Raw genomic sequence first — 57,671 nt, 5'->3', positions numbered from 1 at the left:
TAGAAAAGCACGCTGACCTGGCACTTAGAACGAGTTTACAGACTGCTTGACGAGAGAAAATTGACGAGAAAACAGCGAGGTCATCGTGTCAAAACAGGTAGAGCAATTTCATAAGCTGGTGTTACACAATCGAGTCTTGACCGAAAGACTAAAAGCCGCCGCCGATCGACCGAGTTTTGTGCATTTAGCAGTCCAGATCGGCAAAGAAAACGGCTATAACTTCACCCATCAAGAAGTCGAAAAATATGTCGATCGTCACTTCTTGTTATTGATGAGCCAGTTTTCTTAGTTTTTTGACGATCACCATTGCAAAACCTCTCTACAGAGCATTCACAAAGCTGTAGAGTTCAGATTCACAAGTGCTTCAAGAAGCTTATCATAGTCATTTGCAAAACTGGTATCACGATTGTCTATCGAGTCTTCATAAAGATTCCATTTTTCAATTCCAGAGTTTGTTGTAGACTCATGGTTAATTGAGATTTAAATCGTAAGCAACAGCTTTGAGCGATTAATAACTCAATGTCTTTTGTTAGCTCAATGTCTTTTGTTAGAGATTCAGGATACTTTCGAGACTCAGCGATCGACTAGAGAACGCTGTCAGGCTTCACACATTCAAGACTGCGAGTTTGAATCATCGGCTTAAGCGCCTTCTGGGGAAGTGTCTTTAGTCGAGTTCTCAAACGAACGATCGCGTTCATCAGAACAGCACTCTTGATGACAGCGATTGCTTCACAGCATGTATTTAGCTTTTCTATATTCCGCTTTCCTACATTCGGCTTTCCTAGCACTGATGCAGGTTTGCTCACTCACTCATCCCAAGTTAGGAGAATCTCATGGTTGCTGCATTTGCGACAGACTCATTTGTAACCGTTGAAAACATACATTACGAAATTGTGCATTGGATGCCTGGACGGTTCCGCATTCGGATTCCCCGCCTCTCCAGGGATGAGGAATATGCTCAAAAGCTCAAATATCTGGTCGGCTCTCTCAGCTTTGTCAACGAAACGCGCATCAATCCGGCAGCAAATTCCTTAGTTGTCGAATACCAACATCAAAACAGCGCCGCTCAGATTGCGATCGTTCAAGAAAAGCTGTTTCGGATGATTCAAGATGCGCCTCAGACTGCGGTTGATATGGCGCTAGTTGCTGCGGCTTGTGAAGACAAAAAAGCTAACAATGAGATTGATTGGGTAGAACGATTAGGCTTTCCCGCAGCAGGTTTGATTCTCAGTCTGGCCGCGATGGCTGGTGCACCGATTCCGCCGCTCTTGATTGGAGGTGTGGTCTTTGTGGGTGCCATTCCGGTCTTTAAACGCGCCTGGGAAGCGATCGAGCAAGAACAACAGTTAACCATCGACTTTTTGGATGGATTAGCGATCGCACTGCACACCGCCACAGGTCACTTCTTTGCACCTTCCTTTATGTTGGGTCTGGTCGAAGGGGGCGAGGCGATTCGCGATATGACGGCGCGCGGTAGCGAACGGGCATCCCTGGATCTGCTTGACTGTCTGGGCAAGACGGCCTTTGTAATTCGAGATGGTCAGGTGGTTGAGATTCCCACTCAGGAAGTGATTGTAGGCGATCATGTGGTGGTCTATCCCGGTGATCAAATTCCGGTTGATGGTGTAGTGCTAGAAGGAACAGGCATCCTCGACCAGTGCAAACTCACAGGGGAATCGGTTCCGGTGACGCGCACGATCGGAGAAGAAGTCTTTGCCTCGACACTACTAGTAGATGGTACTTTGACCATTTTGGCCGAACGCTGCGGTAACAACACTCGTGCAGGAGTAATTGTCAACTTAATGCAGGCGGCACCTGTGCATGACACACGGGTTGAAAACTACGCGGCATCCGTGGCAAACCAGATGGTAATTCCGACCCTGTTGATCGGGGCTGGTGTAGGGCTGGCGAGTGGAAATTTGAATCGAGCGATCGCCCTGCTCACACTAGACTTTGGAACTGGAATTCGGGTTTCTGTGCCAACTACAATTCTTTCAGTTCTCACCTATGCCGCTCGTAATGGAGTGCTGATTCGGAGTGGTCGAGCGATTGAAATTCTGGCAAAAATCGACACTGTAGTTTGTGACAAAACCGGGACGCTGACGATCGGACATGCAGGCGTAAACGACATTGATGGGATGGTCGATCGCTTCACCAAAGAAGAAATCCTCTGCTATGCAGCCAGTGCCGAAAAAGGCTTGACTCACCCAATTGCAGAAGCGATCGTTCACCATGCCAAAGACACGGGCGTGGCGCTCAAGGAATGCGAAGAGTGGGAATATAAGGTCGGTTTGGGTGCGGTTGCCAAGATTGACGGCATGACAATTCTAGTCGGCAGTCCGCGCTTTATGAAGCAGGAAAATGTCGATTTAGAACCCTATGGCATTCGCTATCCCGATGGGCTTGCGGGCGGACAGTCGCTTGTTTATGTCGCAGGGGATGGACAGCTACTCGGCGTAATTCGCTATAGTGATCCCCCCCGTCCCGAAAGTAAGGAAGTGATTCGTGAACTCAAGCGGATGGGCATTACGGTTCACATGCTGACGGGGGATGTGACACGGGTCGCTCACTCGATCGCTAACAACCTTGGCATCAATCCCAAGCACGTCTATGCAGAAGCCTTCCCTGAGAAGAAGGTAGAAGTGGTCAAAGCGGTACATGATAGCGGCAAGACAGTAGCATTCTGTGGCGATGGCATCAATGATTCGGCGGCTCTGGCTTATGCAGATGTGTCGATCTCCTTTGCAGGTGCCACAGATATTGCGAGAGAAACGGCGGATGTGGTCTTAATGGAAGATGACCTGCGCGGCTTAATCATGGCGGTCAAATGTGCCCGACAAGCAATGGATATTATCTGGCAGAACACGGCGATCGTTGCTGCTCCCAACTTAGGCGCTCTGCTTTCCGGGATCTTCTTTGCGCTCGATCCACTACTAGCCGTCGTGATCAACAATGGAACGGCAATTCTGGCAGAACTCAATGGTCTACGTCCACTGATGGGCCCTGGTGGCGAGATTCCAATGGGACACCAACTCAGCGCTGCCGAAATCGCGGATGAAGAACAACGGCTCAAAGATGTGGCAGAACATAATCTCAGTCAAGCAAAATCAACCACTCCCACTGCTAAGAGTGACGTTGTAACCGTTGATGTGAGTTCTGTTGCGATTACCACCTCCAACGGTAACGGAAACCCAAAGGATATAGAAACGGTAATCAGCACAAATGGCAAAGTTGATTCCGTAATTCCTGCTACCTCCAACGGTCACGGAACTACAAATAGTAACGGTCAGGGCCTCGTGAAAGAAATAGAAGCGATCGTACCTTCCACAACCAACAGACCTGCTGATGATCTGGTCGTTCCTTCTACATCCAATGGTCATCAGATTGCCCAAGACATTGATGCAGTAGTGATCACAAGCTCCAGCGAAGTATCTTCACCCCGACTTCCCGCGCCTCTGGGCAGGATGAAACAATCTGACCTGGCAAGACGGCTTGGCATTGCGACTCAAAGCTTAACTCGTCAGCGATCGAGTTCTGACTTTACGACCTGGAGCCAGTCCAAAGATCCTGAAGGCATTGCCTGGTTTTATGAGCCAGCCACCAAATGCTACTACACGATCGAAGTTGAGCGTCATGTGCAAATCAACAGTCCGATTGATCAAGCCCGAAACAGCGGGAGGACAGCGATCGAGGTTTAATCTCTAAAACATTTTGGCCCTTAAACTTTGAGAGTTTAGGGGCTGTTTTTGACATGCCAGGAGGAAGGTCAGAGACTCGGCAATAGGAATGTACCATGACTCAAAAAATACAGCCAAACTTTAATGAAGAAGACGCGATCGCTCATCTAGAGTGGGCGAAAACGATGTCTCGCAAAGACCGCTTTTTGCTGCAAATGTTGGTGTTTGTGCCGATTTGTTTAACTCTGGATTGGGCCCATGCTGATCCGATGGTGGTGTTTATCACAGCAGGGCTGGCGATTATTCCTCTGGCTGCCTGGATTGCTAACTTTACAGAAGCGATCGCAACCGTCATTGGTTCCTCGCTCGGCGGTTTGTTGAATGCTAGTTTTGGTAACGCGACGGAATTAATTGTCTCGATCGTGGCACTGCGGGCAGGCATGATTGATGTTGTGAAAGCAAGTTTGGCAGGTTCGATTATTGCTAATCTGTTAGTCGGGTTGGGCATTTCGTTTTTACTAAATGGTGTGCGGTTTAAAAAGAAAGACGTACAGGTGAATCTGCGCCGCGCCAATGTTTCTCGCCTTAATGCGGGGTCACTGAACCTGGCAGTCATGTTTCTACTCACACCTGCCGCCCTGCAATTCACATCAAGAACGCTGAATATTGAAGTTCACAATCGCCTTTCTTACACGGCTTCAATTCTATTGCTGTCGTTTTATGCGTTGATGCTGCTGTTCTCAATGCGGACACACAAGTATCTCTTTGAACAAGAAGAAGATGCCGAACCAGAGGGCTATGGCAATGAAGTAAGCGGGAAGAAGTTTCTCTGGGTGAATGCTGGTTTGCTGTTGGGGTCAACGATCGTTCTCCTCTTTGTCTCTGAGGTGCTAGTCAGCAGTTTGCAGACGGCCTCCGAAACGCTGGGATTGACCAATCTATTCATGGGTGTGATTGTCTTACCATTGTTCGGGGCGGCGGTAGAATACATTACTTGCGGAATTTGCGCCTTCAAAAACAAAGTCGATTTAGCGGTGTCGGTCGCGATCGGTTCCAGTCTGCAAATTGCCTTGTTTGTTGCCCCGATTTTGGTCTTGGTGGGCTGGTTTATTGGTCAGCCGATGAATCTAGCCTTTGACACCTTTTCGCTGGTTGGCGTGGGCATTACGGTGGTGATGACAAATTCGGTGAGTACCGATGGTCGGCACAATTGGCTAGAAGGCGTTTTGTTGCTGATGACCTATGCTATGTTGGGCACCGCATTTTACCTGCATCCCTGACCTCACTGGCGAGACTGAAGAATCTTTGCGCCAATGTTGATTTGAACTAATCGATACAGTTCATCTGAGGGTTTAGTGGGGGTTGGGCCGCCTAAAAATCCCATCACATTTCTCACCACTTGAATCGGGGTCATAATCAATCCCCAGGGAAAGCCCCACCAGCCCACAAACAGCGAAAGCAAGCTGTCTTTTAATTGTTCAATGCGTCCACACTTTCGGCAGCAAATGTGAGGTCTGCTACTCCAAGACGTTAGCACTAATGCTGACCAGACGCGATGAGAGGTGTGAGCATCGATCGGCCCCTGTCCTTTGCAGCGCGGGCACGCACTCTGATGTAACAGTCTGACTTGCTCTCTCAAATGGTCTTCAGGGATCTCCTGTGCGGCAACCAGCGAGTAGCCATTTTGCTGACATCTGCGATTACAAAACCGATAGCCATAAGCTTGAGTGCCGCCAAATAGAATGTTGGTTCCACAGTAGTCACACTTCGCCATGTTGCCCTCTCATTCGATGTTCAAAATCGCCCACTACTCTAGCAGACGACTTCAATCCGTCAAGCGTTGTTGGTCTGCAAAGTTTTCAGAGTAGCCATCTTCTCGCCACTCACGTAGAGATCAAGCTTCGCGATCATTGCTCGATCGATTCTCCATCGTCCGGACTCTAAAGGGGTGGGTCGTCATGCCAAACATCAGAGGCGCTTCCCTATTCAACAAGTTTCACCCATTGCAAAGGGGCAGGTTCAGAGAGTGAAGTCCATGTTCTTTCAATGAGGCTTGTTTAGCCAGGGAACGCGAAGGGCTTGAACGAGAGATTCGATCGGCGGGGGATTAGTGAGATCCAAGGTTCGTTCAGGCAAAAGCTGCGATCGCTCAGGCAGATCTAATGTTCGTTTAAGGCAAAAGCTGTATTTGTTCGCCCGGAAGTTGTGTTTGCCTGCCCGAATCCTATGTTTGGCTGCCCATTCATAAGTTTTGCTTCAAGAGAAGTGAGTTTCGCTTAAACGTTTCTAATATTTACGCAGCCTTCATCATGCAGTGAACGAAGATGAGTAGATACTGTAGTGCTAGAACTTTATATAATTTCTTCAAAATCTATGTCTTATCAAATCAATGTTGTGATCGAGAAAGATGCGCGTGGCTACTACGCCTACTGTCCACAGCTTAAAGGTTGTCAAACCCAAGGAGATACTCTGGAAGAAGTGCAAACCAACATCAAAGAAGCTGTCGAACTCTATCTAGAAACTCTTTCCGAAGCAGAGAAGCAAGCACTCCAAAATGAGGAAATTACGACGATGCTTTTAGAGGTGAACGTTGCCTAGACTCCCTCGCCTCACTGCTCAAGAAGCTGAAAAGCTTTTGCTGGATAGTGGCTTTTTGCTGTTGCGAATCAAAGGAAGCCATCATATCTACTTCAGGGATGGCCTTCGAGTAGTTGTCCCCTTTCATTCTGGAAAGATTCTGCATCCAAAGATTATCAAGCTGGTGATTGCTGCCATCACCCCTGATGAGGAAGATGACTCAGAAGAGACTTTGGAGTAAAGAGTGACATTCTCAGACCTCTACAACCGAAAGCTGCGGTGCCAGGTAACGGATTTGTGAAACGCTGATTCTGTCGTTGAAGAGAAACTTAATAAAACGCCAGGACTATGGTGTACTAAAGTTCACAAGTCTCCACGCGAGAGGAGATACACCCCTCCCCACCATACCCCCCATACACATTCCTGCCAAATTTGCTTTTGCACACTAAAGCCAAACTTTCCTGCACTGTATTTCACCCACAGTTGATCGATCGTCCGTAGATCCTGACACGGGAATTGCTGCACGTCTTCCTCGCGCAACCAGCCTTGCTTCTGCCGCCCCATTGCCACACACATCACCCGTAGTGTTTCTTGATCGGCTTCCTGCCGTTTGCCCGTTTTCAGCATGTCTTGCAACGGCTTGTAATCGATCCCTCTTTCTGAGTGAAGATCCCCTAAATCCATTGCTCGACTATTGCCACATCCTCATCCGAGAGCGACAGCGTTGCCTGTAAAAGCAACGGAAATTAGAGGATTAGCCGAATTGTAACCCTCCCCACTCGTGCTTTAGGCAGTACGATCGGTGTAACATCGATGTAATAAGTGACAGAATCGTATAATAAATTATCGAAAAGAAGTATTCTTTTACTTGGATTTTCTAGAATTTATCAATCCTGTCGAATGAACAACGATCGCGCCCAAAGGTTATCCCATGATGCAAGCCCTACAACAACCTATCAGCTTTGATGAGTTTATCGCCTGGTATCCAGAGAACTCAGACACTCGGTACGAATTACGCAATGGAGTTATTGTCGAGATGCCAAAAGCGAGAGGCAAGCATTCAGATATCGGCGGTTTTTTGAGCGGCTCTCTGTTTGTAGAAATCAATCAATCTAAATTGCCTTACTTCATTCCTAAAGAATGCGTGGTTCGCTCAGAAGATGGAGAGTCTGGGTATGAACCCGACGTGATTGTGCTAAATCGGCAAACCATTGACAACGATCCCAGATGGGCAAAAGAATCTGTGATCACCCAGGGACGATCAGCCGTACTCGCGATCGAGATCGTCAGCACCAACTGGCGGGATGACTATCACAAAAAATTTGCTGACTATGAAGCGCTCGGTATCGCGGAGTATTGGATCGTCGATTATTTGGGACTGGGCGGCAGACGCTATATTGGCTCTCCAAAACAGCCGACGCTTTCTGTTTATCAGTTAGTCGAAGGGGAATATGAAGAACAGCAGTTTCGAGGCAACGCTACGATCGCTTCCTCCACCTTCCCAAATTTGACCCTGACGGCTGAACAAATCTTTGCGGCAGGACAGTAGCGATATGAACCTGGAAAGGCTGATTAAGGGCTGATTCTGAAGTTACACATTGCTAATCTCTAGCGCTTTCCACCCCAAAATAGATTCATCAATTGCACTTGCAGTTCGGTAAATAGCTCGATCGCCCAGACCACGATCGTTTCTCGCACCACTTCAACTAAAAAGTCTGTAACCATCTGAGTGATCAATTCAGCAATAAACCCAGCCATCATTTCGGCGATCGCTTCAGCTAACCAGACAATAACTCCACTCATACAAACTGCTCCAGGAAGACGGTTTGCTGGAAATTATAGAGCGGATGCAACCTCAGATCAATTTCAGATCAATTTCACGTTACATCCGCTATTGATATCACCCTGAGCGACGATTTGAGAACCAGCGAATAAACAGTTTCTCAAGCTCAATCCAGACAAAGATCAACGCACTAAAGCCGACACAAACCATTAACTCTGTGAAACTCAGATAATGGGTTCCAAAGAAGTTTCGCAATGGCTCAATGTATAGCAGCATCAACTGCATCATGATCGTGGCAACGACCGACAGTAACATAAAGGGATTTGAGAAGGGACTCACTTCAGCAAAGAGTCGAGTGTTCGATCGAATCGCTAAAGCATGACCCATTTGTGCCAAACATAGCGTAGTAAACACCATTGTTTTCCAGCGATCGCGATCCAGTAGTCCGCCCTGTACCTGCTCGGTGTAGCCATAAGCCCAGGACATCATAAAGATCGTCACCACCGCCAACACCAGCCCAATCCGCACCATGTAAGAGCCTAAACCCCTTGCAAAAATGCTTTCTTGGGTATCTTTGGGTGGCTTTTGCATCACGATCGGTCTTCCGGGTTCCACCGCCAAAGCCAGTGCAGGAACACCATCCGTCACCAGATTCATCCACAAAATTTGCAGCGGCGACAACGGCACCCCGCCCAATCCCATTAACGGAGCCGCCGCGATCGTCAACACTTCCCCAATGTTGCTACCGAGAATGTAGCGAATAAACCGCCGAATGTTGATGTAGACGACTCGCCCTTCTTCGACCGCCGCCACGATCGTCGAAAAGTTATCATCCAACAGCACCATATCGCTGGCTTCTTTACTAACATCGGTGCCTGTAATCCCCATTGCCACCCCGATATCCGCCTGTTTGAGCGCGGGCGCATCATTTACGCCGTCTCCAGTCATCGCAACCACATGTTCGCGCTGTTGGAGTGCCTGGACGATTCTCAGCTTGTGTTCGGGAGAAACGCGGGCAAACACACTCACCTGATCAACCTGCTGTTCTAGATCGGGCTGACTGAGCTTTTCTAACTCTCGTCCCGTGAGAACACGATCGCCCGCCAAAGCAATTCCCAAATCTTCGGCAACCGCTTGCGCCGTCAACTGGTGGTCACCTGTAATCATCACCGCCCGAATGCCCGCCGCCCGACACCGCGCCACCGCATCCCGCACTTCTGGACGAGGCGCATCTAACATACCCACCAGTCCTAGCCAGACTAAGCCCGCTTCGGAGGTGTCTTCAGACGATTCGGGAGGAATTTCGTGGAGCGTTTTGTAGGCAAACCCTAGAACGCGCAGTCCCCGACTTGCCAGGTAGTTGTTTTGATCAACGATTTGCAGGCGAAGTTCATTGCTCAGAGGCTCGATCTGGTTGCCTGCTTCAATGTGTGTACAGCGCTCTAGCGTCAATTCTGGTGACCCTTTGGTAAACATGAAGTAGGGCATTCGATTTTTATCGACGATCGCCAACCCCATCGTTGATTCGTGACGGTGCCCCTGAGCATCCACAATTACGCTCATTCGCTTGCGTTCTGAAGAAAACGGAAACTCAGCCACACGCGGCAGCCAGCGGTCTTTTTTGCCTTTATCTAATCCAGCTTTCCCCGCTAGTGCCAACAGTGCGCCTTCAGTCGGATCGCCTAAAATGCTCCATTCTCCTTGCTCTTTTTGCAACACAGCATCATTACAAAGAACACAGGCGAGTAGAAGGGCTTGCAGGTCAGCTTGATCATTGGGGTCAACTAGCTTGTCTCGACTCAAAAAGTCGCCACCGGGATTGTAGCCTTCACCTGTCACCTTGAGCGCGCCGCCGTGGGTATAGACCGCCTGCACAACCATCTTGTTTTGTGTCAGCGTCCCCGTTTTGTCAGAACAGATCGTCGTCACCGATCCGAGCGTCTCTACCGCAGGCAGTTTACGAATCAGAGCGTTGCGTTTAACCATGCGTTGGGTGCCCAGAGCCAGCGTCACCGTAATTACGGCAGGCAATCCTTCTGGAACGACGGCAACCGCCATACTCAGAGAGACTTTCACCAATTCTTCAAATAGACTGGGACGATAGAGTGTGCCGCCGATAATTGTAATCGCAACGAGAATCAACGCCCCAGTCACCAGCGTATTGCCCAACTGATTCATCCGTTTTTGTAAGGGCGTAGGTTCAGTTTCGACCGACTGAAGCGCTTGAGCAATTTTTCCTAATTCCGTTCGCATTCCCGTTTCTGTTACGAGAACCGTTCCGCGTCCCTGGACAACTTCCGTCCCTTCAAACACTAGATTGATGCGATCGCCCAGGGGTGCATCTTCTGGCAAGGCTCCTGTAGATTGTTTGTTAACGGCGTGGGCCTCTCCGGTCAGAGCGGCTTCTCGAATTTGCAGATTAGCCACCTCTAATAAACGCCCATCTGCCGCGACTTTCACCCCCGCTTCGAGCAGCATCACGTCGCCCGGAACGAGATCTTTGGATTCAATTTCACTAGGCTTGCCGTCTCGAATCACCCGTACTCTCGAAGAAGACAACCCTTTGAGGGCGGCGAGTGCTTTTTCGGCCCGACTTTCTTGCAGATAGCCCAAAACGCCATTTAAGATCACGACCACAAAGATGGCGATCGCGTCTTTTGGAAAGGGGAATTTGCCCGTCGTAAAGCCTTCTCGCACATCCAAAATGGCAGAAATGACTGCGACCGCGATCAGCATCAACAACATGATGTTTTTGAACTGATCCCAGAGAATTTCGATCGGGCCACGCCCTGCTGATTCGGTAAGTTCGTTGGAGCCGTATTTTGCCAAACGATCGCTGACTTCTCGGCTCGTCAAACCAGAGGTGCGATCGCTCTTGAGCTTATGGAGCGTGTTCTCCGCTTCCAACGTATGCCAAGCCACGGCTGCGACTGGCTCAGTAACGCGCGAGTCTAACATGGAAGACATGATATTAAGTTTCCTGAAATGCTGTAATCCGTCTAGCACCTAATTATAGTGCCTGAGTGACATTGTTGAATACTATTAATTAGTATTAAGCATAGAGATGCCGCAGCAGAACGTGAATTTGATCCAGTTTTTTCACGGCGTTCTTGAGTGCTTCTGCCCGCCAAGCTGCCATTCTGGGGAACCTGCAAAAAAACCGACCTCTCTAAGAAATCGGAATCTTCAGCTTCACAATCTTCAGAATTGCAAGTTTCGCGAGTTTAGCTCTGAGTACGCGGCTTTTTAGGGGATTGAGCCTTTGCCGATGACTTTGTGGATTTGCGTCGTTTGGGCGGAGTCGGGGGCACTGTTTTGTCAGAGGGTTCTACTTGGGATGGTGCGGATTCGTGCGGGTGACTCAAAGACATTGCGGGTTCGACTTCGGCTTCAATGACAGTCCCTTGCGATCGACCCGCTTCATTTTGCAACACTTCACCTACAACACTGCCCACGGTTTCCTCAATTTCTACATGAGTTTCTGCGGGAGGCTGCACTTCATCAACCCCTTCTTTGCTCAGGTCTGCTCCAAGGATTTCGTTGATCGGCTCCAGGTCGTTCTCAATCCCTTCTGTGGGGTGATCTGCTTTGGGCTGAGGCGCTGTTTCTTGCGTTAAGGGCATGACCGAACTAGAAGCCGGACTAAAAGATTGAGATGCCTCATCATAGTTCCAGGCAACGCCATCGGGGTCTTGTACCTGCGTCCAGCCATCAAAATTGGGCTTGGTTCTGCGTTGAGTAATCGCCTGAGATGTGGTGTTGAGCCGTTTGGCGAGGGAGGCGGTTGAATGAAGCTGCATGTCTGCGGTCTCTAAGTCTGGCTCGTCCCAGGGAGAAGGAATAGCAGTGTTAGCAACGGATTCTGAAGTTTTAGGAGACGAAGGTGCAGCAGGGCTAAAAGGAGTAGGAGGCGCTTCTAAGGGCGTTGTTTCTGTAATAGGTGGCTCAACCTCAACAGGCAGCGGAACGGGATTAACTTGCTCAATGAGATCAATTAATTGCGCTTGCGCCTCTTCTAGAGAAATCGCTTTAGCTTTGTAAGTCAAGACGATCGACTGCGCCAGTGGATTGAGTCTCACACTAGTAATAAAACTGAGCGATTCAATCTGACGGTGCAGTTTTCCCGCAGCCTCCGGGTCTGTCTCCAGCCAGAAAGCTTTGATTCGCATCCGTCCTGCGATCGCATGAACAATCTGATAGCCGATCTGTTCCAATGGATTTTCTATAAAAACTTGGGAATAAACTGATCATATCAACTGAAGTAAGTTTGATTGCACCAGAGGAGTTTCTCAATTCTTTGGCTCAACCCAGACTCTCGTCTATGAATCATTGAGAATAGATAATTTATAGTCTAGTGAACATTAAAAGATGCCAGAAAAACACGATGTTAAGAAATCAACGATTCTGAGTGCAGCTTCATTTTCTACACGATAATCGACTGTGAGCGCTACAAAGCTACGATCGCTCTACTTGCAGTCTGTATTAACCGTCTGTATTAACCACAGTCGTCAACCTTCTTACACTAAAATCAACCTTAGAATGAAGCTCCGAGCTTGGGGCTGATAGGGCGGGTTTTGGGCAGACGATGGATTTAGAAGGATGAGGCTAGTTGGGCTTTCAGCTTTTTTGATTGTTCTAATTAATGTGGGAGTTATATATAGATAGTTAAGGTCAAATATCACAAAGATGAAGGATTTATCAATCGTAAGGATAGAGTCATGAGAATCGAATACACGATCGCGATTGATCAGATTTAAGGCTAAAAAATTCAGTTGATTAATATAAGTTTAGTCAATACTGAGGTGAGAAAAAATGAATACGAGTTTTATTAAAAGGGTTATTCAAATAAATCAATTTCTGGTACGCTAAAGGCACAGATTCTTTATCGGGTAACTGCAAAATGTTTAAGCAAATTAGAAACGCAGGCCGCATTGCTGCTGGAGTTGTATTCTCAATCCTTGGCGTGATTGGGGTCATTCTTCCTCTGGTTCCTGGCATTCCTTTTTTGATCGCTGCGGCCGCTTGCTTTAGTTCTTTAGAACCCTAGTCCAGACGAATGCGGAGTGTTGCTAGTTAGGTCATGATGGCGACCCCTGTCTACCCGGTTCTCTAGGGGAGTTTTCTACCGACTCATTTAGCAACACTAAATTGACCTCATTCCGCCATGCTCCTATCCATAATTTAGGATTGCCACATGAGCAGAATTATCACCTTTTTGGGTCAGGCAGGCGTGGGGCACACTTCGATCGCGATCGCCACCGCCAAGTGGTTTGCTCAACGCCAACAGCGCGTTCTACTAGTCACCCACAGCCCCAATCCCGCTGCCGAACTGCTTCTCAACATGCCGCTCACAGCCCAGCCCCAGGTCATCGCGCCCAGCCTAGAGGCAGTCCAACTACAAACCACCGTTTTATTAGAGCAGTCCTGGCAAGAACTCAAAGAACTGATTGCGTTGTATGTTCCGATTCCCTCGTTTTCTGAGGAAGTGTATCCTGGCGAGTTAGTCATCTTACCGGGTTTTGACAGTGTGCTGGCGTTTAATGCGCTGCGGCAGTACTACATGAGTGGTGATTATGATGTGATTATTTATAACGGACGGGGCGACCTAGAGACGCTGCGACTGTTGGGAGTGCCCGATGTTTTGGACTGGTACTTTAAGCGGTTTCGTCGGGTATTTGAGGCGATCGACTTGAGCAAAATTGCTGACTTGATCGGCGGCCCGATCGCCAGTGCCCTGATTACCGCCAACGTAGATACGAAAAAACTGGAACGGGAAATGAATCGCATTCGGGAATGGATTACTCAAGGAGTCGCCGTGGTGAATGATCCTCAAAGGCTCACCGCTTATTTGATAACCACTGATGAACCGAGCGCGATCGCAGAAGCTCGTTGGCTTTGGGGAAGTGCTCAACAGGTCAATCTGAGAGTCAGCGGCGTTTTGGTAGCAAATTCTCAGAGCGAACTATTTGAACTAGAACACGCCTTTGCGCCTCTAAGCGTGAATGCTCTACCCAAGTTGCACTCAGAAGCGTGGGATGAAGTCATCAAGGCGCTTCCCGATTTTAGGGCGACGGCTTCCATTCCAGAACCTGTAACCATTGATCTACAACAGCGGCAGGTGCAGGTATTTTTGCCAGGATTTACCAAAAAGCAGGTGAAGCTGACTCAATTTGGATCTGAGTTGACGATCGAAGCAGGCGACCAGCGACGCAACATCTTTTTACCCCCCGAATTTCGGGGTCAGCCCATCCAGTCGGGCAAGTTTGAAGCTCCCTATTTGGTGGTTACTTTTTAGCCTGAGTTCGATAATTTTTTGCTTTGATGTTTAGGACTTTTGCCTCCCAACCCCAACTCTGGGAAACTTCCAAACTTCCAGTCTCAACGATTCATATCTAGGTTCAGCAATGCCGGGGAGATCGAGCGATCGCATCTTCTCCCCAGGCAGTTACGGTCAATATCACGTCCAACGCTTTCTAGTGTGCGGTCTGATTTTAACCGTGGACTAAAAAGTTCGATTGGCGATTGGGTGCGCTAATAAAAACTTTGCTTCTTGAGCACGATCGCTGGTGGGATATCGATCAATTAACTGTTTGAGATACGTCGATCGACCACTGAGAAAATAGCTGGAAAACAGCAGATCATCCGTATAAGCACTGTTGGGAAACTTCACCTGTAGTTCGGTAATGATGCCGTCAATTCGGCTCTGGTAGGCGCTTTCAATATTAGGGGACGCTTCGCCACTGTATTGATCAATGATTTTACCTCCCATTGGCACCCCTACTGGTGGATGAATTCGCAGCGTTTCGTCAGGGTTGTGATTTTCCCATTGCCATAGGAGTGTCATTGCCGTCATATACAGCGTTTTCTCTCGGATTGCAGGTGATGTTTTGGGATCGTTTAATAACTGTTGATAAAGTGCGATCGCGACTGCATTTTGACTCGCCATTTGATAGGCGGTTCGTACCGTTGTTTCTCCCCGTTTGCCGAGATCACAGACCCACCAATAGCGACAATCCCAGCGATCGTTGTCTTCAACGGGATAGCGCGTACTCGTGCTGTAAGTCATCGGTAAGTAATAGGTGCGGCCTTCGTCCCAGAGGGAAAGGTAGCCATTTTTCCAGCCGCCTGCTCCGCCCCAATTAGAGGCAATCTGGTAGCGTGACTCAACCGTGTTTTGTTTTTGCAAAGCGAGAAGTTCTCTCCAGCGTTGTCGCTGCTCTATTAACATCGTTTGCATTTCTTTCTGAATTTCATTCGCTTTCGTATCATCCCACCAAGCCCAGTTTGCGCTGTAATAACTGTCTAAAATGCGAGTTGGCATCGTTGTGAGATCTAATCGCTCTGATGTGTCTAGTGCTTTTGCGTAATTGTGCGATCGGGCATACTTTACCGATAACGCATATTGCAGCAAAGGTGAAATTTCAGCCGTCTCTTTCTCATTCAACAACGTTTGAATCTGCTCGGCAGACAGACCGACATCCAGCAGTGTTCGTACATGGGGATAGGCTAAATAACGAGCGTCATTGTCCCCGGTGGGCGTGGTCATCAGCTTGAGCCAGACGCGCATTGCACCCAAAATATCGCCCTGAGCTTGTAGACTTCGAGCCAAAAAATCCATCGCGTCGTCAGCACCTGGATGATCTGCGTAACGACTCAGCCAAGTTGTCCAGGCTTGTGTTTTTTGGGCGGCGGTTTTTTTGCGAATCTGAGCCAAAATTTGCGGACTGCGAGACTCACCCCCAAAGTACGATCGCCCCGTCAAATTCCCATACTCTTTACAAGCCTGAATGAATTTTGACTGCGGATATTTTTGAGCCATTCCCACCAGAAGATAATAGGCGTGAGGGCCGCGATCGAGTCCGTCTTGCGTGAATCCGTAAAAAACGGTTTTAGTGAGCTGATGCAGTTCGCGTAAATTGCCATTGAGAATCTGTTGGAGCTGCGCTGAGGCTTGAGGATCACCGTGTCGATCTAATTCAGCAATTGCCCACGTGCGATCGGAGTCTTGAGAAGTTGCGATCGCTTTTAGCAATCCTTTACCCAGCGCCGAGATTTTTCCAGCCTTTACCTCGCCCAATCGTTTGACTAGAATGTATTCTCTGGCATCTGTGGGAAGCTGACGGTAAGTTGCGATCGCCTGCTGAATTTGATTTGAAGTGGGCTGAGTGATTCGTTCAAACTTCGTCCATTGAGACAGATTCGGAATCGATTTTTCTCGCTCTGACGAATCGTAGGGGCTACGGTCGGTCAACACTGAGAGCAACGCTAAATTGAACTGATCGTAATAGCGAGGTGAATTGGGCGGTTCTAAGTTTGCTTTGGCGAGTTGAATCAGTTTTGCTCGAAACTGGGGATCATTTAAGCCAAATCGTTCTTGCCAAACCTTCTCATCTTCACTTTCGTAGGAATTGGGCCCGTAGAGCGTCTCAGGCTTACTTCTGATTAGCTCAAAGCTGTAGCCCCCGGCGCGACGTTGAATCTGCTGCGTCAGCCACAGCGTTGTGTAGGGTTTGCCTAAGTTGATAATTCCAGCGATTCCATAGGCTTGACGAGTTTCATCGCCCGTATGACTGTAGTATTCCAACAATGGATAAGCTTTTTCACCGTAGCGTTGCCAAACTGGATTCTTGAGTTTTCCGTCGCCCCATTTTAGCGTGATAATATCTTCTCGAATCGCTTGTAAAATCGGTTGCCACTGCGGATCAAATCGTAATCGATCGCGAATCACTTCATCAATCTCAACTTGTGCGATCGCTTCCGGGGCCATTTTTTCTGCTTGCTGTGCGGCCACGTCTGGAGTCGGAATTTGCACTTCGCGCTGCGTCACTGATACGCCTTGAACATTCACCCCCAGCGCCACCCACACGCCCAACACCAACAACTTTGTTCGCAGTCTGATCATGGTCTACTCATCCAAAGGTCTCTTTCTATGAAAGCATTCCCCCTCACGGCTTTCCAGAAACCTGTATCAAAGGTTATCATTAGCGATAAAAAACATCCTGGTAGTCACGTAGAGATATTCACTGTGACCTTATATCCTAAAAAGCTGCAAGGCAGAATTTTGGACAGTTACATTGTTTTTTATTTATTGCCAAGTTTGCTTTTAGTACAATTAGTTCAAACCACAACAGGCACAAAAACCTTAACCGTACAGTAAGTTTTTACGATACAAATCACAATCAATTGTGTAACGGCTTCGTCACTAATTTTTTATTGGTACTAAATTACACAGCATATTGAAGGAGCGCTATCGTTGCCAACGATCGGGTATCAATTTACGCTTGAGAGTAGCTCTGATTGCAAGGTGGGTTTGCTAACCCTTAAACCCCTCATTTGTCCAAGCTCTGAATCCTGTGCGTCTACCTAACCTCTTATGTTGCCCCGTATTTCCCCTCGGCGCGTTCGCAATCAGGCGATAGATCCTGCTTCAGATCCCGCGTTGTCAGAAGTCACACCTGCTGTCTTCATTTCTTATTCGCGACGAGACAAGGCATTTGTTCAAAATTTGCACGCAGCGCTGAATCGATTAAATCAAAAATCCTGGGTCGATTGGCAAGGCATTCTCCCGACTGAAAAGTGGTGGAAAGCGATCGAAGCCGGGATCGAATCGGCTCACACGTTTGTTTTTGTGATTAGTCCAACCTCGATCGCGTCGGCGGTGTGTACTCAAGAAATTGAACACGCCATTCAACACAACAAGCGGCTGGTTCCTATTTTGTATCAGGAAGTTGATGCAGCCCTCGTGCATCCGGCGATGAGTTCTCACAATTGGGTTTTGATGCGCGACAGTGATGATTTTGAAACTGCTGTTCAGCGATTAGTGACTGCGATCGAGACCGACTTACCCTATGTTCGCAACCATACTCGGCTGTTGATGAAAGCAATTGAATGGCAGCGATCGCAGCGTGATCCCAGTTTTCTGTTGCGCGGCAGTGATTTAAATCAGTCAGAAGAATGGCTCAAACAAGGGCGCACTCAAAGTCCCCGACCGACTGATCTACAAGTCGAATACATTACAACCAGCCGTAAGTCTCCTCATTTACAGCCTACGCCCCGGACAGTTGTTTTGACGAGCGCGATCGCCACCATTTTGCTAATGGGCATTCGTTTTCTAGGCATTTTAGAACCGTTAGAACTGAAAGCCTATGACCAGTTCATGCAGCTTCGTCCCACTGAGCCGCCGGATTCTCGTTTGCTGGTGGTAGAAATGACCGATGATGACATTCAGGCACAACTTCAGCGCGACGAATCAGGAAAAGGTACGCTGTCCGATCGCTCCCTAACTCGACTACTTGAAACGCTAGAACGCTATCAGCCTCGCTTGATTGGACTAGATATCTACCGAGATTTCAAAGCTGATCCCGTCTCTTTAGCAAAACAACTCAGAAGCGATCGTTTGATTGCCCTCTGTAAAGTTCCTGAAACGGATCGTCAGCAGTCCGTTATCAATTCTGGAGTTGCACTGCCGCCAGAGGTGTCTTCTCAGCGGGTGGGATTTGGCGATGTGGTGCTTGATCAAGATAACGGAGTCCGACGACATTTATTGACTCAGCAAGCGGTTCCGAATGCTTCTTGTGCTTCGACTCAAGCGTTCAGTCTGGTATTAGCTCGGCGTTATTTAGAATTGCAGTCTGGCGGTAAGATTGCGTATCGCGATCCATTGTTTTCTGAAGAAGATTTACAGTTGGGGCATGTGGTCTTTCCTCGACTCGGCGCTTTTAGTAATGGTTATCAGGCGATCGACGCATCAGGCTATCAGATGTTACTCAACTATCGGGCCACGCCAGACGGAGCGAGAAATTTGGCTCAACGAGTCACCGTAGAAGACGTTCTCAAAGGCAAGCTCTCCGAAAAAAATGTGCGCGATCGCATTGTTCTGATTGGCGTAACGGCGACTTCTGGCGTAAACGACTACCACACGACTCCTTATCAAACCCTTCCAGGCGTAACAGTGCAGGCACAGATGGTGAGTCAGATTCTCAGTGCTGTATTGGATGGGCGTTCACTACTAACGGTTTGGGCCCCGTGGGGAGATGCACTTTGGATTTTGGTTTGGGGATTGGTTGGCGGCACGATCGTTTATTTTATTCGTGATCCAATCAGACTAGTGTTGGCAGGAGGAGGTGCGATCGTGATTCTATTGGTGAGTTGTTGGGGGATTTTAGTTGTGGGTTCTGTGTGGGTGCCGCTGATTCCTCCAGTGTTGTCGCTGGTATTAACAGGTGCAGGTGCAATGTATGTCACCATTCGACAATATCAGGTAAAGAACTATCGACCTATGCCTGCGTAAAGCATTTTTTCCTGAAACTCGTTGCGGGGTCATCATGATTTTGAATCAGGTATTATCTCGATCGCTTCTAGCATTCACGATCGCAGTCTCTGGATTTTACTCTTTCCCGGCTCAGGCGCAGTCTGTCAATTTTTTTAATCGAGTCAGAGCCATTTTTTCGCGTCCGTCTTCTGCTCCTGCCGCAGGTCGCCGTCGGGGAGCCGCCATTCGCAGTGGGACGTGTCAAGCGATGAATCCACCTCTCACAGCCCTGATTCCGCTTTATCAAACTGCGGGAAGTAGCTTTTTGGTGAGTACGACGACGGCTGAATATCCCACGCTCTGGTTTTATGTGCCTTATGCAATCACGCCCGATCGCCCCGCTGAGTTGAGGCGAGATGACCCCGATCCAACCGATCGCAACTACGTCCAACAGCAAACCGTTCTGCAACTGACCAATGCGCCTGCTGGGGTGATTGGCGTTCGTCTCCCGGCGACCGAAGCCCCCCTAAAAATCGATCACTCTTATCACTGGACTTTTGTCGTATTGTGCGATCGCCAAGATGCGTCTACAAATCAGTTTGTGTCAGGTGCGATCGTACGTCTAACGGCTCAATCTAGTTCAATGCAGCAAATTCAGCAAACCGGGCAACAGTCGCGCCTCTATACCCAAGCCGGATTTTGGGAAGATGCGGTCACAACGCTTGCAGATCTCAAACGCCGCTCTTCTGATGATTCTCAACTGACAGCCGAATGGACAGCTTTGCTAAAGACTGTAGATTTAGAAGCGATCGCAACCAAACCTATCGTTCAATGCTGTGAAGGTGCAAAATGAGCGTCGTTCAGAAAATACTGATTCTGTTAAGCGGTTGCTTTTTACTGGCTCCTTCGATGGTTTGCGCCCAGTCGATTACCCCTGCCGCCGACGGCACCGGAACGATCGTCACACCCAACGGGAATCAGCTAAATATCAGTGGGGGTCAGCTTTCTGGAGATGGGGCAAATCTGTTTCAGAGCTTCGATCGCTTTAGGTTAGATCAAGGACAGGTGGCTAGTTTTCTATCTAGTCCTGCAATCCGTAATATTCTGGGCCGTGTAGTCGGTGGCGATGTTTCTGTGATTAACGGATTGATTCAAGTTAGCGGTGGCAGTTCTAATCTGTTTTTAATCAATCCAGCGGGAATTATTTTTAATCCAACTGCTAGTTTGAATGTGCCTGCTGCATTCACAGCGACGACAGCGAATGGAATCGGATTTGCAAATGGAGGGTGGTTTAATTCGGTTGGGTCAAATGATTATGCAGCGTTGCTCGGTAGTCCCCATCAGTTTAGTTTTTTGACAGGAGGCACGATCGCGAACCTGGGTAATCTCGCCGTACAACCTGGACAAAGCCTGACCTTTCTCGGTGGCACTGTTCTCAATCTGGGAACGCTCACCGCTCCAGAAGGACAGATTACGATCGCTGCCGTTCCCCACTCTAATCTCGTTCGCCTCACCCAACAGGGCAGCTTACTAAGCTTAGAATTTCAGCCGATCGCGTCTGCGACCTTGCCTCAACTTTTGACGGGCGATCGGGTCATCAATGCCACCGGAGTCACGACCCACTCTGACGGCACGATTCAGCTAACGGGTTCAGGCTTGCGGATTCCAGCTAATTCGGGAACGGCGATCGCATCGGGAATGCTAAACGTCACAGGGCAAACAGGAGGAACGGTCAATGTGTTGGGCGATCGAGTGGCGCTCATTTCTGCTAACCTCGACGCTTCTGGGATCAAGGGTGGCGGGACTGTTCGGATTGGAGGCGACTATCAGGGCAAAGGGACGGTGCCTGCATTAGAAACCTGGGTCGATCGCAACTCTATCATTCGAGCAGATGGCATGACTCAAGGCAACGGGGGAACCATCATCGTCTGGGCAAATCAGACCGCTAATTTAGACGGTATTTTCACAGCGAGAGGCGGCTCGATTTCGGGTAACGGTGGCTTAATTGAAACCTCTGGCCGCCAAACTCTCAACCTCACCAGTACGCCCGATGCCAGCGCGGTGAATGGATTGGGTGGCACTTGGCTGATTGACCCCGTAAACATCACCATTACCGCTCCAATCGGAGGAATGCCACTCAGCCCAAATCAAATTGATGTCGCAAATATTAACACTGCCTTAAACGCAGGAACTTCTGTCGCGATTACAACGAATACTGCTGGAAATGATGCTGGAGATATTCTAGTAAACTCACCGATTAGCAAAACGGCTGGTACAGATGCAACCCTACGATTAGATGCCGTCAGAGACATTACGCTTAATAGCAGTATTACTTCAACGAGCAATCGACTGAGCTTAATTTTGAATGGCGACAGTAATGGTATCGGGGATGGCAGAATTGCAATTAGTCAACCGATCGCGACCGCAGGCGGCAATATTACAGTCAATGGTTCGAGCAATGGGGTGCCCTCGGCGATCGTAGTTTCTCAGCCCATCAATTCTGGCGGCGGCAACATCACCTTCACGGGTACGTCCACTGGGCTGGAAGCGCTTTCTACTATCAGAGTCTCAAACTTAATCTCATCTCAGGGCGGCAACATTACCTTCACAGCAACGAATTCAGATGGCACAGGAATCGCTAGTTTTGCTCCGATTAGCTCTGGGGGCGGTAACATTACCCTGGGTGCGTTGGCTGGGTCTCAAGGAGTTGGGGGTGTAGGAATCACAATCAGCAACTCAGTGACCTCTCAAGGTGGCAATATCACCCTCACAGGCACGAGCCAACAAGCAGAAGGCGTGATTAGCGTTGCCCCGATTAATTCGGGAGGCGGCACCATCACAGTCAACGGCACCACGAATGGAACAGATGAGAGTGGCATTAGCTTGTCTAGTGTTGTCAATTCAGCAGGCGGAACAATCAATCTGACGGGCACAGGCAATTCTGGAATTGCAACCCTCTCAGATTCACGAGGGACTGGAACAATCACTTCAGAAGCAGGAGACATTAATCTGATCGCCGATCGCTTGTCGCCACTCTCACTCTCCGGCACAGGCAATCTTTTCATACAACCCCTCACCCCAACACTCAACATTCAGCTTGGCAACAATTCAGAAGCTCAATTTCTCTCCCAAAGCTTTCTGCAAGCCCTTGTTCCTGGATTTCGATCAGTGACGATCGGGGGAACTACAAGCAATGGTTCAATCACGTTTGCCAATAACCTTACCTTTACTTCACCTGTCACGATCAGAACACTGGGAGCAATTGATAGTCAAGGCTTCAACATTGTTGGAACTGGAAGCATCAACCTGCAAGCTAACTCTATTAATGCTGGCGATATCAATTCTAGTAGCACAGTTGGTAATGGAGGAGACATCGCACTCGTTGCTCGCGATCGCATCACCACAGGCAGTTTGAACGCTAGTTCTACGGTTGGAAATGGGGGTAACATTGTCCTCGATCCAGCAGGGGATATTGTCGTGCAGTCGATCAATGCTCAAGGGGCAGCCATCGGCGGCAAGGTGGACATTATCACAGACAGCTTTTTCCGGGCGTTGGGAGCCTTTCGCGATCTTAATGGCATCGATTCTAGTATCTCGACGGCTGGAGGTCTTCGCGGCGGAGCTATTTCGATTCGGGCTAATCGTAGTTCACCAAACACTCCTTTTATGATTGGAGATGCTACAACAAATGGCACAGTGGGCGCTATTACAACGGGAAATGAGACTCAATTACCCTTGCGATCGGTGACAGGTTTATTCAGGTTAGGCGATCCTCCCGCTGACATTCAAATTGTGACTGCCGCAGTATCTACTTCAATCGTGAATCCAGGCGTGAATCCGGTGGTCAATCCAATTGTAAATCCTGGTGTAAATCCGGTAGTGAATCCAATCGCGCCTAATTCAACGATTCAATCTAACATTTCCGGTGTGCCTGAGATTCAGCAACGGACTCCTGGTGTTACAGAGTTGCCCAATGCGGCTCCGCCGTCCCTTCTGATTGACTCCAGTTTGGCTCCGCTAGAAGCTGCCATCACTAACGAATTCACCAACTACCTGACACTCCCCACAGTTCCCCCCACTGTTACGTTACCAGAAGCTCAAAACAACTTGCAGCAAGTTCAGTCAGCGACAGGAGTCAAACCAGCGCTACTTTACCTTACCTTTAGTCCAGAAACGCCAGGAGTAGACTTAGGTCAACCAGAGAGCGATCGACTAGAAATCCTGCTAGTTACTGCAACAAAACCACCCATTCGCAAACGCATTTCAGCCGCTACTCGATCGCTCGTTCTCAAAACCGCCCAACAATTTCGCAACGAGGTCTCTGATCCGAGTAAGACGCGCACTCGTAGTTACTTGACTTCAGCCCAACAGCTTTATCAATGGATGATTGCTCCGATTGAGTCTGAGCTTAAAGCTAATGGCATTCAAAATTTGGCGTTTATTGTAGATTCTGGATTGCGACTAATGCCGATCGCCGCCCTTCACGATGGTCAAAGTTTCATCATTGAGAAATACAGTGTTGGCATTATGCCTAGTCTTAGTTTGACAGACACTCGGTTTGTCCGCTTAAAAAATGCTGAAGTCCTTGCGGCAGGAGCCTCTGAGTTTCAAGATCAAAATCCTTTACCGTCTGTTGCGATCGAGCTATCAACTATCCAAAAACTGTGGTTTGGCGATACTTTGCTCAACGAAAGTTTCACGCTCAACAATCTCAAAGTCAAACGTGAACAACAACCATTTGGCATCATTCACTTATCGACTCATGGGGAATTTTTACCAGGGGCGATCGGCAACTCTTACATTCAACTCAGCGATACCAAACTGCGCCTCGATCAAATTAGACAACTTGGTTGGAACACACCCCCTGTCGAATTGTTAGTTCTCAGTGCTTGTCGAATGGCGGTCGGGAGCCGAGATGCCGAACTAGGATTTGCCGGATTTGCGGTGCAGGCAGGCGTAAAATCTGCGTTAGCAAGCTTGTGGAATGTTAGCGACGAAGGCACTTCTGGACTCATGGCAGAATTTTATCAACAATTGCAGCAAGCCCCAATCAAAGCCGAAGGACTGCGGAGAGCGCAAATCGCAATGCTTAAAGGAACAGTCCGGTTACAGTCGGGTGATTTAATCTGGTCAGGTGGACGATCGCCCCTGCCTACAGATCTCTCGATCGTCAGCGATCGTCTGTCTCACCCCTACTACTGGTCTGCCTTCACCCTGATCGGAAGTCCGTGGTAACCGAGCATTACAACTAAACTTTTGACCAACCATCACCACTAAACTTTTGTCAAACCACTTGACGCGCCGCCCAATCCCCGATATTCTCTCAACTTAAGGCTGTTTGATAAAATAGCCCCGAACACCCAAAATCTAGTTCGTCGCCGCCCAAGGCTGTTAGCAGCAACCGAGGACGGCTAACCCACAAGACTGATCTTCCCAGTCAAGAGGGCTAATGGATGATCTTACCACTCCATCGGTCGCTCTGACTTGCGCTGATTGTCGGGGCGACTAGTTTTTGGGCGTTCAAACAACCCTGAAACTCATTTTGGAGTTATTTGATCATGGAAAAAGCGTTTTTGAGCGCTGGCTTTCGGCTGTGCAATTTACTGTGGTCTATTCTCGAATCGATTGAAGACCGTCATCTAGCATTCGTCGCCCCATTCACATCTCCTCACGATGCGATTCCCACTCCACTACAAGATCTGTTGCCCAAAACGTTGATTCCTCAATCAAACGAATTTGAAGCGCTGCGGGTTTTGGTGATTGGTTCCGTCGAGGGTGTCAATGAAACTGTGCAAAACCTTCACGCTCGACACTTTGCCCAGGCGAGTGATTGGAGTCCCTTGTTACCTGCGCCGATTCCGGGAGCCGTAATGCGAGTGCTAATTCGCCAGCGTCAAAAATAAGGCGTTGCTGACTGATTGACTGATCCGCCTTCATTGCAGTGTTGTCGGTCAATCAGGGAGCATCCCAATTGTGCAAAATCTCGGATTGCCCTCCTCACGAAGTGGGGCGAGAGCTTTGCCAGCCCGTCTCCCCTGCCGTGTACACACAGGTCGATCGATCTGTCATTGCTGAGATCCTTCGCCCCCTAAATCCCCCAAAAATGGGGGACTTTGAGCCGTCGTCCTGGCTTTGAACTTTGGAAATCTTTCCTTTGTCAAAGTCCCCCAGAATGGGGGATTTAGTGGGCTGAAGCCGCCTGAAACGAAGCGACAACGACTTGTGCGTACACGGTAGGCCCTTCTTCTCCCTGGGGAGAAGGTGAGTCAGATCTCTTGTTTCCTCTCCTGGGGGAGAGGGTCAGGGTGAGGGCAGAAAGACTGTGCTACACAATTGGGATGCTCCCGTCAATCAGTCCTTGTCGGAGCGAGTTGTAGTTAGCCGCCTAATAGTCTTCCTGCAACAATCATAGATGCCCTCCGAAGGTTCTTGCGAAGCTAACATTAACGTAAATTCGATGAGAGTTTGTCGCTTCGTTGTTCACGGCTAGAGAAGAATTCTAGTTCAAAGTCCCTCACTTGTGGGGGATTTAGGGGACGTTTCTGGATCTGCGACCCCTTGCGGCTATCTCGAAGAGCGGGAAGCATTCGTCGAACTGACGTTAACATTAATCGACAGGTATTCACGCAGGAAGTCTATTGAAGGATCGCCGTCCAGAAGTTCGCTTGATGTCGAGATCGATCGAATTCACACTCAAAGATCACGCTCTTGCTGCACACTGAATTAGCTGTAGCGCTTGTTCACGATTGTTCTTGTCCTGTAGTGTGTTAGCCACTTTTTGCGCCTGGACAGGTTGCTTTAGTCGGGCATACTCTACAGCGATCGCTTCCAACAAACTCCCGCGATCGTCGGTCATGTCGATGATTGTTCCACCTTCTGCCCCCAGACGATCAACTTGTGACTCATCCCCTGGAATCGTTTGCGCTACCTTAAAAGCCTGATCCAACATTGGCAGTGCTTGATCAGATTGACGAAGTTCAACATAGCGCTGTGCGATCGCAAGAAGTAGCTGAGTTTTGCGCCTTTCTGGTGTAAGTTGATCAACAATCGGAATGGCTAGATCAAAGCGATTTTGGTTGAGCAATAAAGTTGCAGCAGACTGTAGGCGATATTCTCGACCATCGGGATTTTGAGTGCCCTGAGCGAGTTGGAGTGCCCCGATCGCCTGCTTTGCATTCAAAAACAATGTAAACGGATTGTCAATGCGTCCCCCTATGCCTGTATCACCTGCGCTGGCATTGAGTTGAACGACTTGCTCAAGCAGTTGGCGCGATGTCTCAGTTTCTCCCATTTGAGCATACGTCAGCGCAATCGCTCCCACGCCAATGTATTTGAGGTCGGTCGGTTCAGAGATATCGCCGCCTTCTCGTTTAATTCGTTCACTAGCAGCTTTTGCGAGAGGCTCAATTTGTTGTTGAGTTTGCTGAAGGAGGGTTTTTGCCCAGGCGGTTTGTCCAGACTGATGAGCAATGAGCGCGATCGTAGCGCGTAACTTAACCCGCAACAAAGAACGATTGGTGATCGGCAACTGCTCGACCCAGTTCAAGGCTTGGGTGTGTTGTCCGCTTTGAGCATAGGCTTCGACAATTTTTTGGATCTGTTCATCTTGTAGACCATAGTCGATCGTAGAAATGCGCGCCCATTCTTGTAAAATCCAATCAAACAACTGAGCTTCTGTGGCAGTTCTGATGAGATCGGCTAGTTCTGCTCTTTGCCAATCATCTTTCTTATTTTGAATCTGGCTCAACTGTTGGCTCAGAAGCTGCGTGGCTCGATCGGGTCGTTTTGCCTGAATATCAGCCGCCATGATTGCTTTAAAGGCTTCTGGCTGAAAGAAGGTCAAATCGGTTTGTGCAAGCTGTTTGGCCTCGTCGCGTCGCCCGACTGTGAGATAGTCTGTCACCAATTCTCGTATGACCAGTTCTCGCAGCGATGTCTCAACCTTAGCCGTGAGAGATTTGGCTACTTGCAGTGCTTGCCGAAACCGCTGAGTGGCTTTGTCTGGTTGATTTACTTTGTCATAACCAACTGCAAGCTGTCCGAGTGCGGTTGCTTTTTGAGCCGGGTTCGTAATGGTGGCAATCAGTTGTTCTGCATTGTTGAGTTGTTGGGCGTTGCTGTAGGCATTGGCAATTTCGCGCAGTGCGATCGCTTGACTTTCTGAGTTTTTGGGCAAGGTTGCAGCAACATCTTTCGCTTTGGCGTAGTTTCCTGACTGAGCATAGATCGCGGCTAACTGTTGCAAAAGTTCTAGTCGAGTGGACTGTGCAGCAGGTATTTGTTGAATTGTTTTTTCTACTTGCTCAAGAATGGACTGTGCCGCTTGAGGTTGAGAGAGGATTACAGATCCCTCCGCAACATCGAGTAAGCCCTTTGCCTTGAAGGTTGCTCCTTGAATAAATGGGGCGGCTTCACGGGCTTGATTGAGGGCACTGGTGGCGGTTTGGGGCTGACCTAGCGTGGTGTAGTGACGAGCGATCGCTGCCAGTGCGCGAGTTTTGATCAAACTATGGGTCGGAAAGAGCCGTTGAGTAATTTGGAATAGCTGATCTAAGGTCGATCGCAGTTGCGTTGATTGTGAGTTGCCCGCTAGTTTGATCAATCGCTCAAATCGAGGAGTCGATCTGCTACCATCATTCAAAAGCCATTGCGAAACTAGATCGGGGTGAATCAACGTTGGCTCGACTTGCAGCGCGATCGACAAGGCTTCTTGTAGTTTCTCAAAAGTTATTTTGCTATCTCTACTATCTAATGCGGTGCGGGCCTGCTCTGATGGTGTCAAGATTCGACTTTCTACCGATTGATCGGGAGCGCAAACCAAAGGAGGAACCGACTGAGCAACCCCGCGATCGCTCATCAAAGTAGCATTCTGAACACCGACCAAGACAAATAAAGTAAGTAGACAGTTAAACCGCAATAAATAAGGCATATCAGAACTAAAGTATGGCTATCTATCAGTAGTAGATACGACATTAAGAGTTTCCGTTCCCGACTGTTAATGAATGGTTTGGACAAAATCATCGATCCGTAGGGTGTGTTAAGCCATGCAAAATGCACCACTAACCCAAACCACCCACACGAAACGTAAATACTTCGATTATGGAGAAATTAACGAAATCTATTGCTTGATTAATTTGTAAATAAAAGATGCAGCAGTCTGCCTAAAGAGGGATTCTCATCCTACGGGGATGCATTCTATCCTTTGGGGAGAAAATGAATAGTCGTGATTCAATGAACGATCGTGAACTGAAACTCACGCAGTCCCCTTTGTCAAAACTAACTGACAATCGAGCCATGTCCCTTTTAGGAGCTTGAGCGCATGAATAAAATCAGCACCAACAAGATCAAATCAGCGACTCCGTTTCTCCTTTGGTTTCGTCGCTATCTGCCACAAGCACTACAAGCGCGAGTGCGCCCCTACCTTGACCAACCCTACCAACTGGCGCTCAACATTCTCGATTGTTGTAATCCGACTCAGCCGATCGCTGTCGGAAATATTGCTCAAGAGGCCAGCGTGACGCGAGAAACGGCGAGACAGGTCTTATTGGCGCTCAAAGAGGGCGGAATGCTGTTTGCGGTGAGTCCGACTAAGGGCTGGCAACCTCTAGAGATAGAGTCATTGTCCTCTGAAGCGATCGCAGGTCTTGAGTCCGATCGCCTTGAACTTGCTTTGTGGGTCGATCATGTACACCACGTCTAAAAACACTCAAATCTCATCTACATTTCATTGACTTAAGCATCTACTCAAAACCACATCTACACAAAATCACACCAACCTAGCCCCACTGCTCATCAGGTTTTTATGACTCTGCCAGTTCATACCCTCTTGCTTGTTGATGACGTTGCCCCAGACCGAGCGCAATATCGGCGCTGTCTGCTCGCAGATTCAAGCTGCGTCTATCGCTTTTTGGAAGCAGAGAACGCGATCGCAGGCTTAGAACTCTGCCGAACCCAGGCGATCGATGCCATTTTGCTCGATTATTCACTGCCCGATCAGAGTGGGTTGGCGTTTTTGGAGGCGCTCAATGCTCAAAGCAGCGATCATCCCCCCGTCGTCATGGTGTCAGGAGAAGGTGACGAAAGCCTCGCAGTCCGAGCGATAAAACTGGGCGCAGAAGATTATTTGACCAAACGCCGCCTCACCCCCGAACTGTTGCAGCTAACTATCCGCAGCGCGATCGAAAACGCTGGATTAAAACATCAACTTCAGCAAAGCCAAGATCGCTTTCGGGTGTCGATCGAGAATATGCTGGACTGCTTTGGCATTTACTCATCGGTTCGAGACGAGTCGGGACAGATTGTTGATTTTCGGATTGATTACTTAAATACAGCCGCCCTGGAGAGCAATCGAATGACGATCGCTGACATCGGTAGAGGGCTGTGTGAAGCCTTTCCTTCTCATCGTGACGTGGGGCTGTTTGAGGCATATTGCCGAGTCGTCGAGACCGGAGACCCCCTGATTCGAGAGGACTTGATCTACTCCGACCTGTTTGGAGCACAGCTTTTGACAAGAGCCTACGATCTGCACGTTAGCAAATTAGGAGATGGCTTTGTAGCTTCTTGGCGAGATGTCACGGAACGCAAACAAGCCGAATTAGCGCTGCGGGAAACCAACCAACGGATCACAACCATTTGGGAAAGTATGACCGATGCGTATGTAACCCTCGATCGCGGCTGGCGAATTACCTATGCAAATCGAGCCGCCGCGCAAGTAATTTTGCAACTGGCGGGTCTAGAACCGGAAGCATTTCTGGGCAAATCGCATTGGGAAGTTTTTCCTTCGCTAGTTGGTCAAGCGATTGAGCAGGAATATCAACGAGCAGTCAGTGAGCAGGTTGCCGTGACGCTTGAAGTTTGTTATAAGTCAACTAGCAACTGGTTTGAAGTTCATGCTTATCCTCACACAGATGGCTTGGGAGTTTACTTTCGGGATATTACCGATCGCAAGGCTTCAGAGATAGAAATTCAACGGCTCAACCGAGAACTCAACCGACGAGTTGATGAACTGCAAACGATTCTGGATGCGGTTCCGGTGGGCATTACGATCGCAGACGACCCAACCTGTAAAGTGATTCGCGCCAATCAGTTTGCTCAATCGATGCTCTCGGTGCCCTCGGATGCCAACGTCTCTGCCAGTGGAGAACAAGCCGAAACGCTGCCCTTTAGACAACTCCGCAATCGTGAAGAAATCCCCCCCCAAGACTTGCCGATGCAGCAGGCAACCGCTCAAGGAAAAGCCGTGCAAGATGTTGAGATTCAACTAGTGCGATCGGACGGAGCAACCTTTGACTGGTGGGTGAATGCGGTGCCTTTGTTTGATGAACAGGGAGCCGTGCGCGGATGTGTGGCAGCCTTTATGGATATCACAGACGCAAAACGTCGAGAATCGGAACGGCAACAGTCAGAAGATCACCTACGGCAACAAGAAACACAACTGCGGCTATTTGTGAAACACGCCCCTGCTGGGGTGGCCATGTTCGATCGCGAGATGCATTACATCGTGGTCAGCGATCGTTGGCTTACGAGCTATGGATTAACAGGTCAAGATCTGATCGGACGATCGCACTACGAGGTTTTTCCTGAATTGCCCGATCGCTGGAAAGCCATTCATCAGCGCTGTCTCGCGGGAGCGGTCGAAACCTGTGAAGAAGATGCGTTTCCTCGTGCGGATGGATCAGTAGACTGGGTGCGCTGGGAAATTCACCCGTGGCGGACAGAGACCAATGAAATTGGCGGCATTATTATTTTTTCAGAAGTAATCACCGATCGCAAACAAGCCGAACTCGCCCTACAAGCCGCAAATCAACGGATCAGCAGCATTCTAGAAAGCATTACGGATGCCTTCATTGCCCTGGATTCTGACTGGTGCTACACCTATGTCAATCACGCCGCCGAGCAATTTTTAGGACGACCAAGAGCCGATCTGCTGGGGCGATCGATTTGGGAGCTATTTCCCGCCGAGGTAGAAACTAATTCGCCGACTTATCGAGAGCTTCATCGTGCGTTTGCGGAGCAGATTCCGGTCAAATTCGACGGGTTTGCGCCCTCCTTGGGTCTGCACATCGAAGTCAGCGCCTATCCTTCACCCGAAGGCGTTGCTGTCTATTGGAGCGACATCAGCGAAAGGGTACAGCTTGAAGCCGAACGCAGGCAAGCCGAAGCCGCGCTGCAAGAACAAACTAACCTGCTACAACTGATCATTGAAAGCATCGGAGACGGCTTGATTTTGGCCAATCCCCGCGGCGAGTTTGTGTTGTTTAACCAGGCAGCCGAACGGATTTTTGGGCGACTCACCAATGAGCGATCGTCCGATGAATGGTCACGCACCTACGGACTCTTTTTACCCGATCAACAAACCCTTTTTCCCGATCGACAGCTTCCCTTATATCGGGCGATGCAAGGAGAACATGCCACAGATGTCGAAGTGTTTGTCCGTCGTGATCCCGCTTTAGAAGGGCGCTGGATTAGTATCAGTGGGTTTCCGGTAGTAGACGCAAATCAAAACATCACAGGCGGGGTGATTACCTGTCGAGATGTCACCGATCGCAAACAAGTAGAAGCCGCACTAAGAGAAAGTGAACAACGCCTGCAAGCCCTGATTGACAACTCTAATGCTGCCATTTTTATCAAAGATTTGCAGGGGCGTTACTTGCTGATAAATCACGAGTGTGAGCGACTGTTTCACGTCACTAACGAGTGGGCCTGCGGCAAAACTGACTATGACCTGTTTTCTCAAGAAGTTGCAGATGCGTTGCGGCTCAATGATCAACAAGTTCTAGAGTCGGGGACGGCTTTGACTTTAGAAGAAAAAGTTCCGCTAGACGATGGCATTCATACCTATGTGGCTGTCAAGTTTCCGCTGTTGGATCAAGCAGGCGTGACCTATGCTATTTGCGGAATTTCTACCGATATTAGCGATCGCATTCGGATCGAAGCAGACCGCGATCGCTTGCTCACCGAGGCCCAAACCGCCCGCGAAGAAGCCGAAGCCGCCAACCGCAGTAAAGATGAATTTGTCGCGATGATCGCTCACGAACTGCGATCGCCCCTCAACTCGATTATGGGCTGGGCCAACCTGTTGCAAACTCGCACCTTTGATCCAGCAACCACCACAAAGGCTCTGGAAACCATCTCACGCAACACCCAAACGCAGATCCGCCTGATCGAAGATTTGCTCGACATCTCCCGCATGGTCAGGGGCACATTGCAGATCAATTTGGCTCCTGTAGATCTCGCCGAAGTCATGGAAGCCGCGATCGATATTGTGCGTCCGTCAGCCGCCGCCAAAGCGATCGAGCTAAAACTCCAAAAGGTGCCCACGGCTCAAGTCTCTGGTGACGCAAATCGGCTTCAGCAAATCATCGTCAACCTGTTAACTAACGCGATCAAATTTACGCCCCACGCGGGACGAGTCACCGTTGGCTTAGAGCAAGTTGAGTCTCGCGTACAGATTCGCATTCACGACACCGGAAAGGGGATTGCGCCTGAGTTTTTGCCGTTGATCTTTGAGCGATTTCAGCAGGGTCAGCAAAATGCAGGGTCAAAAGATGGATTGGGGCTGGGATTGGCGATCGTCAAACACCTGGTCGATCTCCATTCAGGCACTATCACCGTAGAAAGTCCCGGTATCGGACAGGGATCGACGTTTACGGTACAGCTTCCAAAGCTTGAAGCCTCAGCACAGAAATCGCCAAACGATCGACCTGCTGACACTTCATTGGCGGGGGTTCGCATTCTCATCGTCGATGATGAGCCAGACATGGTGGATTTAATTACTTTTGTTTTAGAAGAGTCTGGAGCCGAAGTACAGTCTGCAACATCGGGGGTTTCAGCGCTGGAGTGCTTGTCTAAATTCAGACCCGACATTTTGGTGAGCGACATTGCGATGCCAGGGGGCAATGGCTACGAGTTAGTGCAGCAGATGAGAACCCGACCAGAGGGACAAATTCCGGCGATCGCTCTCACTGCCTACGCAAGCATCACTTATGAGGAACGATCGCTGCAAGCCGGGTTTCAACAACATCTCACCAAGCCTGTCGAGCCAGAAGACTTAGTTAATGCCATTATCAATTTAGTTAGAGGCATCAGATAAAAATGGCGAGGATCGGCTTCTCCAGCATTAGCAGACGTTGCATGAAGATCCTTCACCTATCGCCCGCGCCATTTCACCGAACACCCGATCGGCTCCGTAGACGTGGGAACGATCGCTTCGCCGTTCAAGATTTTGGTGATCGCGGCTCTCAAATATTCCTGCTTGACGGATTGGGCCGATTCGGGACGGTCATCGATCGCGCCGTTGTAGCAGAGAACGCCCTGCTGATTGAGCAAAAACACATGAGGCGTTTTGGTTGCGCCAAAGGTGTGAGCCACTTCTTGAGTCACATCGCGCAGATAAGGAAAATTGATCTCCTGGTCTCTGACAAAAGTTTTCATCTTGTCAAAGCTGTCTTCAGGATATTGATCCGCGTCGTTGGGATTGATGCCAACGATCGTAAAGCCCTGCGCTCGATAGTCCTGTTGAATCTGTTTGAGACGATCGAGATACATCTTTACATAAGGACAGTGATTGCACATAAAGACGACCGCAACCGCCCGATAGTCTTCTAGATAGCGTGCGAGATGATGAACCGTCCCATCTGTTCCAGGAATCTCAAAGTCTGGGGCATAGCTGCCAATCTGAGTGCCGATCGTGTCCATAGTACTATTCAGGAATTGGGATTCTAGCTTATTAGTGTATCGGCAAGTTCGATCGCTGGAAACCGCAAAATGTTAAGAATCTGTTTCAACACAAAACTTCATAATTCTGTAATCTTAAAGATAGGTTCACTTATCGGTTGCTGTTATGCTGACTTCGCCCCCTGCCACAGATTACAAAACCTGGACGTGGAAAGGATTCCAGATTGCCTATCAAACCCAGGGAACAGAAGGGCCAGCCGTTGTGTTGATTCATGGATTTGGGGCATCGTTCTATCACTGGCGCAAAAATATTCCCGAATTAGCCAAAACCTGTCGCGTCTTTGCGATCGATTTAATCGGATTTGGGCGATCGGCGAAACCGATTCCGATCGAGCAAGTCGAGTACACGTTTGAAACCTGGTCGGATCAGATTGCCGATTTTTGTCGCGAAGTGGTGGGCGAATCGGCGTTTTTGATCGGCAACTCGATCGGCTGTATTGTGGTGATGCAGGCGGCGGTTGATCATCCCGATATCGCGCGAGGGTTGGCGTTGATCAATTGTTCTCTACGGCTATTGCACGATCGTAAACGAGTCGGACAGCCCTGGATCAAACGAGTAGGTGCGCCTGTGTTGCAAAAAATTCTCAAGCAAAAGTGGGTTGGAGATTTATTTTTCAAACAGTTGGCTCAACCCAAAACCGTTCGTCAGATTTTGCTCAAGGCCTATGCGCGATCGGAAGCCGTCACCGACGAGCTAATCGACCTCTTGATGGGCGCAGCCAAAGACGATGGAGCCGCCGCCGTTTTTGTCGCATTCACGGGCTATTCTCAGGGGCCGTTGCCCGAAGATTTATTCCCAAAACTGCCCTGTCCGACCATCATTCTCTGGGGAGAAAAAGATCCTTGGGAGCCGATCGCGTTGGGCAAAGAATTTGCAAACTACCCGCAGGTCGAGCAATTCATTCCGCTACCTGGAGTCGGTCACTGTCCGCAAGACGAAGCCCCCGAACTGGTCAACCCTATTCTGCAAGACTGGATCGCCAAGCAAACCTGATCTCAATCCGAGACTCTACAATTGTCGAAGTTATTTAATTCTTATTCCTAAGTCCTTTAAAACAGTTGCCAGTCGGGGGATTTTAGGCGTTTGAGTTGTTCTAGCCGCACAGTGAAATAGTGGTCGTCTAGTCGGCTGTATTCGTGAGTGTTGGCATGATTGACACTGATTGCCCATCGCCAAATCTGGGCCGCCTGCGTAAACGACTGTAGGGCCGCTATCTCTAACTCCGTCACCGCTTGCACCGACTGATAGCCCGTCAAAAAAGCTTCTCGCACCGTTTTTCCGACCCCTGTACAAAGGGCAACTTGCAGAAATTTAGCGATTTCAAACGCTCGCCAGCCATAGCCACACTGGTCAAAATCAAACAGTGTCACTTGATTGTCATCGGTAAAATGGGCATTGCCACTGTGCGGATCGCCCCAACAAATTCCCCAATAGGGCGGCGCTTGCGGAAAGTCTTGAAGCTGGAGTTTGATGTGAGCGATCGCTTCCTCGACGTACTCTAAGTGCTGCGCTTTGAGAAAGGGAGCAATGATCTTGAGAGAATCGTCCAGTAGATATTTGAGCGTGAGCGGATGGCGATCGGCGTGACTGCAAAAATTTTCTGATACGAGATGCAATTTTGCGACGGTTTCGCCCAGTTTGTGACTCTGAGTTGGATTCAAATCGCCCAAAGGGACTTTTCCAGGTGCGTAGATAAACAAAGAAGCGTAGCGCTTACCTTCGGGGGCGTTGATCTCGATCGCAAGCTGTCCGGTTTTGGTTCTGAGAGGGTGGGCGATCGGAATTCGGTTTTGCTGCAAAAAATCCAATAGTTCCAGTTCAAAATCAATGTCAGATTTAGAGCGCCAGTGGAGATGAGAAATTCTCAGAATATAAGGGCCTGCTTGAGTTTCGACGAGATAGACATCACTGAGTCCTCGATTCCAAAATTGGCAGCGGGTCACTATCCCAATCTCATAGTTGGGCAAAATTCTAGCAATCAGTGCCTCGGTGCTAAGCGTCGAGTAAACGACCGGAAACACGTCGTCAATCAGGCTGCTTGGGGTCTTTGAGATCGAATTTACCCGGCTGTATTCTGCGTTCATTTTTCTGAAAGCACTCCCTCTAAAGGACGCGCTCCTCACGGTTTGGTCGATAGACAACAACTCGTCCGGCCTAGATTAGAACGAGCCGTTTGATCAGATAGTGTTGACTTTGACAATTTGGCGATAGAAAGCTGAAAATTCTTTGCAGGGCTATTTTTCACAAGTTCGACATTCGAATTCGTTCTAGTCCAAAGTTCTAGTCCAAATGTCTACTAATACGCGGCTTGAAGCCGACTCAGCAGATACTCTCCTGACAAAACGGGGGCGTGGCGAGGGGGATTGTCTAAGCTTTGACAGCTAGGGAGACAGGCGATTTCGACCTCATAATCAGGTTGGCAAAAGAATGCGATCGAATAGCGATGAGAAGCCCGATCGCAGGCGGGCATAACGCGATGCTTGGTAGACCGAAATACATCATTGCTCCATCGCTCCATTAAGTCTCCGGTATTGACCAACAGGGTATCGGGAATGCAAGGGGCAGAAATCCAGTCTCCGTCTGCGGTCTGCACTTCTAGACCACCCATTTGATCTTGAAATAACAAAGTCACCGAGCCATAGTCAGAATGTTCTCCGGCGCGAATTTGTCCTGGCTCTAAAGCTTGCATGGGTGGATAGTGCAACAATCGCAGCACAGATTCTTGATTGACATGACGATCGCTGATAAACGACTCTGGCAAATTTAACGCTAAAGCAAACGCTCGAAAGACGCGATCGGCGGTTTCTGTACAGGCTTCAAAAAAGTCCAACATCGTCTCTCGAAAGGACACATCCTCAGCCAGCCAGCGATTTTGGGTCAGGGCAGGATTGGCAGAAGTTCGGTCTTCTCTGCCCATGTTGAGCGCCTCCTTTGCGTCACCCGGACGATCGGGATTAAGCTGCTCTCGCTGCATGGCAATATAGCCCCGGTTGCTGACTTCATCGTTCCAGGCAAGCTGTTGTTTGGTGGCTAAGGGCAATGAAAAGAATTGTTGACTTTGAGCAAATGTTTTTTCTAATAGGGTTGGGTCAACGCCGTGATTTTTGAGGTAGATAAACCCGATCGTATGACAAGCTCGATAGATTTCTTGAGCAACAGTCTGCTGACCTGCTCGATCGCCCTTCACAAAAGGCGCAAAATCGATGACGGGAATTTCTACCGAAGTTAACGTTTGTGTCGTATTCATTACAACCTTTGGAGAAAATACAGAATGATTTAATTGACTGTTACACTACGCATCAAACAGCGATGGGTTATGGGTTTGACCTACTAACGCGAAACCTCTAACCTGATGTATAAAGAGGAACCCAGTAGAGCCAAGAAAGCAACTCAAAAAGCTGTTTTCTATCTTAGAGAACTCTAATTGAGCGGCAAAATTTCTGCTGTGGCGATCGCGACAAACTGATCACCGCACCTTCATTGACCAAACTACATGAATCTGGGCACACTATGGCAGTTGAGACACCGACCTCTATTTTTAACCCTGCCGTCGATCGCACATTCTTTTTCGCCAATGAAGCTCTCCACCGAGAAAAAAGTAACTGCTGGCTTTGGTGCAGCATTATGCTTATTGGGACTGGTGAGTGTTGTGTCTGTGGGGAGTGTCAGCCAGCTTAATCAGAGTTTGACCCAGGTAGCCCAGACGAGCAAAGTCGTAGAATCACTGCAAAGATTGATGTCTAGCCTCAAAGATGCAGAAACCGGACAGCGCGGCTACTTGATCACAGGCAGATCAGACTATCTAGCTCCCTATTATCGAGGCGTAAAAGCCGCACAACAAGAACTAAGCGCGCTCTATCAGACTTCTGCAAATCTTGAACAACAGCAGCGACTAGCGACCCTAAAACCGATCGTCGAGACCCATCTCGCAGAACTTAGTAGCACGATTCAACTCAGGCGATCGCAAGGACTCTCGACAGTCTTACAAAAGGCGCAACCTGACAAAAGTAAAGCAGAAATGGATTTGATCCGATCGCTGCTACAAGAAATGGAAGGCCGCGAACGACAAGTTTTAGAACAGCAAAAAGTACAGGCAAATATCAGAACCCAAACCGTTACCTGGATCATTAGCGGAAGTAGTTTGTTAGCATTCACGATCGTCGTTGCTTCAGCGTTAACGATTCATCGCGATCTCAAGCGTCGTCGCCAGGTCGAAACGGCTCTTCAAGACAGTGAACTTCGCTTTCAAACCTTTATGAATCACAGCCCATTGTTAGCATTCATCAAGGATGAAAAGGGGTGCTATGTCTACACCAATCAGTCTGTAGAACAGCGATTTGATCTTCCACCTAACAGCATTCAGGGAAAAACTGACTTTGATTGGCTCCCTCACGAAACCGCTCAACAAGTGCGCCAAACCGATCGCATTGTCTTCACCACTGGGCAGACAACCGAAGCGATCGAAACCGTGAAAAAACCTGACGGCACATTGAACTATTGGCTGTCGTTTAAGTTTCCACTTAGAAGTGCGGGGCGATCGTGGTTGGGTGGAGTGAGCCTCGAAATTACCGAGCGAATTCGGCTAGAACATACACTATTTCATCAAAAAGAACTGGCGCAGGTGACACTGCAATCGATCGCGGATGCGGTGATTACAACCGATGCCTCTGGTCGGGTAAAATCGCTCAATCCAGTTGCAGAAATGCTCACAGGTTGGACACAATCAGAGGCCGCAGGCTTGCCGTTAGAGACAGTTTTTCCGATTATTCATGAAACCACTCGTGAGGCGGCTGAGGGGTGCATTCATCAAGTCTTAAAGAACTGTACGGTGGGCGTAGATAATCAAAGGATTCTAATTGCCCGCGATGGTCGAGAGATTGCGATCGCAAATTCGGCGGCTCCAATTCGGGCGAAGGATGGGGCGATTTTTGGGGCGGTGATTGTGTTTCACGATGTTTCTCAGACTCGTCGCCTGACTCAGCAGCTTTGTTGGCAAGCCAGCCACGATGCGCTCACCGGATTGGTCAACCGTCAAGAATTTGAAGACCGTCTCAAGCAAATGGTGCAAAATGCTGAATCGCAGGGTCAGCAACATGCACTGTGTTATTTGGATCTCGATCAGTTCAAAATTGTCAATGATACCTGTGGTCATGCGGCGGGGGATGAATTGTTGCAGCAGGTGGCAAATTTGCTCCAGGCTCAGGTGCGCCAAACCGACACACTGGCTCGATTAGGAAGCGATGAGTTTGGACTGTTGCTGCACTGCTGTCCGCTACCACAAGCTCAAAAGATCGCCGAAGCGCTCTGTGAACAAGTGCAGTCTTTTCGATTTTTTTGGCAAGAGAAAGTGTTTACGATCGGGGTCAGTATTGGTCTGGTGATGATCACGGCTGAAACCAAAAATGTCGCCGAAGCTTTGAGTACGGCAGATGCAGCGTGTTATGCGGCTAAGAGTCGCGGGCGCAATCGAGTTCAGGTTTATCAGGCGGACGATCGCGAACTGGCTCGACAAAAGGGTGAAATTCGCTGGGTAGCTCGGCTGACACAAGCTTTAGAAGAAAATCGATTTTGTTTGTATTATCAATCGATCGTGCCTGTCGTTCCGTCTTCCTTTGTCAGTGAGCATTATGAAGTCCTGCTGCGACTGCGAGACGAGGAGGGCAACATGGTGGCTCCAGGAATGTTTATTCCGGCGGCAGAGCGGTATCATCTCATGCACTTAATTGATCGCTGGGTGATCAAGACGTTATTCTCAACTCAAGGGCCGCGCTATCGTAATCTTTGGCAACAGTGTCAACACCAACGCCGCGCTTGTAATCATCTTTATGCAATCAATCTATCTGGTGCCAGTATTAATGATGATCACTGTATTGATTTCCTTCATGAGCAGTTTAGTATTTATGAAATTCCGCCAGAGATGATCTGTTTTGAAATCACAGAGACGTTAGCGATCGCGAATCTAACTAAAGCGGCCCAGTTCATTCGTGATTTAAGAAGTTTAGGCTGCCGTTTTGCGTTAGATGATTTTGGCAGTGGCATGTCTTCTTTTGCCTATTTAAAGAATCTACCGATCGACTATCTCAAAATTGATGGCTGTTTTATTCGTCAGATGATGGACGATCCAATCGATTTAGCAATCGTCCGGGCAATCAAACAAATTGGACAGGTGATGGGCATTCAAACGATCGCTGAGTTTGTAGAAAATGACGAAATTTTGGAGCAGTTGCGATCGCTAGGAGTCAACTACGCCCAGGGATACGGAATTGCGATGCCTCGTCCTTTACCCAATCCAGAACGGCGCAATTCTCACTGTCATTACAACCCTCTAATTGTGGGCTAATGGGAAGCGATCGCACGACTCCGAACTCAAGTAGAGTTAATGAAGTACGATTAGACGCTGCTCCTATTAAATAATTTTGCCCATGCGTCGGGATTCAATTTTTTATGCTCTGTTTCGTCAATCGCCCAGTTTGCTGTTTGAGTTGCTAGACACGCCTCCTGAGTTGTCTGAGCAATATCGATTTGAGTCGGTCGCTGTCAAAGAGCCAAAATTTGAGATTGACGACGTGTTTTTACCGCCAATGGCTGAAGCGTCGGGGACAGTTTTCTTTGCTGAAGTACAGATGCAAAAAGATGAGCAATTGTATGAACGGCTGTTTGGTGAATCCTTTTTATATTTTTATCGCAATCGTGATTATTATGCAGATTGGCAGGCGGTGGTGATTTATCCCTCGCGACCAGTGGAGCAGACAAATTCTCAGCCGTATCGAGCGCTTCTAAACAGTGACCAAGTGCATCGGGTATATCTAAACGAGCTGGGTAACGTTGAAGAGTTGCCCTTGGGTGTGGCGGCGATGGTGCTGACGATCGTCGATGAAGTGAATGCACCAGAAATTACCAGACTGCTAATTGGAAGAGCAAATCAAGAGGCTTCTACAGGAGCAGCGAGACAAAGCATAATAGAGATGATCAGCACGATTATGGTCTACAAATTTACTAATCTGTCGCGGCAGGAGATTGATGCGATGTTAGGGACTAAACTTGAAGAAACACGAGTCTACCGAGAAGCACAGGAAGAAAAGGCGATGGCGATCGCTCTCAACCTGCTGCAAAAAAACCTATCGCTGGAGATGATCGCTGAAGCTACTGAACTCAGCATTGAACAACTTCAAAACCTCCAATCTCAGATCAAACGGGATTAGAAAGCGATCTTGTTTTCTACGTCCAAGAAGATTGCTCGATTTTACTAATCTGTCGCGGCAGGAGATTGATGCGATGTTAGGGACTAAACTTGAAGAAACACGAGTCTACCGAGAAGCACAGGAAGAAAAGGCGATGGCGATCGCTCTCAACATGATGCAACACGGTTTTCCAATAGATAAAATTTCACAGTTGACAAAGCTTACGATCGAACAGCTTCAACACTTCCAATCTCAGCAGAACTAGAGAACGACCGGGTTCACCTAAAGAGAAAGAGGTCGATGTAGAAAAGCGGGAACTTCGCTTGTTCTCTATGGAATTGAAAAGTTGAATGTTGACCTGAGTTTATAGGTTAGGCATCATGGCTAAACTCTCGACGTAGAATGGCTTTACTCATTTCAGGAGTGCCGATCGAGACAACTGATTGGGCATCCACCGACCATTTTTGTAGTTCTGCGCTGTGCGCTGAATTTAGGTTAATGTCAATTTGATGGACGCAGCAGTGAGGCGCTTCTAAATCAAAAAATAGGACTGCATATCGTTGTTTTTCGACCATCAACCGCAGCATTTTTTGTCCTTCTGCTGACTTCAAATCGAGAAATACTTTGAGACGGCGCTTGCCATGAGTCGGGTTTGAAATCGCGATCGTCCACATCACCATCGGGTGCGGCGACGGGCAGAAAAAGGGTCGCTGATGAATCTGGTTGTACAGCTTATTGATTTGAATTGACTGAATCTCAGTATGGGGCAACATCACCCACAAAGCAGGCAGCGTTTCTCGCTCGGCCGCAAAAGGGTGAGCAAAGACACTCTTGCTGTACTGTTCACGGTCTGGATAAATCGGAACGCCTGTGACTTTTTCGGGTTGAGTAGAGATCGGTTTGACTTCACGCCAGCGAATCGGTCGATCGTGACTAACCTCTCTCGAATGTCGCTCGACCAAGGGGTTGAGTTCGGTGAGAATCTCGGCGATCGACTGAGGGCGCTGTTCTGGTGATTTCTCTAGACAACTCATGATCAGATTTGTCAGCGCTTTAGGAAAGTCTTTCTTGGGAGCAACTTCTCGAAAGTGACGCGGAGACTGAGAGCAGTGGGCATGATACCAGCTTTGGTGAGAAGGTGACCCGGCTGATAGCGGCAACTGACGAGTCAGCATCTCAAACAGCGTCACACCCAGACTGTAGATATCAGAACGCACGTCAAAGCTTTCACCCGCGAGTTGCTCTGGCGCTGAGTAGGCAGGCGTGCCCATATAGGCGGAGGCAGCTTCGTCTGCTGCAAGCATGGTGGCAATGCCAAAGTCGAGAATTTTAACCAGTTCTTGCCAACTGGGGTCGGGACTGATCAAGATGTTGCCGGGTTTGATGTCTCGATGCACGATCGCGCGCGCTTGTTTACCATCGATCACAATTCCTGTGTGAGCACATTGCAGCCCCAGGCAAATTTGTAGCGCCAATCGCAGAAACCGGGGCAGTGAGAGCGGTTCGAGTTGAATCACGCTGCTCAGACTCTCACCAGACAGATACTCCATCACATAAAACGGCACGTCGTAAGCATCAGTTCCGTAGTCTGTGACGCGCACAATATGGTGACTTTTTTGACCCAGTTGAGCGCAGACTTTTGCTTCATTTTCAAAGCGATCGCAGGCTTTTTGGGTGATTAAATGACGTTTCAGTAGTTTGACCGCGACTGGGTTGCCTAACAGCACATCCTTTGCTCGGTAAACACTGCCCATTGCACCTTGACCGATCACTTCGATTAGTCGATAGCGATTGTTGATCAGTCGTCCGAGGTTGGGGTCTAGGGTCATGGATTGGGGCGATCGTTCCAGGTCAAGAGGTGACAAAAGCTACTCCATTCTGCTAGGTTTTCCAAAAATTTGCAGAAGCTGTTCCCTAGCTTCATAAACTCAGGTTGCCCGTCTACCCAAGTCTTTGAACATCGTTGGTTCAATTCGCCTCGTCAATCAGGTTTAGTCTTATTTCAAAAACTCTAGTGAAAGGCTGGACAACGTGGTGTTACGGATGTAGTATACGGATAGTTACTGTAATACAGCCACCAAAGCCTTCCATGATTTGTATCCTCCGATCGTTCTTACGCAATGCTATGTCACGCCTACTCCATCAGGGTTTGGGCGAAACATCAGTGCGGACGTGTGAGGGAGCAGATTGCTTCAGCGGACACAAATCGACCAGCGAAGGCATTACAGCCGCTAGATGGCTGAATCCGGGTCAATCGATCGACAGCGGGAGGTGCAGGGCAATCCTGACACTGGTCTAGAGAAAAGTACATCTAACTTTCTCCCCCCGCTCCTGATCGTCAGAGGTGGGGATTTTTTTTAGGAGTGAACTTTAATGCAAGCTCAACAGACCGAACAACCACACATACTTCAAAACCAGGTGGTCGTGTTTTCCAAGAACTATCTGCCCCTGGCACGCATCAACATCAAACGAGCGATCGTGCTCCTCGTCACCGGACAAGCCGAATTGCTGGAGTATGGCAGCCCTCGTCAATGGGAAGTGCGATCGCCCAGCGTCGTACTACAAATCTCAGAACACATTCGTCTGACCAGTGGTAACTCCGAGCGGCGCTGGAAAATCCCTCCTGTGGGTCGTCGAGAACTGTTTCGCCGTGACAATCACACCTGTCAATACTGCGGCACAACCAAACATCTCACGATCGATCACGTCATCCCCCGCTCAAAAGGCGGAACCCATACCTGGGACAACGTGGTAGCCGCTTGTGAAAGGTGTAACTCAGCTAAGGGCGATCGACTACTACACGAAATCGGCATGGTTCTCAACACTAAGCCCAAATCACCCATTCACCCAGCGATCGCCTTCGCAGAACAGTTTTGGAAAGAACAACCCCTGTTGTAAAGGATGGGTTTTCTGAGTAGCGTAACTAGCGAATCCCAGATAGAGAGGACAATACAGCGATTTCTTCACCCTTGTCCTCTCACCCTCCAAAAAAAAGTTGTCGTATGCCCTTGACGTTGTGTAGTACGTTGTATTATATTTGTAGTATGAAAGCGAAACACCAAAACACAACACCAAAACACAACACAAAGGAGCTAATCCGATGACCACTCGCTCCCTTCTACTAACTAGCAACTTCTCAAAACCCTGGGAATTACTGCAAACACATTCCCCGCCGCTTTGAGAGATACAACTCAATCAGGGAAGCAATTCTTCTTACGCTATCCAACAGCCTGAAGTACGCCAGCTAATGGCGATCGAACACGACTTTCTCTAACTCCGGCTGACACCAGCAAACCTGAACCATGAAAACTAAATAGAAACCACCTTGGGAATGTAGCTTAGTCTGGCTCAAAGCAGCGGTTTGTCGAACCGAAGATCGTGGGTTCAAATCCCATCATTCCCGTGTAGCCTTGTGGACGACTAGAAAAGTCGCTGTGCTGCTCAAGTACAGAGAAGCGGGTGCAACTCCCGTCGAGGCTCCCAAATGAGGATGTAGCTCAGATGGACAGAGTACTTGTTTCCGAGACAAGTTGCCACAGGTTCGACTCCTGTCATCCTCGCTGATGGGGACGTGAATGGTATTCGACTGCTCCGAAACCAACAAACGGACGGTTGCAGAATTGGGGTTCGATTCCCCACGTCTCCACCAATTCAGGTTTGCATCTCCAGGTTGCCAAATGGGAAGGCGTTGGTCTGCAAAACCAATTATTCGTGAGTTCGATTCTCACCCTGGAGTCCAACGATCGCAGTGTTGCTTAATTGGTAAAGCCCCAAGTTCATATCTTGGTGATTGTGGGTTCGACTCCCACCGCTGCGACCAAATGCAGAGATAGTGTAACGGCAGCACAAGGGTCTCCAAAGCCTTTTGTCCGGGTTCAAATCCTGGTCTCTGCGTTCTACGGTGTGCCTTAGTCTAAGAAGCTTACAAACTGGTAAAAACTGATTTGCCTATTAGTCTGATTGGTTTGTGTCTTACAGTCTGCTTGCAGGTTAAGACGACTCCTCAAACTTACACATCGTAGAAATCTCAAAGTAGAAATCTCGAAGTAGAAATCTTGAGGTAGAAAACTCAAATCCTGGTGCCGTAGGCAAATTGGTAAAGCCACAGAACTTTCAATTCTGCATTTGCGGGTTCGACTCCCGTCGGCACTGCCTGGGTAGGTATGCAAATGGCTGAAGCAGACCGACTGTAAATCGATCGTCTATGACCGTTGGGGGTTCGAGTCCCTCCCTACCCACCTGACAAGTTCCATCAAGAACAAAGTGAGAATCCCTCCTCGCGAAGCGGAACAAAGTTCTCCCTCATCCCTTCCTTGACGCATCAATTATGGAGAGTAACCCTATTAGGCAATAGGCGCTGTTTGCTAAACAGATGGAGTTTACTACTTGTGGTTCGAGTCCACTGCTCTCCGCCTGATGAGAACGTAGTGTAACTGGATAAACATCTCGGTCTACGAAACCGAAGATTGAAGGTTCAAGTCCTTCCGTTCTCGCCAATTTGGGAATGTAGCTGAGTTGGTTTTAGCACCAGGTTGAAGCCCTGGAGACGCGGGTTCGATTCCTGCCGTTCCCATCCCATCTGGGAAATTGTATTGCCCCATAGCTCAATGGCGGAGCTGGCGGCTGTTAACCGCACGGTTGTAGGTTCGACTCCTACTGGGGCAGCCATTCATTGCCGAGTAGACGAATTGGTAGAGTCATCCGTCTCTGAAACGGAGGTTTGTAGGTTCAAATCCTACCTCGGCAGCCAAACAATCAACCTAATGGGAATCCGATAGAATTTTTTGCTTCGTTATTGGGCGCTTCTGCCCCCCACCCCTCGATTCTGGAGGACTTTCAGACAAGATTTGGGTTCAAAGTCCTTCACTCGTGGGGGATCTAGGGGGCTGCCTGAATTAACAGCCGCAGCGAAAGATTCGATTGGATTCACCTAAGTTATTGGGAAGTACGCAAATAGGCAAAGCGACTTGACTTTGAATCAAGTGTTTGAGGGTTCGATTCCTTCCTTCCCAGTCAGGGGGCGTGAGATGTAACTGGGTCACTATCTCTATCCTCCTGTTTCATGCTTCTGTAGCCCAACTGGTAGAGGCGGCTGTCTCAAAAACAGTCTGTGTGCGGGTTCGACTCCCGCCAGAAGTACCAATCATGCTGCTGTAGCCCAATTGGAAGAGGCACTGGTTTTAGAAATCAGGGGTTGTGGGTTCAAGTCCCATCAGCAGTACCAAGTTAGTTCGTGATTGTGATTTTTAATTTGAGGTTCAAAACAACCCCGAAGGGTAAATCAGCAATCACGAGTGATGAGATATCGGGATGTAGCTCAGTTTGGTTTAGAGTTGCCGCTTTGGAAGCGGAAGGTCGTGGGTTCAAATCCTACCATCCCGACCATTTGCCCTTGTGATGCAATTGGAAGACATGCCGTGGTCAGAACGCGGTTTTTGTGAGTTCAAATCTCACCGAGGGCACTGATGCTCCTGTGGCGAAAGGGAAGACGCACTAGACCGAGGATCTAGTTTTTTGTGGGTTCGATTCCCACCAGGAGTACCAAGCACCGAAGGCGGAAGTGGTCTACGCGCACGCCCGATAAGCGTGTTATTAGCAGGTTCGAGTCCTGCTCGGTGTACCAATTAAAAAGGGATGAGGGATGAGGGATGAAAGCTTCGGATTAAGTTTTAGTTGGTCACTCATTCTTTTGTTTGGGTCGTTGGCAGAGCGGATATGCGGCCGCCTTTTAAGCGGAAAGATCCAGGTTCAACCCCTGGGCGACCCACCAACTTTAGCGTCTGGTTGAGCGATCGATTTGATTGTTTAGTCGATCGCTGCATTCTACCTCCATAGCAGTTCTAAATCAGTTGTGAGACTCTCGAAATAACGGGTTCTTAGCGATGAGTTCTCAGCCATCCACTAACGACTAACCACTAACGACTAACTACCAACTTCTCACAACTCAAATAAGACAGCGATAGTTGAGCGATCGCAAATGGGCTATTAGCTCAGTGGTAGAGCAGCCGCCTCTTAAGCGGAAGTGTGTAGGTTCGAGTCCTACATAGCCCACCAAGCCCCTGTGACGCAATCGGTAGACGTGTCCGGCTTAAACCTGGAATCTTTGCGAGTTCAACTCTCGCCAGGGGCACTGCGGGGATGGAGCAACAGTGGCTCGGCAGTCTCATAAGCTGCAAATCAGTGAGTGCAATTCTCACCTCCGCGTCCAAATGCAGGTGTGATGTAATGGGCAACATGAGGCTTTCGTACAGCCTTTTTGCAGGTTCAAGTCCTGTCACCTGCTCCAGATTTCTACTTTCAACATCAAATATCAAACATCAAACATCAAACAATGCAGACGTGGTGTAACTGGCAACACAGGGGCTTGGTACGCTCCCGATGTGGGTTCGATTCCCGTCGTCTGATCCAAAGAATGCTGATGTGGCTCAATGGGTAGAGCGCCTGACTTGTAATCAGGGGGTTGTAGGTTCAAATCCTATCATCAGCTCCAAAATGTGGACATAGTGTAGTGGCAGCATGAGAGGCTTCCAATCGGGAGCATCCCAATTGTGTAGCACAGTCTTTCTGCCCTCACCCTCACCCTTTCCCCCAGGAGAGGAAACAAGAAATCTGACTCCCTTCTCCCCAGCTACCGTGTACACACAAGTCCGGAGTCGCTTCGTTTCAATCGGCTTCAGCCCCCTAAATCCCCCATTCTGGGGGACTTTGACAAAGGAAAGATTTCCAAAGTTCAAAGCCATGACGACAGCTCAAAGTCCCCCAAATTTGGGGGATTTAGGGGGCGAAGGATTACGGCAAGTACAGATCAATCGACTTATGTATACACGGTAGGGGAGAAGGACTGGGGATGAGGGCTGTCCATACCAATACGAAACCAATGTATGAAACCAATGTGCGAATGTGGTGCAAGCGGCAGCATCAGAGTATGCCAATCTCTAGACGCGAGTTTGAGTCTCGCCATTCGCTTTTGGAGTCCTGTAGCTCAATGGTGGAGCGTCTGTCTTACAAACAGAGGGTTGCGGGTTCAAATCCTGCCAGGACTACCAAACCGTGGGAGTGTCGCCTAATGGAAGGGCATCGATCTTCTAAATCGATCTGTGTAGGTTCGACTCCTACCACTCCTGCCAACCCTGAATAACCAATCACCAAACTTGGGTCTGTAGCTTAACTGGGAAAGCGTCTGCCTTGCAAGCAGGAAGATGTCGGCTCAAATCCGACCAGAATCCACTGTGACTGAACCCGAAGTGGTGGAGGGGCTGATCTGTGAAATCAGTGTTAGCGAGTTCGACTCTCGTCAGTCACCCCAATTAGTTTTGGGAATCTGGAAGGTGCCGCTGAATGGACGGCAACTGGTCTTGAAAACCAGGGTAAGGTTGCACTTAGGGGTTCGATTCCTCCACCTTCCTCTTGGACATTGGACAGTAGGCGTTGGATATTAGTACGTTGAATGTTAGACGTTAGATTTCGATTTAATGTCCAGAGTTCAAGGGCTAGTGTCTAATATCCTTGACTAACTTACAGTCGATCGCTTCCCTTAACTTTAGTGACAAGCCCCAAACGCTGTAGCCCTCGGATGGTTAACCACACAAGATCAAGTTCCCACCATTGATAGCCATAGCGGGCCGAAGATTGACAGGCGTGGTGATTGTTGTGCCAGCCTTCGCCAAAAGTGAGTAGAGCAACCCACCAGCAGTTTGTTGAGCGATCGCGGGTGTTGTGACTCCGATAGCCAAACTTGTGACAGACACTATTCACAAAACAAGTACTATGAAATCCGATAAACAATCGTACAAAAATCCCCCAGACGACAAAGGGCAGCCCGCCTAGTAGATAGAGCAAGACACCTAATGCTAGTTGCAGCGTAATGTAGTGCTGATGGCAAAAGCGATAAACTGGGTCGTGGGCGATATCTTGAGTTAATCGAGGTAGTTCGGGTTGTAGGGGAACGGTGTGCATTAGCCAACTCACATGGCTCCACCACAGTCCTTTTGTAGAATCGTGTGGATCAAGGGGCTGATCAACATATAAATGATGAGCGCGATGGTAGCCAACCCATCCCAACACTGCACCCTGACCTGCCAACGTGCCACAGACGATCAAGAAATATTCTAACCATTTAGGAACTTGAAAACTGCGGTGAGTTGCCAGGCGATGAAAGCCCATCGAAATGCCCAACCCGATCGTAATCGTGTGCAACAATAGCGCAACTCCAACCGCATTCCAGCTAAAGGTACCAGGGACGAATACGAGTAGGGTTAGCAGGTGTAATGCGATCGTGGGTAAAATCACTTCTAACCGGGGACGAGGCAAACTAGAAACGGAAATGGTCATGAGAAACCTTGGTAATCGTAAATTCTGGACAAAGTGAACAATCTGCTTGTAGCGTTCTCGGTGTGATCGCGAGCGTTTGCAGCAGGACTATGAGAGAAATAGCGGTTGTGAATGTGCAAAAATGATTGAGTTAAATAAGCTTTCTAGAACAGTCGAAAATCACGATTGAGAACACAATCTTTGGCATCGTATTCAGACAAGCACGCAGCACTAAAACTTTGCAGTAATGCAAGCGAGTACCGATGATGAATAACTTTGTGAATGATGTGATTGCGATCGCTCTGTCGTGATGGCAAATCCCTTCTCAGAAATGCTGGCAACCTTGGATTAAGCGCTTGACTCCCGCGATCGCGCCCCAGATTGACTCCTCAAAATACTCAAAAACAAGTCCTCTATACCTCGCAGATTTTAGGTTAACGATCGGCAAACATCCCCACTCAGAAGCGATCGTTGGCTTCATTACCGTTATGGGACATCGGAGTTGCACCTGATCCCGTTATCTTCTAGGGGCTATTCTCCAGTAGAGCCGACAAAACGCCCTCAGTATATCATCAGTTAAGAAAATGACAACTGGAGAGCCAACCCGTTTGATTCAGATCCTTGAGGATGGCTTTAAAGTTCTAGAGTGTATTATGCAGCGACTCTTTAAGCCTTTCCGTCACTCGATCGACCCAGGGACAGAGGTGGGACTTTCAATCGGTCAGGTCATCACAAAAAAATGGGATAGAGTCTTGTCCTGCAACTCTAACCGTCGATCGACCACGTGAATTTTTGATTGAAATCCCAACTCGTTAAAAAGCGATCGCGCCTGTCAAACGATTAGTTCAGACGGATTGCTTACTCATTCTCTGGATTGACTTGAGGCAGACCCATGCTGTAGTTCAACACGCGGCTGTTGAGATTGTAGGCAACCTCGCCCTTGTTGAGCAGCGATCGTACAAAATGCTCTAGATCTGACCCGATGCGTCGCAGATTATACTCTGACAGAGGCGTGCTACCGCAGGCTTCGACCAGTTCATCAAACTTGCGGTAAACCTTTTGCAGCGCATCATCATTCCAGGTCAACTCATTATCGGGGTCAACATCCAGCGTCAAAACCTTTTCACTGGGCACCAACTCATTATTCTGGATTTCGGCAGTAAAAATATGAATGTGGCGGGTTGTGGACTTTAGAAGTGTCATAAGGTAAATCCGGCTGAACGCGATAAACAAACACCACTGTTATTGTAAATGGAGTTTAAGCCAAAGATTCTAGACACTTTGATCACAAAGCATTGAAGTTCTGAATGCTACAAATTGAGAAGATTAGCGTCTAATGTTGAATATCTTTTCAATTTCAGCCCCCACTCCCCATGTCAAAAGTCCTGAAAATCCTCTTTGTCCGCCACGCCCAATCTGTCGGTAACCAGCAAAAACGAATGCAGGGACACGGAGATTTTGAGTTGTCCAACATTGGTCGCACCCAATCTGAGAAGCTTGCCCAATATCTGCTGGCTGAGTCGTGGCGACCGTCTCACGTTTATAGTAGTCCGCTCAAACGCGCGGCCCAGACGACTGAAATTTTGTTGTCCTATTTTCAAACGGCTCCCTTGCCCGCGACCGTCAGCGACATGATCGATTCGGGGGTCGATTCTCCTTCGGATGAGCCAGAAAGCGGAGGAAAAGCGATCGCCCTCGAATACGCCGAAGAACTCAAAGAATTTCAAAACGGCATCTTTAAAGGTCTCACCTGGTCAGAAGCCCGCCACCAATATCCCGACCTCTGCCGCACGCTTGAGGCTTCACCCGACTGGATTCAAATTCCCAAAGCCGAATCGCTTCAAGATGCCCGGACTCGTTCTCACGCCTTTATTACTCGCCTGCTCGATCGCCACGTTGACGGAGATCAGGTCTGGGTCGTCAGCCACAGTTGGATTTTGCAGCATTTGATTGCCGAGTTGATGGGCTGCGATCGTTCCTGGCGACTAAGGGCGAGAAATACTGCCGTGTTTGAATTTTGGATCGACCGATCGCGCTGGCACCAGACTAACCAAAACCGCTTAAATACTGACCTCTGGCAAATTCGCCGCTTTAACGACTGTCGCCATCTCAACTGGGCAGGGGGTGGGGAGGGATGAGAGAGAACTTTGTTCCGCTTCGTGAGGAGGGAGAACTTTGTTCCGTTTCGCGAGGAGGGAGGAGGTTGGGGTATGGAATTTGCGCCTAAAAGATATGAGTCTGGGGGTTGTTAATTTGTGCTGAGGGATTTTTTGCTCGTAATTGTGGTTTGAACTGCTAGGCAAAAAGTTTGTTGGTCAAGTCTTTGGTCGTTTAATGGCTCGATCGCGCTCCATTTCCCATCACCTGATATCATGGCAACTGAACAAGGCTACAGGGTTCATTCTCTACCAAATTATGAGCATGACGGTGAATCCGCTTAACGATATCTATAAGCAGGCACATCAAGGCAGCGTTGCGGCGATTATCCAGGTTCTCAACGATAAGTTGTCTGACTCTGGGGTGAGAACTCGTGCGATTTTTGCCAACGGCGTTTTACAACTGCTGTGTGAAGCCCCCACCGAGGAGCAGCTAGAGCAAACCATGCTCACCGATCGCGTCCGCAAAATTTTGGAATCGATCGCGCCGCGCAATATTCGTCGGGTCAATATTAATAGTCGCATCGTTCGAGAACAGCAGCTTCTCTGGCTCGAAGAAATCAATCGCGACCCTGATGGGCAGCTTCTCTGGTCAAAAGAAATTTCTCTGGCGCGTCAAAGTCTTTTCAAACGGTTTCGAGAAGACCTGAAAGAACGGTCAGCTAACAGTTACGACCTCTCTAATCTGCCTAAATCGATCTCTCCTCAAATCGTCCGCGAACAGAGACAGTTCACCAGGGGCATCGTGGGAGGATTGGCGCTGAGTCTGGGACTGCTGGGAATCGGGTGGGGAGTCTATGCGTGGCAAAATGGTCGATCGGTCGCCGAATCTCAACCCGCTGCCCCAGCTAATCCCATCGCGCCCGTCCCAAATGCCGAATCTCAACCCATTGCTTCACCCAGTCCGGTAGCGCCCGTCCCAAAAGTCGATCAACCGACTGTCACATCCAACTCAGTAGCGCCTGTGACCAAAAACGTCGCCCCCGTCCCTGCAAAGACTGCCCCAACTACCCCAACACCTGCTCAAGATCCCTTTGCTGCTGCCGTCCGCCTCGCAGAAAAAGCCGCCAAAACGGGACAGACCGCCAAAACGCCTGCTCAGTGGTTAGAACTCTCCAACACTTGGGGCAAAGCCTCTGACCTGATGAGTGCCGTCCCGACTAGCGACAAACGATATGTGATCGCTCAAGACCGCAGAATGCTCTACCGCAGATATCAGGAGTCGGCTTTGCAAAGAACCAGATAGCGATCGGGTCGGGGATTAAGTCCAGCCTGGCTTTTCTGGCGTTGCTGAATCAGGGGATGAATTGCCCCAAAGCGGCGGGAGACCCAAGGTTCAAAGTCCCCCAGAGTGGGGGATTTAGGGGGCGAATCCCTCAATAACGAAGTGAAGAAACTCCACCGAATTCACGTTGACTTTACAGCGGTTTGGGCAAGATTTCGCTGACGATTTCGTAGTCGTTGACGATCGGCGCACCCGAAAACAAGGGAGCCATCTTCTTGAGAATTGCTTTTTGAGCGTCGTTGTCGTTGGCTTGCATCATCTCTTCGGTCTCCCAAAGAATGATCGAAATGCCGCGATCGGTGCCTTTTTCACGAAGCAGATAAGCGCCCTCAAACCCTTGCGCGTAAGTGGAAACTGCCTCCTGATAAAGCTGTTGCGCCTCCTCAAACTTGCCGAGCTTAAACTCACCAATGGCAACCTGGGCACACTTATGAATCAAAAAATCCTGAAAATCTGACATAAAATCTTCCTGTCTCTTAGCCGAGTCGATCGCGGGGGGTTGCTTCTATTAAACGCTCTTGATGGAACGCTGAGACTTGACCCCACCGCAAATAGACATATTTCTTAAACCAATGCTTAAACTAGCGTCAGTTCGATAAACTTTTTGGCGCTTCATTCTGATGTTGAACCAGGCGATCGGGAACTCCCAAGAAACACCAATTGTCATTTGCCATTAGCTACAAATCAGGGTTTCAGTGCTATCGTCTATTGCTGATATTGCAATCGGTTCGCAACCATCTCGCTAAAATACAAACCTGTTCACTTCTACTCACACAACTCCTCACACAAAGTTATGGCACGTCAGGGCACTCAAACTCGATCGTTTCTTTCTTTCTTTAGGCTTATCACCTCGGCGCGACTCGGATTGGCCGCCCTGCTCTGGGTGAGTGGCAGCTTGGCGGTCTTGTCTCAGACTCCTTCTGCTCCCAGTGTCGTCGTCCCCACCGAAGCGCCCGCCCCCGTCCCGACACAACCCCCCGTTCCGATCGAAACTCCACCTTCTACAACCCCCACCCCGATCGAAACTCCGCCCTCGATCGATCCCAGCCCTGCCCCGGGGCAAACGCTTCCTTCGACCACACCTGGCACAACTCAACCGGGAGTCTCTTCGCTAACCCTTTTTGTCAATCCCGCTTCGGGGAGCGATAGTGCTGACGCAGGTAAAGTCGCCACCACGCCTTATCGAACGATCGCTTATGCCCTTCAGCAGGCGGTTTCTGGCACGACGATTCAACTGGCTCCCGGTACTTATAGTGCAGAAACAGGCGAAGCCTTTCCGGTGCGGATGAAGCCAGGAGTCATCTTGCGAGGCGACGAAGCAGGCAAAGGGCAGAGCATCCAAATCACCGGAAGCGGCTCCTACACTAGCAAAACCTTTGCATCGCAGCTTGTGACCGTTTTGGCCGCATCGGGTAGCGAAATTCGGGGCGTGACGGTAACCAATCCGGCTTCTCGCGGCTCCGGAGTTTGGGTCGAGGATGTGAATCCGATCATCGCCAACAGCACCTTTACCAACAGCGGACGAGAAGGCGTATTTGTCACAGGCAGCAGTGCGCCCAGTATTACCGACAACCTGTTTACCAAAAATGGCGGCAACGGCATCTCAGTCGCCCGATCGGCACGAGGCGAAATCAAGGGCAACACCTTCTTGAATACCGGATTTGGACTGGCGATCGGCGGCACATCTACCCCCATTGTCGAAAACAATCAAATCAGTCAAAACCAGGCCGGCGTTTATATTAACGACAATGCCCGTCCCGTGCTGCGAAACAACGTCATCACAGACAACTTGGGCGATGGCATCGTAGCCACGATCCGCGCACAGCCCGATCTCGGCAGCGAAGAAACCGCCGGAAACAACACCATCCGCAACAACAAAGGCTTTGATCTCAACAACTCAACCGGAAGTAACGTTTTGGTAGCGATCGGCAACAACATCGACCCCAAGCGCATCTCTGGCAAAGTTACCTTCGTCGCCAGTACCGGAAACGTTGCTTTTCAGGACATTCAAGGTCATTGGGCGCAAGCTTACATTCAGGCTCTCGCAGCGAGAAATGTGATCACGGGCTTCCCAGATGGCACCTTCAAACCGAGCGATCCGGTGACTCGCGCTCAGTTTGCCACCATTATTGCTAAAGCCTTTACCCCGGCTCCTCGTCGGGCGGCAACTAATTTTTCAGACGTTGCCAAAAGCTTTTGGGGATTTGGTGCAATCCAGACGGCTTCTCAGAGTGGATTTATGGCGGGCTATCCCGGTGGTACTTTTAGCCCAGAGCAGAAGATTCCACGGGTGCAGGTGTTGGTGGCGATCGCCAATGGCTTAGAGTTTGGGGCAGGGGATGTTTCGGTTTTGTCTAAGTTTGCAGATGCGACGGCGATTCCTTCTTACGCAAGTACGGCTGTAGCGGCGGCGCTGTCTCGTCAAGTGGTTGTCAACTACCCGACGGTGGGCCAGTTGAGTCCCAATCGTGAGGCAACCAGGGCCGAGGTAGCCGCATTTGTCTATCAGGCGTTGGTGAATGCAGGTAAGGCGCAGGCGATTCCGTCGCCGTACATTGTGCTGAGTCCTTAAACAGAGAACTGAGAGCCAATCTTCCTGACTAGGATTTGCGGCTCTCTAAGCGAAACAGCCACACCATCAGAGCGACCACGCCGATTTGTAGGGCCAGGTTAGGAAGGGCAGCTTCTATGTCTCGACCCGCCAAAAGCTGCGCCAAAAACACAAAGGCTCCGATCGCTCCCGATGCGCCAAAAGTGCCATAGACAAACTTTCTCAGCCCTCGATAAGGCGCTCTGGACTCTGCCATGAGAAAGGCGTACTTTTCGGGGTCGGTTTGTTTGAGGGTGGGACGTTTGGGCTTTGGGTCTGGCATGGGTCTGCAAAAAGGGTGATTCGATCGTGACATGAGTTGGGATAATTTGTCACACTTCAAAATTTGGATGGCACACGTACCCAGAGACTGCTATACTGGCTAATCGTATTGCCGATGTGGCTCAGTGGTAGAGCAATCGATTCGTAATCGATAGGTCGCGAGTTCAAATCTCGCCATCGGCTTTCTAACAACTATCACCCCGATCAACCCTGAAACTACCTTACAGCAATGGTTTCAGGGTTTTGTCTTGTCTGCGGTCTACAGCGATCGCAGTCAGAGTAAAGGTTTCAGAATTAGTTATACTATTTTCCCTTCTCGTTTTTGAGTACAGGTTGAGTACATGAACTCAAAAAACGTGATAGAACTAAAAACATAGATGTACTCACTCTGTACTCAAACCAAAACAACTATGTACTCTAAGTCAAGCGGTAAGTCTTTTAAGGGCACTGTGGGCATTCAAGCCAGAGGAAACAGTATTCAGTTCAATCTCCCTCGCCAGTGGGCTAAGGACGGCAATCAGGCCCGTTTCATGCTTGGCTTGCCTAACACGTCTGAGAATTGGGCGATCGCAGAAGCAATAGCCCGTCAAATGGAACGCGATCACGTTATGGAGGCACTGCCAGAGACGGTAGAGGGAATTAAAGCTAAGTACCTACCTAAGAGTCATTTAACAGTTGTAGAGGCGATTAAGCCTATCCCTGCGATCGCACTCCCTGAGTTATGGAGTCAGTACATAGAAACAAAACGCCCTACCTGTGCTCCCGGTACTTGGAAGAACGGCTATCTTGTGATGACTCGTCATCTTGAATCCTGTCCACATTCAACCTTGGATGATTCACAGAAAATATATGATTGGGCGATCGCAACTCTCACACCTGACACAGCTAAAAGATTCATTATGCAGATGAGTGCTTGTTGTAAATGGGCACGGCGATCGCACTTGATTAGTCAGAACCCTTTCGACTCTATGCCGCCTATCAAGGTGCCTAAGTCCTCTGAAGAGGAGGATGATATCAATCCGTTTACTAAGGAGGAACAGGAGAGGATTATTACGGCATTCCAGAGCAGTAAATATTACCGCCCATACGCTAGTCTGATTCAGTTCTTATTCATGACTGGATGCAGACCGAGTGAAGCGATCGCACTGCAATGGAGGAATTATAAAGGCAAAGATATTCACTTTGAGAGAGTTGCTGTAGCAGGTGTTAACGGCTTAGAGATTGTGAACAAACTGAAGACTCAAGAAAAGCGTAGATTTCCTGTCAATGCTCAGTTGCAACAGTTGCTAGAACGCTTAAGTGAACAGGAACATAATCAAGATTCACTCATCTTTCCTAGTCCAGAGGGGAAGATTATAGACTTCCACAACTTCAGAAATAGAGGATGGGTAAAAATCTTAGAGTCTCTAAGCATTGAGTATAGAAAACCGTATCAGACTCGCCATACATTCATTACTCAGTGCTTAGATAGCGGTATTAGCGTCCAACAGGTAGCTAAATGGGTAGGGAACAGCCCATCTGTGATTATGGAACACTATGCAGGCACTAATAGACACATTCAAGTTCCTGAGTTCTAATAGCGATCGCAGTCTCCTGACCTTAGTTAGTTCGTAAAAGTAGTAATACAATTTAGTATTACTACTTTTTTGAATGGGTGTTAGTTCGCAAAAGTAGTGTCACTAAATAGTGACACTACTTTTTTGAACTAACATACCCATAAAAAAGGAACCCTCTCACCCTGAAGGTTCCTATTATGGGTATCCCAAACTTGCGATCGCTATGCGGCTTTAGGGTATGTCAATAGTTTTGTGTCAAAGGTGAAAAGTTAGAGGGGAAATCGGT

41 protein-coding genes and 32 tRNA genes are annotated in these 57,671 nt (G+C 48.9%); 57 read left to right on the top strand and 16 right to left on the bottom strand.

What is annotated here, in order from left to right; translation table 11 throughout:
• The first annotated feature begins 85 nt into the window (after positions 1-85).
• The 3 genes from ACKFKH_RS24785 to cax all read left to right on the top strand — a co-directional run bounded on the left by ACKFKH_RS24785 (position 86) and on the right by cax (position 4,957).
• On the top strand, positions 86-289 hold the full coding sequence (locus ACKFKH_RS24785; RefSeq protein WP_446861015.1) for a Nif11-like leader peptide family natural product precursor: 204 nt from the start codon (positions 86-88) through the stop codon (positions 287-289).
• Between the two features lie 544 nt (positions 290-833).
• Positions 834-3,698 (top strand): heavy metal translocating P-type ATPase, encoded by a 2,865-nt coding sequence (locus ACKFKH_RS24780; protein ID WP_446861014.1) that lies wholly within the window; start codon positions 834-836, stop codon positions 3,696-3,698.
• A gap of 95 nt (positions 3,699-3,793) precedes the next feature.
• Complete coding sequence (cax, locus tag ACKFKH_RS24775) at positions 3,794-4,957, top strand: calcium/proton exchanger (protein ID WP_446861013.1); 1,164 nt, start codon at positions 3,794-3,796, stop codon at positions 4,955-4,957.
• Between the two features lie 2 nt (positions 4,958-4,959).
• Here cax and ACKFKH_RS24770 read toward each other — a convergent pair whose 3' ends face one another.
• Positions 4,960-5,451, bottom strand: a complete 492-nt coding sequence (locus ACKFKH_RS24770; protein WP_446861012.1) for a hypothetical protein — start codon at positions 5,449-5,451, stop codon at positions 4,960-4,962.
• A gap of 599 nt (positions 5,452-6,050) precedes the next feature.
• Here ACKFKH_RS24770 and ACKFKH_RS24765 point away from each other — a divergent pair.
• Together ACKFKH_RS24765 and ACKFKH_RS24760 are read left to right on the top strand one after the other, a co-directional pair.
• Positions 6,051-6,275 (top strand): type II toxin-antitoxin system HicB family antitoxin, encoded by a 225-nt coding sequence (locus tag ACKFKH_RS24765; RefSeq protein ID WP_446861011.1) that lies wholly within the window; start codon positions 6,051-6,053, stop codon positions 6,273-6,275.
• The gene (locus ACKFKH_RS24760) at positions 6,268-6,495 is read left to right on the top strand and encodes a type II toxin-antitoxin system HicA family toxin (protein WP_446861010.1); all 228 of its coding nucleotides are present in this window, start codon (positions 6,268-6,270) and stop codon (positions 6,493-6,495) included. Before ACKFKH_RS24765 ends, ACKFKH_RS24760 begins: the two co-directional genes overlap by 8 nt.
• 122 nt (positions 6,496-6,617) lie before the next feature.
• Here ACKFKH_RS24760 and ACKFKH_RS24755 read toward each other — a convergent pair whose 3' ends face one another.
• On the bottom strand, positions 6,618-6,938 hold the full coding sequence (locus ACKFKH_RS24755) for a GUN4 domain-containing protein (protein ID WP_446861009.1): 321 nt from the start codon (positions 6,936-6,938) through the stop codon (positions 6,618-6,620).
• Positions 6,939-7,188: 250 nt separating this feature from the next.
• Here ACKFKH_RS24755 and ACKFKH_RS24750 point away from each other — a divergent pair, with 250 nt between their 5' ends.
• On the top strand, positions 7,189-7,803 hold the full coding sequence (locus tag ACKFKH_RS24750) for a Uma2 family endonuclease (protein WP_446861008.1): 615 nt from the start codon (positions 7,189-7,191) through the stop codon (positions 7,801-7,803).
• Between the two features lie 59 nt (positions 7,804-7,862).
• On the opposite strand, the gene ACKFKH_RS24745 is transcribed toward ACKFKH_RS24750, so the two are convergent.
• The 3 genes from ACKFKH_RS24745 to ACKFKH_RS24735 all read right to left on the bottom strand — a co-directional run bounded on the left by ACKFKH_RS24745 (position 7,863) and on the right by ACKFKH_RS24735 (position 12,251).
• On the bottom strand, positions 7,863-8,057 hold the full coding sequence (locus tag ACKFKH_RS24745; RefSeq protein ID WP_446861007.1) for a hypothetical protein: 195 nt from the start codon (positions 8,055-8,057) through the stop codon (positions 7,863-7,865).
• Positions 8,058-8,154: 97 nt separating this feature from the next.
• Positions 8,155-11,004: a cation-translocating P-type ATPase gene (locus ACKFKH_RS24740; protein WP_446861006.1), complete on the bottom strand. Its 2,850-nt coding sequence runs from the start codon at positions 11,002-11,004 to the stop codon at positions 8,155-8,157.
• Positions 11,005-11,261: 257 nt separating this feature from the next.
• A complete protein-coding gene (locus ACKFKH_RS24735; RefSeq protein WP_446861005.1) occupies positions 11,262-12,251 on the bottom strand; it encodes an HMA2 domain-containing protein in 990 nt (329 codons plus the stop codon).
• Between the two features lie 686 nt (positions 12,252-12,937).
• Here ACKFKH_RS24735 and ACKFKH_RS24730 point away from each other — a divergent pair.
• Positions 12,938-13,084 carry a DUF454 family protein gene (locus ACKFKH_RS24730; RefSeq protein WP_446861004.1) on the top strand — a complete coding sequence of 49 codons (147 nt, stop codon included), beginning with the start codon at positions 12,938-12,940 and terminating at the stop codon, positions 13,082-13,084.
• 147 nt (positions 13,085-13,231) lie between these two features.
• Positions 13,232-14,332: a Get3/ArsA fold putative tail anchor-mediating ATPase NosAFP gene (locus tag ACKFKH_RS24725; RefSeq protein WP_446861003.1), complete on the top strand. Its 1,101-nt coding sequence runs from the start codon at positions 13,232-13,234 to the stop codon at positions 14,330-14,332.
• A 207-nt stretch (positions 14,333-14,539) separates the two neighbouring features.
• Here ACKFKH_RS24725 and ACKFKH_RS24720 read toward each other — a convergent pair whose 3' ends face one another.
• A complete protein-coding gene (locus ACKFKH_RS24720) occupies positions 14,540-16,939 on the bottom strand; it encodes a hypothetical protein (protein WP_446861002.1) in 2,400 nt (799 codons plus the stop codon).
• A gap of 471 nt (positions 16,940-17,410) precedes the next feature.
• On the opposite strand from ACKFKH_RS24720, the gene ACKFKH_RS24715 reads away from it, so the two are divergent.
• From ACKFKH_RS24715 to ACKFKH_RS24700, 4 genes are all read left to right on the top strand, one after another.
• Entirely contained in the window at positions 17,411-19,327 is a 1,917-nt protein-coding gene (locus ACKFKH_RS24715) for a CHASE2 domain-containing protein (protein ID WP_446861001.1), read from the top strand.
• Positions 19,328-19,361: 34 nt separating this feature from the next.
• Positions 19,362-20,141, top strand: a complete 780-nt coding sequence (locus ACKFKH_RS24710; RefSeq protein WP_446861000.1) for a DUF928 domain-containing protein — start codon at positions 19,362-19,364, stop codon at positions 20,139-20,141.
• A complete protein-coding gene (locus tag ACKFKH_RS24705; protein WP_446860999.1) occupies positions 20,138-24,523 on the top strand; it encodes a CHAT domain-containing protein in 4,386 nt (1,461 codons plus the stop codon). The genes ACKFKH_RS24710 and ACKFKH_RS24705 overlap by 4 nt, the downstream gene beginning before the upstream one ends.
• Positions 24,524-24,846: 323 nt before the next feature.
• Positions 24,847-25,191 (top strand): hypothetical protein, encoded by a 345-nt coding sequence (locus tag ACKFKH_RS24700; protein WP_446860998.1) that lies wholly within the window; start codon positions 24,847-24,849, stop codon positions 25,189-25,191.
• 797 nt (positions 25,192-25,988) lie between these two features.
• Here ACKFKH_RS24700 and ACKFKH_RS24695 read toward each other — a convergent pair.
• Positions 25,989-28,217 carry a tetratricopeptide repeat protein gene (locus ACKFKH_RS24695; protein ID WP_446860997.1) on the bottom strand — a complete coding sequence of 743 codons (2,229 nt, stop codon included), beginning with the start codon at positions 28,215-28,217 and terminating at the stop codon, positions 25,989-25,991.
• A 390-nt stretch (positions 28,218-28,607) separates the two neighbouring features.
• On the opposite strand from ACKFKH_RS24695, the gene ACKFKH_RS24690 reads away from it, so the two are divergent.
• Entirely contained in the window at positions 28,608-28,988 is a 381-nt protein-coding gene (locus tag ACKFKH_RS24690; protein ID WP_446860996.1) for a hypothetical protein, read from the top strand.
• 102 nt (positions 28,989-29,090) lie between these two features.
• Entirely contained in the window at positions 29,091-33,380 is a 4,290-nt protein-coding gene (locus ACKFKH_RS24685) for a PAS domain-containing protein (RefSeq protein WP_446860995.1), read from the top strand.
• A gap of 56 nt (positions 33,381-33,436) precedes the next feature.
• On the opposite strand, the gene ACKFKH_RS24680 is transcribed toward ACKFKH_RS24685, so the two are convergent.
• Positions 33,437-33,985 carry a thioredoxin family protein gene (locus ACKFKH_RS24680; protein ID WP_446860994.1) on the bottom strand — a complete coding sequence of 183 codons (549 nt, stop codon included), beginning with the start codon at positions 33,983-33,985 and terminating at the stop codon, positions 33,437-33,439.
• Between the two features lie 145 nt (positions 33,986-34,130).
• Between ACKFKH_RS24680 and ACKFKH_RS24675 the strand changes: the two genes are divergently transcribed.
• Complete coding sequence (locus tag ACKFKH_RS24675; RefSeq protein WP_446860993.1) at positions 34,131-35,018, top strand: alpha/beta fold hydrolase; 888 nt, start codon at positions 34,131-34,133, stop codon at positions 35,016-35,018.
• Positions 35,019-35,074: 56 nt separating this feature from the next.
• Here ACKFKH_RS24675 and ACKFKH_RS24670 read toward each other — a convergent pair whose 3' ends face one another.
• Complete coding sequence (locus tag ACKFKH_RS24670; protein WP_446860992.1) at positions 35,075-36,109, bottom strand: homoserine kinase; 1,035 nt, start codon at positions 36,107-36,109, stop codon at positions 35,075-35,077.
• 212 nt (positions 36,110-36,321) lie between these two features.
• On the bottom strand, positions 36,322-37,272 hold the full coding sequence (locus tag ACKFKH_RS24665; protein WP_446860991.1) for an isopenicillin N synthase family dioxygenase: 951 nt from the start codon (positions 37,270-37,272) through the stop codon (positions 36,322-36,324).
• Between the two features lie 327 nt (positions 37,273-37,599).
• Here ACKFKH_RS24665 and ACKFKH_RS24660 point away from each other — a divergent pair, with 327 nt between their 5' ends.
• From ACKFKH_RS24660 to ACKFKH_RS24650, 3 genes are all read left to right on the top strand, one after another.
• Positions 37,600-40,365 carry an EAL domain-containing protein gene (locus tag ACKFKH_RS24660; protein ID WP_446860990.1) on the top strand — a complete coding sequence of 922 codons (2,766 nt, stop codon included), beginning with the start codon at positions 37,600-37,602 and terminating at the stop codon, positions 40,363-40,365.
• A gap of 82 nt (positions 40,366-40,447) precedes the next feature.
• Positions 40,448-41,227 carry an Rpn family recombination-promoting nuclease/putative transposase gene (locus tag ACKFKH_RS24655; RefSeq protein ID WP_446860989.1) on the top strand — a complete coding sequence of 260 codons (780 nt, stop codon included), beginning with the start codon at positions 40,448-40,450 and terminating at the stop codon, positions 41,225-41,227.
• 73 nt (positions 41,228-41,300) lie between these two features.
• Positions 41,301-41,471 carry a hypothetical protein gene (locus tag ACKFKH_RS24650; RefSeq protein WP_446860988.1) on the top strand — a complete coding sequence of 57 codons (171 nt, stop codon included), beginning with the start codon at positions 41,301-41,303 and terminating at the stop codon, positions 41,469-41,471.
• Positions 41,472-41,577: 106 nt separating this feature from the next.
• Here ACKFKH_RS24650 and ACKFKH_RS24645 read toward each other — a convergent pair whose 3' ends face one another.
• Positions 41,578-43,071 (bottom strand): serine/threonine protein kinase, encoded by a 1,494-nt coding sequence (locus ACKFKH_RS24645; RefSeq protein ID WP_446860987.1) that lies wholly within the window; start codon positions 43,069-43,071, stop codon positions 41,578-41,580.
• Between the two features lie 260 nt (positions 43,072-43,331).
• Here ACKFKH_RS24645 and ACKFKH_RS24640 point away from each other — a divergent pair, with 260 nt between their 5' ends.
• The 33 genes from ACKFKH_RS24640 to ACKFKH_RS24480 all read left to right on the top strand — a co-directional run bounded on the left by ACKFKH_RS24640 (position 43,332) and on the right by ACKFKH_RS24480 (position 48,512).
• Positions 43,332-43,505, top strand: coding sequence for a hypothetical protein (locus tag ACKFKH_RS24640; protein WP_446860986.1), 174 nt, complete (start codon positions 43,332-43,334; stop codon positions 43,503-43,505).
• 74 nt (positions 43,506-43,579) lie between these two features.
• Positions 43,580-44,104 (top strand): HNH endonuclease, encoded by a 525-nt coding sequence (locus ACKFKH_RS24635; RefSeq protein WP_446860985.1) that lies wholly within the window; start codon positions 43,580-43,582, stop codon positions 44,102-44,104.
• Between the two features lie 429 nt (positions 44,105-44,533).
• A tRNA-Asp gene (locus tag ACKFKH_RS24630) sits at positions 44,534-44,609 on the top strand.
• 83 nt (positions 44,610-44,692) lie between these two features.
• Positions 44,693-44,766 (top strand) — tRNA-Arg (locus ACKFKH_RS24625).
• A 5-nt stretch (positions 44,767-44,771) separates the two neighbouring features.
• Positions 44,772-44,855, top strand: a tRNA-OTHER gene (locus ACKFKH_RS24620).
• Positions 44,856-44,869: 14 nt separating this feature from the next.
• Positions 44,870-44,945 (top strand) — tRNA-Cys (locus ACKFKH_RS24615).
• A 5-nt stretch (positions 44,946-44,950) separates the two neighbouring features.
• Positions 44,951-45,026, top strand: a tRNA-Ile gene (locus ACKFKH_RS24610).
• Positions 45,027-45,029: 3 nt separating this feature from the next.
• Positions 45,030-45,100 (top strand) — tRNA-Trp (locus tag ACKFKH_RS24605).
• Between the two features lie 184 nt (positions 45,101-45,284).
• Positions 45,285-45,358 (top strand) — tRNA-Glu (locus ACKFKH_RS24600).
• Between the two features lie 3 nt (positions 45,359-45,361).
• Positions 45,362-45,444: transfer RNA gene (locus tag ACKFKH_RS24595), tRNA-Tyr, on the top strand.
• 91 nt (positions 45,445-45,535) lie between these two features.
• Positions 45,536-45,618 (top strand) — tRNA-Ser (locus tag ACKFKH_RS24590).
• 6 nt (positions 45,619-45,624) lie between these two features.
• Positions 45,625-45,702 (top strand) — tRNA-Arg (locus ACKFKH_RS24585).
• Positions 45,703-45,706: 4 nt separating this feature from the next.
• Positions 45,707-45,779: transfer RNA gene (locus ACKFKH_RS24580), tRNA-Phe, on the top strand.
• A 20-nt stretch (positions 45,780-45,799) separates the two neighbouring features.
• Positions 45,800-45,874: transfer RNA gene (locus tag ACKFKH_RS24575), tRNA-Asn, on the top strand.
• A gap of 5 nt (positions 45,875-45,879) precedes the next feature.
• Positions 45,880-45,956: transfer RNA gene (locus ACKFKH_RS24570), tRNA-Gln, on the top strand.
• A gap of 189 nt (positions 45,957-46,145) precedes the next feature.
• A tRNA-Gln gene (locus ACKFKH_RS24565) sits at positions 46,146-46,219 on the top strand.
• Positions 46,220-46,270: 51 nt separating this feature from the next.
• Positions 46,271-46,348 (top strand) — tRNA-Leu (locus ACKFKH_RS24560).
• Between the two features lie 5 nt (positions 46,349-46,353).
• A tRNA-Leu gene (locus tag ACKFKH_RS24555) sits at positions 46,354-46,430 on the top strand.
• A gap of 82 nt (positions 46,431-46,512) precedes the next feature.
• Positions 46,513-46,591 (top strand) — tRNA-Pro (locus ACKFKH_RS24550).
• Positions 46,592-46,594: 3 nt separating this feature from the next.
• A tRNA-Leu gene (locus ACKFKH_RS24545) sits at positions 46,595-46,668 on the top strand.
• Positions 46,669-46,673: 5 nt separating this feature from the next.
• Positions 46,674-46,750, top strand: a tRNA-Leu gene (locus ACKFKH_RS24540).
• Between the two features lies 1 nt (position 46,751).
• Positions 46,752-46,829 (top strand) — tRNA-Ile (locus ACKFKH_RS24535).
• Between the two features lie 72 nt (positions 46,830-46,901).
• Positions 46,902-46,976, top strand: a tRNA-Lys gene (locus tag ACKFKH_RS24530).
• 209 nt (positions 46,977-47,185) lie between these two features.
• A tRNA-Lys gene (locus ACKFKH_RS24525) sits at positions 47,186-47,260 on the top strand.
• A gap of 1 nt (position 47,261) precedes the next feature.
• Positions 47,262-47,336: transfer RNA gene (locus ACKFKH_RS24520), tRNA-Leu, on the top strand.
• A gap of 1 nt (position 47,337) precedes the next feature.
• Positions 47,338-47,414 (top strand) — tRNA-Met (locus ACKFKH_RS24515).
• Between the two features lie 3 nt (positions 47,415-47,417).
• Positions 47,418-47,492: transfer RNA gene (locus ACKFKH_RS24510), tRNA-Thr, on the top strand.
• A gap of 128 nt (positions 47,493-47,620) precedes the next feature.
• Positions 47,621-47,696 (top strand) — tRNA-Thr (locus ACKFKH_RS24505).
• A gap of 404 nt (positions 47,697-48,100) precedes the next feature.
• Positions 48,101-48,172: transfer RNA gene (locus tag ACKFKH_RS24500), tRNA-Gly, on the top strand.
• Positions 48,173-48,177: 5 nt separating this feature from the next.
• Positions 48,178-48,252 (top strand) — tRNA-Val (locus ACKFKH_RS24495).
• 6 nt (positions 48,253-48,258) lie between these two features.
• Positions 48,259-48,333 (top strand) — tRNA-Arg (locus ACKFKH_RS24490).
• A gap of 26 nt (positions 48,334-48,359) precedes the next feature.
• Positions 48,360-48,433: transfer RNA gene (locus tag ACKFKH_RS24485), tRNA-Ala, on the top strand.
• Between the two features lie 2 nt (positions 48,434-48,435).
• A tRNA-His gene (locus ACKFKH_RS24480) sits at positions 48,436-48,512 on the top strand.
• Between the two features lie 209 nt (positions 48,513-48,721).
• Here ACKFKH_RS24480 and ACKFKH_RS24475 read toward each other — a convergent pair.
• Positions 48,722-49,537 (bottom strand): acyl-CoA desaturase, encoded by an 816-nt coding sequence (locus ACKFKH_RS24475; protein ID WP_446860984.1) that lies wholly within the window; start codon positions 49,535-49,537, stop codon positions 48,722-48,724.
• A gap of 304 nt (positions 49,538-49,841) precedes the next feature.
• The gene (locus ACKFKH_RS24470) at positions 49,842-49,997 is read right to left on the bottom strand and encodes a hypothetical protein (RefSeq protein ID WP_446860983.1); all 156 of its coding nucleotides are present in this window, start codon (positions 49,995-49,997) and stop codon (positions 49,842-49,844) included.
• 103 nt (positions 49,998-50,100) lie between these two features.
• Here ACKFKH_RS24470 and ACKFKH_RS24465 point away from each other — a divergent pair, with 103 nt between their 5' ends.
• Complete coding sequence (locus ACKFKH_RS24465; RefSeq protein ID WP_446860982.1) at positions 50,101-50,304, top strand: hypothetical protein; 204 nt, start codon at positions 50,101-50,103, stop codon at positions 50,302-50,304.
• 70 nt (positions 50,305-50,374) lie between these two features.
• Here the strand turns inward: ACKFKH_RS24465 and ndhM are convergent, their stop codons facing one another.
• Positions 50,375-50,719 (bottom strand): NAD(P)H-quinone oxidoreductase subunit M, encoded by a 345-nt coding sequence (gene ndhM, locus ACKFKH_RS24460; RefSeq protein WP_446860981.1) that lies wholly within the window; start codon positions 50,717-50,719, stop codon positions 50,375-50,377.
• Between the two features lie 170 nt (positions 50,720-50,889).
• On the opposite strand from ndhM, the gene ACKFKH_RS24455 reads away from it, so the two are divergent.
• The gene (locus tag ACKFKH_RS24455) at positions 50,890-51,654 is read left to right on the top strand and encodes a histidine phosphatase family protein (RefSeq protein ID WP_446860980.1); all 765 of its coding nucleotides are present in this window, start codon (positions 50,890-50,892) and stop codon (positions 51,652-51,654) included.
• A 277-nt stretch (positions 51,655-51,931) separates the two neighbouring features.
• Positions 51,932-52,918, top strand: a complete 987-nt coding sequence (locus tag ACKFKH_RS24450; RefSeq protein WP_446860979.1) for a hypothetical protein — start codon at positions 51,932-51,934, stop codon at positions 52,916-52,918.
• Between the two features lie 172 nt (positions 52,919-53,090).
• Here ACKFKH_RS24450 and ACKFKH_RS24445 read toward each other — a convergent pair whose 3' ends face one another.
• Complete coding sequence (locus ACKFKH_RS24445; protein WP_446860978.1) at positions 53,091-53,417, bottom strand: antibiotic biosynthesis monooxygenase family protein; 327 nt, start codon at positions 53,415-53,417, stop codon at positions 53,091-53,093.
• A gap of 333 nt (positions 53,418-53,750) precedes the next feature.
• Here ACKFKH_RS24445 and ACKFKH_RS24440 point away from each other — a divergent pair, with 333 nt between their 5' ends.
• The gene (locus ACKFKH_RS24440; protein WP_446860977.1) at positions 53,751-55,529 is read left to right on the top strand and encodes a DUF1565 domain-containing protein; all 1,779 of its coding nucleotides are present in this window, start codon (positions 53,751-53,753) and stop codon (positions 55,527-55,529) included.
• Between the two features lie 28 nt (positions 55,530-55,557).
• On the opposite strand, the gene ACKFKH_RS24435 is transcribed toward ACKFKH_RS24440, so the two are convergent.
• A complete protein-coding gene (locus ACKFKH_RS24435; RefSeq protein ID WP_446860976.1) occupies positions 55,558-55,830 on the bottom strand; it encodes a DUF3493 domain-containing protein in 273 nt (90 codons plus the stop codon).
• Positions 55,831-55,940: 110 nt separating this feature from the next.
• Here ACKFKH_RS24435 and ACKFKH_RS24430 point away from each other — a divergent pair.
• Positions 55,941-56,012 (top strand) — tRNA-Thr (locus ACKFKH_RS24430).
• Between the two features lie 227 nt (positions 56,013-56,239).
• Entirely contained in the window at positions 56,240-57,406 is a 1,167-nt protein-coding gene (locus tag ACKFKH_RS24425) for a tyrosine-type recombinase/integrase (protein WP_446860975.1), read from the top strand.
• The last annotated feature ends 265 nt before the right edge of the window (positions 57,407-57,671 follow it).

Source organism: Phormidesmis sp. 146-20 (genome assembly GCF_052939475.1).
The sequence above is the reverse complement of the archived record's forward strand: the minus strand, read 5'-3'. Positions and strand labels throughout refer to the sequence as shown.

What these genes read in the sequence shown, in the direction of transcription:
- ACKFKH_RS24470 (WP_446860983.1), bottom strand. Translation starts at nt 49,997, where the DNA reads ATGAAGCCAACGATCGCTTCTGAGTGGGGATGTTTGCCGATCGTTAAC.
- ACKFKH_RS24765 (WP_446861011.1), top strand. Translation starts at nt 6,051, where the DNA reads ATGTCTTATCAAATCAATGTTGTGATCGAGAAAGATGCGCGTGGCTAC.
- ACKFKH_RS24715 (WP_446861001.1), top strand. Translation starts at nt 17,411, where the DNA reads ATGTTGCCCCGTATTTCCCCTCGGCGCGTTCGCAATCAGGCGATAGAT.
- ACKFKH_RS24710 (WP_446861000.1), top strand. Translation starts at nt 19,362, where the DNA reads ATGATTTTGAATCAGGTATTATCTCGATCGCTTCTAGCATTCACGATC.
- ACKFKH_RS24705 (WP_446860999.1), top strand. Translation starts at nt 20,138, where the DNA reads ATGAGCGTCGTTCAGAAAATACTGATTCTGTTAAGCGGTTGCTTTTTA.
- ACKFKH_RS24635 (WP_446860985.1), top strand. Translation starts at nt 43,580, where the DNA reads ATGCAAGCTCAACAGACCGAACAACCACACATACTTCAAAACCAGGTG.
- ACKFKH_RS24665 (WP_446860991.1), bottom strand. Translation starts at nt 37,272, where the DNA reads ATGAATACGACACAAACGTTAACTTCGGTAGAAATTCCCGTCATCGAT.
- ACKFKH_RS24780 (WP_446861014.1), top strand. Translation starts at nt 834, where the DNA reads ATGGTTGCTGCATTTGCGACAGACTCATTTGTAACCGTTGAAAACATA.
- ACKFKH_RS24670 (WP_446860992.1), bottom strand. Translation starts at nt 36,109, where the DNA reads ATGAACGCAGAATACAGCCGGGTAAATTCGATCTCAAAGACCCCAAGC.
- ACKFKH_RS24450 (WP_446860979.1), top strand. Translation starts at nt 51,932, where the DNA reads ATGAGCATGACGGTGAATCCGCTTAACGATATCTATAAGCAGGCACAT.
- ACKFKH_RS24640 (WP_446860986.1), top strand. Translation starts at nt 43,332, where the DNA reads ATGTCACGCCTACTCCATCAGGGTTTGGGCGAAACATCAGTGCGGACG.
- ndhM (WP_446860981.1), bottom strand. Translation starts at nt 50,719, where the DNA reads ATGACACTTCTAAAGTCCACAACCCGCCACATTCATATTTTTACTGCC.
- ACKFKH_RS24465 (WP_446860982.1), top strand. Translation starts at nt 50,101, where the DNA reads ATGACAACTGGAGAGCCAACCCGTTTGATTCAGATCCTTGAGGATGGC.
- ACKFKH_RS24655 (WP_446860989.1), top strand. Translation starts at nt 40,448, where the DNA reads ATGCGTCGGGATTCAATTTTTTATGCTCTGTTTCGTCAATCGCCCAGT.
- ACKFKH_RS24675 (WP_446860993.1), top strand. Translation starts at nt 34,131, where the DNA reads ATGCTGACTTCGCCCCCTGCCACAGATTACAAAACCTGGACGTGGAAA.
- ACKFKH_RS24700 (WP_446860998.1), top strand. Translation starts at nt 24,847, where the DNA reads ATGGAAAAAGCGTTTTTGAGCGCTGGCTTTCGGCTGTGCAATTTACTG.
- ACKFKH_RS24455 (WP_446860980.1), top strand. Translation starts at nt 50,890, where the DNA reads ATGTCAAAAGTCCTGAAAATCCTCTTTGTCCGCCACGCCCAATCTGTC.
- ACKFKH_RS24440 (WP_446860977.1), top strand. Translation starts at nt 53,751, where the DNA reads ATGGCACGTCAGGGCACTCAAACTCGATCGTTTCTTTCTTTCTTTAGG.
- ACKFKH_RS24755 (WP_446861009.1), bottom strand. Translation starts at nt 6,938, where the DNA reads ATGGATTTAGGGGATCTTCACTCAGAAAGAGGGATCGATTACAAGCCG.
- ACKFKH_RS24660 (WP_446860990.1), top strand. Translation starts at nt 37,600, where the DNA reads ATGAAGCTCTCCACCGAGAAAAAAGTAACTGCTGGCTTTGGTGCAGCA.
- ACKFKH_RS24725 (WP_446861003.1), top strand. Translation starts at nt 13,232, where the DNA reads ATGAGCAGAATTATCACCTTTTTGGGTCAGGCAGGCGTGGGGCACACT.
- ACKFKH_RS24650 (WP_446860988.1), top strand. Translation starts at nt 41,301, where the DNA reads ATGTTAGGGACTAAACTTGAAGAAACACGAGTCTACCGAGAAGCACAG.
- ACKFKH_RS24690 (WP_446860996.1), top strand. Translation starts at nt 28,608, where the DNA reads ATGAATAAAATCAGCACCAACAAGATCAAATCAGCGACTCCGTTTCTC.
- ACKFKH_RS24720 (WP_446861002.1), bottom strand. Translation starts at nt 16,939, where the DNA reads ATGATCAGACTGCGAACAAAGTTGTTGGTGTTGGGCGTGTGGGTGGCG.
- ACKFKH_RS24680 (WP_446860994.1), bottom strand. Translation starts at nt 33,985, where the DNA reads ATGGACACGATCGGCACTCAGATTGGCAGCTATGCCCCAGACTTTGAG.
- ACKFKH_RS24445 (WP_446860978.1), bottom strand. Translation starts at nt 53,417, where the DNA reads ATGTCAGATTTTCAGGATTTTTTGATTCATAAGTGTGCCCAGGTTGCC.
- ACKFKH_RS24745 (WP_446861007.1), bottom strand. Translation starts at nt 8,057, where the DNA reads ATGAGTGGAGTTATTGTCTGGTTAGCTGAAGCGATCGCCGAAATGATG.
- cax (WP_446861013.1), top strand. Translation starts at nt 3,794, where the DNA reads ATGACTCAAAAAATACAGCCAAACTTTAATGAAGAAGACGCGATCGCT.
- ACKFKH_RS24695 (WP_446860997.1), bottom strand. Translation starts at nt 28,217, where the DNA reads ATGCCTTATTTATTGCGGTTTAACTGTCTACTTACTTTATTTGTCTTG.
- ACKFKH_RS24730 (WP_446861004.1), top strand. Translation starts at nt 12,938, where the DNA reads ATGTTTAAGCAAATTAGAAACGCAGGCCGCATTGCTGCTGGAGTTGTA.
- ACKFKH_RS24685 (WP_446860995.1), top strand. Translation starts at nt 29,091, where the DNA reads ATGACTCTGCCAGTTCATACCCTCTTGCTTGTTGATGACGTTGCCCCA.
- ACKFKH_RS24435 (WP_446860976.1), bottom strand. Translation starts at nt 55,830, where the DNA reads ATGCCAGACCCAAAGCCCAAACGTCCCACCCTCAAACAAACCGACCCC.
- ACKFKH_RS24750 (WP_446861008.1), top strand. Translation starts at nt 7,189, where the DNA reads ATGCAAGCCCTACAACAACCTATCAGCTTTGATGAGTTTATCGCCTGG.
- ACKFKH_RS24740 (WP_446861006.1), bottom strand. Translation starts at nt 11,004, where the DNA reads ATGTCTTCCATGTTAGACTCGCGCGTTACTGAGCCAGTCGCAGCCGTG.
- ACKFKH_RS24770 (WP_446861012.1), bottom strand. Translation starts at nt 5,451, where the DNA reads ATGGCGAAGTGTGACTACTGTGGAACCAACATTCTATTTGGCGGCACT.
- ACKFKH_RS24425 (WP_446860975.1), top strand. Translation starts at nt 56,240, where the DNA reads ATGTACTCTAAGTCAAGCGGTAAGTCTTTTAAGGGCACTGTGGGCATT.
- ACKFKH_RS24475 (WP_446860984.1), bottom strand. Translation starts at nt 49,537, where the DNA reads ATGACCATTTCCGTTTCTAGTTTGCCTCGTCCCCGGTTAGAAGTGATT.